This is a genomic window from Ureibacillus chungkukjangi, assembly GCF_003217295.1.
Taxonomy (GTDB): domain Bacteria; phylum Bacillota; class Bacilli; order Bacillales_A; family Planococcaceae; genus Ureibacillus; species Ureibacillus chungkukjangi.
In genome coordinates, this window is sequence record NZ_QJTJ01000004.1 from 173,015 (window position 1) to 226,512 (window position 53,498).

General features: G+C 39.1%; 42 protein-coding genes. 38 read left to right on the forward strand and 4 right to left on the reverse strand.

The window, feature by feature from the left end:
• Positions 1-49: 49 nt before the first annotated feature.
• The 17 genes from BJ095_RS05275 to BJ095_RS05355 all read left to right on the forward strand — a co-directional run bounded on the left by BJ095_RS05275 (position 50) and on the right by BJ095_RS05355 (position 15,261).
• The gene (locus tag BJ095_RS05275) at positions 50-439 is read left to right on the forward strand and encodes a PilZ domain-containing protein (RefSeq protein WP_107932665.1); all 390 of its coding nucleotides are present in this window, start codon (positions 50-52) and stop codon (positions 437-439) included.
• 354 nt (positions 440-793) lie between these two features.
• Positions 794-1,348: a ribosome hibernation-promoting factor, HPF/YfiA family gene (gene hpf / locus BJ095_RS05280; protein ID WP_107932667.1), complete on the forward strand. Its 555-nt coding sequence runs from the start codon at positions 794-796 to the stop codon at positions 1,346-1,348.
• Between the two features lie 266 nt (positions 1,349-1,614).
• Positions 1,615-2,280, forward strand: a complete 666-nt coding sequence (locus BJ095_RS05285) for a response regulator transcription factor (RefSeq protein ID WP_107932669.1) — start codon at positions 1,615-1,617, stop codon at positions 2,278-2,280.
• Positions 2,281-3,323: 1,043 nt separating this feature from the next.
• Positions 3,324-4,142 carry an SAF domain-containing protein gene (locus BJ095_RS05290; RefSeq protein ID WP_107932671.1) on the forward strand — a complete coding sequence of 273 codons (819 nt, stop codon included), beginning with the start codon at positions 3,324-3,326 and terminating at the stop codon, positions 4,140-4,142.
• An 18-nt stretch (positions 4,143-4,160) separates the two neighbouring features.
• Positions 4,161-5,321 (forward strand): AAA family ATPase, encoded by a 1,161-nt coding sequence (locus BJ095_RS05295; protein WP_107932673.1) that lies wholly within the window; start codon positions 4,161-4,163, stop codon positions 5,319-5,321.
• A gap of 12 nt (positions 5,322-5,333) precedes the next feature.
• Complete coding sequence (locus BJ095_RS05300) at positions 5,334-6,683, forward strand: CpaF family protein (protein WP_107932675.1); 1,350 nt, start codon at positions 5,334-5,336, stop codon at positions 6,681-6,683.
• Positions 6,680-7,606, forward strand: coding sequence for a type II secretion system F family protein (locus BJ095_RS05305; protein ID WP_107932677.1), 927 nt, complete (start codon positions 6,680-6,682; stop codon positions 7,604-7,606). Before BJ095_RS05300 ends, BJ095_RS05305 begins: the two co-directional genes overlap by 4 nt.
• A 4-nt stretch (positions 7,607-7,610) precedes the next feature.
• On the forward strand, positions 7,611-8,543 hold the full coding sequence (locus BJ095_RS05310) for a type II secretion system F family protein (RefSeq protein ID WP_107932679.1): 933 nt from the start codon (positions 7,611-7,613) through the stop codon (positions 8,541-8,543).
• A 16-nt stretch (positions 8,544-8,559) separates the two neighbouring features.
• Positions 8,560-8,766, forward strand: a complete 207-nt coding sequence (locus BJ095_RS05315) for a hypothetical protein (protein ID WP_107932681.1) — start codon at positions 8,560-8,562, stop codon at positions 8,764-8,766.
• A 100-nt stretch (positions 8,767-8,866) separates the two neighbouring features.
• The gene (locus BJ095_RS05320) at positions 8,867-10,279 is read left to right on the forward strand and encodes a vWA domain-containing protein (protein WP_235867580.1); all 1,413 of its coding nucleotides are present in this window, start codon (positions 8,867-8,869) and stop codon (positions 10,277-10,279) included.
• A gap of 61 nt (positions 10,280-10,340) precedes the next feature.
• On the forward strand, positions 10,341-11,948 hold the full coding sequence (locus BJ095_RS05325) for an ICP22 family protein (RefSeq protein ID WP_146223198.1): 1,608 nt from the start codon (positions 10,341-10,343) through the stop codon (positions 11,946-11,948).
• Between the two features lie 123 nt (positions 11,949-12,071).
• Entirely contained in the window at positions 12,072-12,446 is a 375-nt protein-coding gene (locus tag BJ095_RS05330; protein ID WP_107932685.1) for a hypothetical protein, read from the forward strand.
• Positions 12,443-13,111: a hypothetical protein gene (locus tag BJ095_RS05335; protein ID WP_107932687.1), complete on the forward strand. Its 669-nt coding sequence runs from the start codon at positions 12,443-12,445 to the stop codon at positions 13,109-13,111. Before BJ095_RS05330 ends, BJ095_RS05335 begins: the two co-directional genes overlap by 4 nt.
• Positions 13,112-13,119: 8 nt before the next feature.
• Complete coding sequence (locus BJ095_RS05340) at positions 13,120-13,563, forward strand: hypothetical protein (RefSeq protein ID WP_107932689.1); 444 nt, start codon at positions 13,120-13,122, stop codon at positions 13,561-13,563.
• Positions 13,564-13,567: 4 nt separating this feature from the next.
• Positions 13,568-14,158, forward strand: a complete 591-nt coding sequence (locus BJ095_RS05345; RefSeq protein WP_107932691.1) for a hypothetical protein — start codon at positions 13,568-13,570, stop codon at positions 14,156-14,158.
• 69 nt (positions 14,159-14,227) lie between these two features.
• On the forward strand, positions 14,228-14,626 hold the full coding sequence (locus BJ095_RS05350; RefSeq protein WP_107932693.1) for a hypothetical protein: 399 nt from the start codon (positions 14,228-14,230) through the stop codon (positions 14,624-14,626).
• The gene (locus BJ095_RS05355) at positions 14,623-15,261 is read left to right on the forward strand and encodes a Tad domain-containing protein (protein ID WP_107932695.1); all 639 of its coding nucleotides are present in this window, start codon (positions 14,623-14,625) and stop codon (positions 15,259-15,261) included. The genes BJ095_RS05350 and BJ095_RS05355 overlap by 4 nt, the downstream gene beginning before the upstream one ends.
• Positions 15,262-16,008: 747 nt before the next feature.
• Here the strand turns inward: BJ095_RS05355 and BJ095_RS05365 are convergent.
• Positions 16,009-16,884 (reverse strand): DMT family transporter, encoded by an 876-nt coding sequence (locus BJ095_RS05365; RefSeq protein ID WP_107932699.1) that lies wholly within the window; start codon positions 16,882-16,884, stop codon positions 16,009-16,011.
• 241 nt (positions 16,885-17,125) lie between these two features.
• On the opposite strand from BJ095_RS05365, the gene secA reads away from it, so the two are divergent.
• From secA to BJ095_RS05380, 3 genes are all read left to right on the forward strand, one after another.
• Positions 17,126-19,630 (forward strand): preprotein translocase subunit SecA, encoded by a 2,505-nt coding sequence (gene secA, locus BJ095_RS05370; RefSeq protein WP_107932753.1) that lies wholly within the window; start codon positions 17,126-17,128, stop codon positions 19,628-19,630.
• A gap of 132 nt (positions 19,631-19,762) precedes the next feature.
• Positions 19,763-20,867, forward strand: a protein-coding gene (prfB, locus tag BJ095_RS05375; RefSeq protein WP_107932755.1) for a peptide chain release factor 2 whose coding sequence is annotated in 2 segments (ribosomal slippage) — positions 19,763-19,834 and positions 19,836-20,867 — 1,104 coding nt in all. Because the reading frame shifts where the segments join, the coding sequence is not laid out codon by codon here.
• Positions 20,868-21,125: 258 nt separating this feature from the next.
• Positions 21,126-21,524 (forward strand): hypothetical protein, encoded by a 399-nt coding sequence (locus tag BJ095_RS05380; protein WP_107932701.1) that lies wholly within the window; start codon positions 21,126-21,128, stop codon positions 21,522-21,524.
• Here BJ095_RS05380 and BJ095_RS05385 read toward each other — a convergent pair.
• Positions 21,484-22,047: a competence protein ComK gene (locus BJ095_RS05385; RefSeq protein WP_107932703.1), complete on the reverse strand. Its 564-nt coding sequence runs from the start codon at positions 22,045-22,047 to the stop codon at positions 21,484-21,486. The genes BJ095_RS05380 and BJ095_RS05385 overlap by 41 nt on opposite strands.
• 289 nt (positions 22,048-22,336) lie before the next feature.
• Here BJ095_RS05385 and BJ095_RS05390 point away from each other — a divergent pair, with 289 nt between their 5' ends.
• The 10 genes from BJ095_RS05390 to BJ095_RS05435 all read left to right on the forward strand — a co-directional run bounded on the left by BJ095_RS05390 (position 22,337) and on the right by BJ095_RS05435 (position 36,206).
• Positions 22,337-22,603, forward strand: a complete 267-nt coding sequence (locus BJ095_RS05390) for an IDEAL domain-containing protein (RefSeq protein ID WP_107932705.1) — start codon at positions 22,337-22,339, stop codon at positions 22,601-22,603.
• A gap of 268 nt (positions 22,604-22,871) precedes the next feature.
• The gene (gene uvrB, locus BJ095_RS05395) at positions 22,872-24,851 is read left to right on the forward strand and encodes an excinuclease ABC subunit UvrB (RefSeq protein WP_107932707.1); all 1,980 of its coding nucleotides are present in this window, start codon (positions 22,872-22,874) and stop codon (positions 24,849-24,851) included.
• 6 nt (positions 24,852-24,857) lie between these two features.
• Positions 24,858-27,725, forward strand: coding sequence for an excinuclease ABC subunit UvrA (gene uvrA, locus BJ095_RS05400; protein WP_107932709.1), 2,868 nt, complete (start codon positions 24,858-24,860; stop codon positions 27,723-27,725).
• Between the two features lie 91 nt (positions 27,726-27,816).
• Positions 27,817-29,037, forward strand: coding sequence for a DUF4097 family beta strand repeat-containing protein (locus BJ095_RS05405; RefSeq protein WP_107932710.1), 1,221 nt, complete (start codon positions 27,817-27,819; stop codon positions 29,035-29,037).
• Between the two features lie 524 nt (positions 29,038-29,561).
• On the forward strand, positions 29,562-30,248 hold the full coding sequence (ftsE, locus tag BJ095_RS05410; protein ID WP_107932712.1) for a cell division ATP-binding protein FtsE: 687 nt from the start codon (positions 29,562-29,564) through the stop codon (positions 30,246-30,248).
• Positions 30,238-31,134, forward strand: a complete 897-nt coding sequence (gene ftsX / locus BJ095_RS05415; RefSeq protein ID WP_107932714.1) for a permease-like cell division protein FtsX — start codon at positions 30,238-30,240, stop codon at positions 31,132-31,134. Before ftsE ends, ftsX begins: the two co-directional genes overlap by 11 nt.
• Positions 31,135-31,209: 75 nt before the next feature.
• The gene (locus BJ095_RS05420; RefSeq protein ID WP_235867581.1) at positions 31,210-32,499 is read left to right on the forward strand and encodes a murein hydrolase activator EnvC family protein; all 1,290 of its coding nucleotides are present in this window, start codon (positions 31,210-31,212) and stop codon (positions 32,497-32,499) included.
• A 180-nt stretch (positions 32,500-32,679) separates the two neighbouring features.
• Positions 32,680-33,264 carry a peroxiredoxin family protein gene (locus tag BJ095_RS05425; RefSeq protein ID WP_107932716.1) on the forward strand — a complete coding sequence of 195 codons (585 nt, stop codon included), beginning with the start codon at positions 32,680-32,682 and terminating at the stop codon, positions 33,262-33,264.
• A 163-nt stretch (positions 33,265-33,427) separates the two neighbouring features.
• Positions 33,428-34,870 (forward strand): S41 family peptidase, encoded by a 1,443-nt coding sequence (locus BJ095_RS05430; protein ID WP_107932718.1) that lies wholly within the window; start codon positions 33,428-33,430, stop codon positions 34,868-34,870.
• A gap of 166 nt (positions 34,871-35,036) precedes the next feature.
• Positions 35,037-36,206 carry a PDZ domain-containing protein gene (locus tag BJ095_RS05435; protein WP_107932720.1) on the forward strand — a complete coding sequence of 390 codons (1,170 nt, stop codon included), beginning with the start codon at positions 35,037-35,039 and terminating at the stop codon, positions 36,204-36,206.
• A gap of 144 nt (positions 36,207-36,350) precedes the next feature.
• On the opposite strand, the gene BJ095_RS05440 is transcribed toward BJ095_RS05435, so the two are convergent.
• Positions 36,351-36,674 carry an AzlD domain-containing protein gene (locus BJ095_RS05440; protein ID WP_107932722.1) on the reverse strand — a complete coding sequence of 108 codons (324 nt, stop codon included), beginning with the start codon at positions 36,672-36,674 and terminating at the stop codon, positions 36,351-36,353.
• A complete protein-coding gene (locus BJ095_RS05445; RefSeq protein WP_107932724.1) occupies positions 36,671-37,396 on the reverse strand; it encodes an AzlC family ABC transporter permease in 726 nt (241 codons plus the stop codon). The genes BJ095_RS05440 and BJ095_RS05445 overlap by 4 nt, the downstream gene beginning before the upstream one ends.
• Positions 37,397-37,789: 393 nt before the next feature.
• Between BJ095_RS05445 and BJ095_RS05450 the strand changes: the two genes are divergently transcribed.
• The 8 genes from BJ095_RS05450 (at position 37,790) to BJ095_RS05485 (ending at position 53,257) form a co-directional block, all read left to right on the forward strand.
• Positions 37,790-38,440 carry a TVP38/TMEM64 family protein gene (locus tag BJ095_RS05450; protein WP_107932726.1) on the forward strand — a complete coding sequence of 217 codons (651 nt, stop codon included), beginning with the start codon at positions 37,790-37,792 and terminating at the stop codon, positions 38,438-38,440.
• 137 nt (positions 38,441-38,577) lie between these two features.
• A complete protein-coding gene (addB, locus tag BJ095_RS05455) occupies positions 38,578-42,099 on the forward strand; it encodes a helicase-exonuclease AddAB subunit AddB (RefSeq protein WP_107932759.1) in 3,522 nt (1,173 codons plus the stop codon).
• Positions 42,080-45,805, forward strand: a complete 3,726-nt coding sequence (gene addA / locus BJ095_RS05460) for a helicase-exonuclease AddAB subunit AddA (RefSeq protein ID WP_107932728.1) — start codon at positions 42,080-42,082, stop codon at positions 45,803-45,805. The genes addB and addA overlap by 20 nt, the downstream gene beginning before the upstream one ends.
• Before the next feature lie 124 nt (positions 45,806-45,929).
• Positions 45,930-47,084 carry a DUF418 domain-containing protein gene (locus BJ095_RS05465; RefSeq protein WP_107932730.1) on the forward strand — a complete coding sequence of 385 codons (1,155 nt, stop codon included), beginning with the start codon at positions 45,930-45,932 and terminating at the stop codon, positions 47,082-47,084.
• A 205-nt stretch (positions 47,085-47,289) separates the two neighbouring features.
• The gene (locus BJ095_RS05470) at positions 47,290-48,192 is read left to right on the forward strand and encodes a fumarylacetoacetate hydrolase family protein (RefSeq protein ID WP_107932732.1); all 903 of its coding nucleotides are present in this window, start codon (positions 47,290-47,292) and stop codon (positions 48,190-48,192) included.
• A gap of 150 nt (positions 48,193-48,342) precedes the next feature.
• A complete protein-coding gene (locus BJ095_RS05475; protein ID WP_107932734.1) occupies positions 48,343-48,708 on the forward strand; it encodes a YisL family protein in 366 nt (121 codons plus the stop codon).
• Positions 48,709-50,162: 1,454 nt separating this feature from the next.
• Positions 50,163-51,620 carry an alpha-amylase family glycosyl hydrolase gene (locus BJ095_RS05480; RefSeq protein ID WP_107932736.1) on the forward strand — a complete coding sequence of 486 codons (1,458 nt, stop codon included), beginning with the start codon at positions 50,163-50,165 and terminating at the stop codon, positions 51,618-51,620.
• Between the two features lie 278 nt (positions 51,621-51,898).
• Entirely contained in the window at positions 51,899-53,257 is a 1,359-nt protein-coding gene (locus tag BJ095_RS05485; protein WP_107932738.1) for an IS1182 family transposase, read from the forward strand.
• Positions 53,258-53,498: the final 241 nt, after the last annotated feature.

Here is a 53,498-nt window from a genome sequence, read left to right on the forward strand (position 1 = left end):
TTTATCGTATTGCGGCGTTAAATCGTGTTTTTCTAAGGAGGAAACACCTATGCAGTTTAAAAGACAAGAAGGGTTTCGGTTTGTTTTTAATGAGCCCATTGATGCAAGCTTTAAATTGTTGATTGATGGACAGCCTGTGGAGGCGCTTGATAGTTGTCCGTGTCAGATATTAGATATTAGTCCTCGAGGCATGAAAATGTTTTCGGAGGTGAAGTTTGGGGAATACATAAATAAGGCGAACCTACAAGTTGAATTGCAATTTGTTTTAGATGTGACGACTTTACGTGCGATTGGCGAAATTGTATGGCGTAAGCCCTATGGACGAGGCGAGCAGTACGGAATCGTGTTCCAGGCTCAAGAGGATATTGACGAGCTCATTATTAGTGAAATGAAGCTACGTCGTAAAAAAGAAGTATTGCAAGGAAAACAAAATCGATAAAAATAAATCTTTTGACACCATTTTGGGGCATACTTCTATTACCTTAAACTACTTGAGTGCTTATGCTAATTGAACCAAGTTAACATAACGGTGTAAACATAGATTAATCAGCTTTCAAACGATTAATTGTGAACATATCTTTTCAACTTTGTTAAGAATATGTGAATGAAATTGTCGAAAGATGAAAAAGATTCTCTAGTAGTGGTAGGATTTTTTGAACCTATGGCGAATATATATTTACATAGGTGTTAGAAAAACACAGCTCGACCGAATAGGACGAGATGATGTCTTTTCTTATGCGGATATCATTTAAAATCTTTCATTTCTTATCCGCGAACAAAAGGAGGAGTTTACATGATTAAATTTAACATTCGTGGTGAAAACATTGAGGTAACTCCAGCGATACGCGAGTACGTTGAAAACAAGATTGAAAAAATCGAGCGCTATTTCAGTGAAGGCGTTGATGCTAACGCAAACGTGAACTTGAAAGTGTACAACGGCAAGCAAAACAAAGTTGAAGTAACTATTCCATTAAAGAGTGTCACTCTGCGTGCAGAGGAACGTCATGATGATATGTATGCAGCCATCGATTTAATCGTAGACAAACTTGAGCGCCAAATTCGAAAGCACAAAACCAAAGTGAATCGTAAATTCCGTGAAGGTACAGGCATTTACTTCGCACAAGAAGCATTTAACGGGACTGCGGCAACTACAGCGGCAGAGGACGAGGAGTTCACAGTCGTTCGTACGAAGCAGTTTGACCTAAAACCAATGGATCAAGAAGAAGCGATTCTTCAAATGAATTTACTTGGACATGACTTCTTCATCTATACCGATTCTGAATCGGACCTAACAAACATCGTCTACAAACGCCGTGATGGGAAATACGGTTTAATTGAAACGAATTAATTTAAATGATTTATGACAGGCTCTTGCATCTTGCAAGGGTCTTTTTTGTGATAGAGATAAAGATAGCGGATTGACAAATTTTAGAATTTTATTAAACTATAAATAGCTCTATCCTCAAGTCCTCTCTATTTTTGCAAATCCAACTTTCATTTACTACAATTTAAACACTTTAATCTCTTTTATTACTCACGTCACTCAAGATTCATTTCTATTATTTCAATTAACTTTGGTAAATAAATTTAATACTATTGACTAGGAGGAAACCGATGGGATTTGATGAAGAATATCAAGGGTTTTTAAATGCTCACTTGCAGGCAAGAAGCGGTGAACGATTGCGGCGGTTACAAGAAGGTCACAATCAGGCTGAAATGTTGTTTTTGAAGCAGGTTTGGTGGCCAATCTTTTTTAATTTCAAGTATCTGCATCCAGAATATGAAGTGGATGATTTTAAGGATGGCAAAAGGTATTTGGATTACGCTTATATTCGTCCCGGCATTCGGATTTGTTTTGAGGTCGACGGGTATGGTCCACACCTAAAGAGCATAAGCAGATGGCAGTTTTCGGACAACCTGGAACGCCAAAATCAATTGGTGATTGACGGTTGGACCGTGATTCGCTTTTCTTATGATCAAGTGAAAGAGCAACCTCGTCGTTGCCAACAAATTGTCCAACAGGTGATTGGTCAATGGCTGGGGGATGAACAGAACCAGACAGCCTTGTCCACTGTGGAAAAGGAAGTACTTCGGCTTGCGATTCGAAAGGGGGAAGCTATATACCCTAAAGAAGTGGAGAAGTATTTGAGGCTAAGTGACAAGACCGTACGAAATATTCTTTCACGATTAGTAGAAAAAAAGATGCTGCTACCCGCATCGGGAATCAAGAGAGTTCGCTCCTATCGGTTGGGAGTTCAAATCAAGCATCCCATCAAATAAATAACAGGAGAAATTTCGCTTATTTATAAAATTTGAGTGAAAATAGCTGAAATAGAGGAAGAAATTCCGCTTATTCACTTGAGATTTAGGGAAATTAGGGATTTTGGTTGGGATAACCGAAAAAATTCCCCTTATTTGCCTCTAAAACAGCACCAATCTGAAAATAACCGAAAAACCTTCCCTTATCTTAATTTTGAAACGAGCAAGGTATGTTAATAAATGGGAGCACATGACTTGTCCAATCTGGGTACAACCTTCACGAGGTAAATAACAGGAGAAATTTCGCTTATTAATAAAATTTGATTAAAAAAAGCTGAAATAGAGGAAGAAATTCCGCCTATTCACTTGAAAATCATGAAAATTGGGGAATTTGGATGGGATAACCGAAAAAATTCCCCTTATATAGCTCTGAAACAGCCCCAATCTGAAAATAACCGAAAAACCTTCCCTTATTTAAATCCTGAAACGAGCACAACCTTCAAAATACTGGAAACTCATCCCTTGTCCACTCCATATAACCGAACATTCTTCCCCTATGTCCCTCCCAGAACCAAGCACCAACTGTTATAACCGAAAATTTTCCTCTTATCCACGCCCAACCCTAAACCCCCCATCCAAATTCCAATCTCCCTAACAACCACCCCTTCATCCCAAACTATTTCGAACACAAATATCTTCAATTCGAACTACCTAGAAAAATAAAAAAATCCGGAAAATCGTACTATATTCATAGTTTCTGTAATTAGAATGTGACCTCTGCCCCCATTTACCAAATCATTCGACAAAATTCTACTGTTTCTTCGGAAATTATGAAATCGGTATTTCAGAAATCGAAACTATCCGCACATGCCTATGTATCTATGAAAATGGATGTGAAATTCCGCCCACCTTTGACAACTTTTGTTACTTATTTATACTAAAAACTGTAAAAAAGCGTTTTGTTGGTCGTCCGCAATAGGATTCATTCTTCTGTACGGTCAACAAAGGTATAGCTACACACCAAGTTTTTGAAAAAATTAGTGAATTAGAAGGTAGGGGAATTTGTGTTAGAGGCAAAACGACGTGCAGCCATTTTTCTTTTATTAGCCTTTATCTTAGCGGCGGTGGCCGGCTATTTAGTCTTGGAAAAGGTTAAACAATTGAATGCAGAGCTAGGCGGAATGGTAGAAATTTATGTTTCCAATGGAGATATCCCTGCTCGTACATTACTTCACTCAAGTCAATTAACGAAAATGGAAATTCCTCAAAAATTCCTAACAGCCTCACATATTACTGATGAAAATGACATACTCGGGCAAGTATCGGTTGTTCCTTTAAAGGAAGGCGATATTATAACGGACAATATGCTGAAGAATTATTCCAATCTGCAAAACGAAAATAATCGTCTCGTTGCCCTTTATCGAACAGACAAAATACAGTTTGACCAAGAAATCGCGGCACTGGATCGTGTTGATATCATTGTCTCTATCGAAGAAGAAGGTAAGAAAAACACTGAGCTTTTCATGAAGGATGTAGCCGTAGCCTTTGCACAGGGCACAGGTGAGAATTTTGCTGGTATTGGTGTAGAAGTTTCTTCGGAGGCTGCCACGAAGCTAATCCATATGCAAAATTACGCAGAATACATACGTGTGCTAAAGGCGAATGTTGGGCAGGATGTTGAGATTTCAGAGGAACAACAGAAGTCGGCTGAGGAAGTCAAAGAAGAAACACCAATCTCAACGCCAGCTGACTCAACCGAAACTGAAACCGAAACAAAAACCGAAACTCAAGCTGAACAACCAACAGACCCTGCAACAGAAACAAATACTGAAGAGGCTCCTGCCTCAAATACGAACGCTGAATCTTCAGAAGGAAATTCGTAAGGGGAGGGGGATGCAATTATGGAGTCAAAGTTAAATTTATTAGTTGTGAGTGATGATCAGGTGCTTCGCCAGCAGCTTCAAACGATTGCTGAAAATACAGAGGAAAATGTACTGGCGGCTTCAACATCAGATGCCATTCGGGAAATGAATCGTGAAACAAGAGATATAGTCATTATGACACAGCCTGAAACGGATATTGCCATTGACCTAGTGCAATCCATGAAGCAGATCAATCGCGCTGTTTTAATTATTTTTATCGCCGAGCGAACAGATTTTGTTTTACTACGGAATATGATGCGTGCTGGAGTAGATGAGTTTTTTGTCTTCCCAGAGGAAACCTCTCTCTTTACAAGTCGATTCCCAACAACGGTTAAAAATTATTCCATAACGAAAAGCTCAAAGGAAACGGAATCCTCTATTTCCTTTGGTCGAGGAAGAGGGCAAATTTATTCCTTCTATAGTGGGAAGGGTGGCAGTGGAAAATCTGTTATTTCCTCAGTTCTTGCTCAGACATTAAAGCTTGAGTCGACTGCGGAGGTCATTTTAATTGATTTGAATGGTCAATATGGTGGCGTTGAATCGATGTTCTCGATTGAGGCAAATCGCTCGCTGGCAGATCTTCTACCCGTAATTGAAGAACTGAACGAAAGTCATATACGAAATGTATCGAAAACAGAGCAGCATTCAAAGCTTGAAATCCTCGTCAGTCCAATTGATGCAGAAGTGGCAGAAACATTGGGCGAAGAGTTTGTTGCGAAGCTCCTCAGAACATCTCGCCGGGCTTTCGATTACGTAATTATCGATTTACCTTCCTCACTGAATGGCTCGGTGATCACAGCGATGGAGGAGTCAGATAAGATTTTTTATGTGTTAACGCCAGATACGCCGGCATTACGTGTTTTAAAGCATTATGAGGAGCTTGCCGGGCGAATTGGTGTGAATTTAATGGGGAAAATGGAGGTCATTCTAAACTTCATTGCCAAAGAAAATGAGGTTCAGGAAAAGGATCTAAAAAACGTCCTGCGTTACCCGATTGCCGCTACCCTAAGAAAAGATATTAAGGGATTGCAGCCTTTTGTAAACAAGGGAGAGCCTGTTCGAAAAGTAGTGAAGGAACGAAAGCTTATTCCTTTTGCTAAGGACATTCGGAAGTTTTCTCGGGAAATTTTAAAATCATAAGGGGGTATCGTAATGGCTTCTATTTTCGAGAGAAGAAAAGAATTAGCTTCACAAAAGAAGACAGTTTCCTATCAATACGATAACCATCTTGTAGATGAGCTTGTGGAGCACTATAAGGCTCGTTTACTGCGTGATACCAATTTAGAAGCATTGACCCAGCTTTCTCAAGGTGAAATGAGATTGAAAATTGAGCAATATGTGTCTCAGTTCATGTCTGAGGAACGAGTTGTTATCTCCCGTCATGATAAGGAGCTCCTTGTTACAAGGATTCTCGATGAGTCAGTTGGATTAGGGCCACTAGAGCCGCTCATCAATGACCCAACGATTACGGAGATTCTCATCAATGGCTATAACGAGGTCCATGTTGAGCGGAAGGGAAAACTTGAGCAGGTCAATATCACCTTCCGCGATGATGAGCATGTTCGCCATATTGTCGACAGAATTGTTGCACCGCTTGGCAGAAGAATTGATGAAAGCTCTCCAATGGTAGACGCTCGATTGCCTGATGGAAGTCGTGTGAATGCAGTGATTCCACCAGTGAGTTTAAATGGGACGCTTGTATCGATCCGAAAATTCCGCGCAGAGCCCTTCCAAATGGAGGATTTGCTCGAATTTAGCTCACTTGATGAAAATATGGCCTTATTCTTGGACTGTGTTGTAAAGGCGAAGATGAATATGCTGATTTCCGGTGGTACCGGGTCGGGGAAAACAACCTTATTAAATGTTGCGGCAAGCTCGATTCCGAAATTTGAACGGGTTATTACAATAGAGGATTCTGCAGAGCTTCGTTTGAATCGTTCGAATGTTGTAGGAATGGAAGCACGTCCTGCTAACGTGGAGGGAAAAGGGGAAATCACCATACGTAATCTGGTGCGAAATGCACTAAGGATGCGCCCTGACCGTATTATCGTTGGGGAGGTTCGTAGCGGGGAAGCCTTCGATATGCTCCAAGCCATGAATACAGGTCACGAGGGTTCAATTACAACAGTCCATGCCAACACACCAGATGATGCATTAAGACGTGTTGAATCCATGGTTGTCATGGCGGGGATGGATCTCCCATCCTCTATTATTCGCGAATTCATTGTCGGGGCACTGGACATTATTATTCAAGCAACGCGATTAACAGATGGAACACGTAAAATTGTGTCCATTTCAGAAGTACAAAAGCATGAAGACGGCATAACGGAAATCGTTGAGATATTCACCTTTAAACGTATTGGGATGTCCGAGCAAGGTGATGTCATTGGGTATTTTACTCCGACTGGAAGAAAGCCTCAATGTCTCGAAAGAATCCGGATGTTTGGCATTGAAATTCCGGAATCTCTCTTTAGACCGCAGCCTCAGGAGGTGATTGTATGACGACTGCTGCTATTGCTTTTGGTGCAGTCCTCTTATTCATCTTTGGCTTCTATAATCTACTAGGCTATCGAAAAGAAAAGAAGGAATGGCGAAAGAAGACGCACCAGTTTTACCGAGAAGGGGAAAAGCGGAAAAGTGTCCTCGTTTTATGGGGCTCGAAATTCGACCAAACCGAAACGGCAAAGGAAATGGAAGGCAAGCTTCAGGATGCCAATATTCCATTTACGCCATCTGAATTTTGCGGGGCATTAATCGTTTCATATATGGGGATTTTGTTCGTTCTTGTTAATTTTTTCGATGTTCCACCTTTGATTGGGTTAGTTCTGTCCCTTCTGCTCCTTGAAGCAGGTAGAAGGATGCTGTTCAAAATACGAAAAGATCGTAGAAGACAGATTTTGGTCGACCAATTGCCTGATATTTGTCGTCTACTCGCCAACTCCACACGGTCGGGGATGACGTTAAACCAAGGGATTCAGCTAGTAGCAAAGGAAATGGCAGAGCCAGCAAAAAGTGAGTTCAAAAATTTAGCTCATGAATTGTCCTTAGGAATTGATTTTGGGAGCGCGATTCGAGCATTAGAAAAGCGGATTGATAACAAAGAATTCCATCTCTTTACCGCGACCTTACTCATTCAAAAGCGAGCAGGTGGGAACTTGTATGCAGTATTAGATGAAATGAGTCAAACCCTCGATGATCGGAAGCTTCTCAAGCAGGAAATCAAAACGATGACTGCTGAGCATAAATATATTGCCTATATTGTGCCGGTCATTCCAATTTTTCTTGTTCTGATGATGAACAATGTAGTGGATGGATTCCTCGATTCTTTATTTACAGGGATAGGATTAATATTATTTGCGATATTTGTAACAGGAACTGTCGCAACGTTTTTCATTATCAATAAGATTACGAACATTAGGGTGTGACGAAATGGATGGAATTATAGCGATCACCATTATACTTACTGTTTTCTTTATCGGGGTATCACTACGAGCAGTCTATGTGTATCTCACGAAGCGTCGGGAACTGAAAACGACTGTAGCTGACACCTTATATGTTTTTGATGGCTTTCAAAAGAAAGAAAGTCGAAGGGGTAAATTTTTGGCCAAAATGCTGCATTTTGCAGATGATTTTTCAGACCTTGGACAGCGCATTAACTTCTTTAGCGAAAATGGGGATGTGAAGAAGTGGATCATACAAGCGGGTTATCCATATGGTATTACGGTTGAACGTTTCCAGGGCTTGAAGGTTTTCCTGCTAATCATTGGGGTAATGGTTGGCGGCATCATGCTAGTGTTGGGATTTCCTTTCTCACAGTTTATGGTCATTCTTTTGCCGATTGCTGGCTTTGCTAGCGCCATTTTGTGGATTCGCTCCAAAGCCAAAGCACGACAGGCAGAGATTTCGTACCAGCTACCAGATTTTCTCGACACAATGAGTGTGACGCTGCAGGCAGGGGTTGGCTTAACGCAGGCCTTAAGAGATATCGTCCCTTATTTTGTGGGACCTATTAAAGAAGAATTTGAACGATTTCTTCAAGAAATTAGTGTAGGAGTACCAAGAGTAGAAGCCTACCGATTATTGCTGGAGCGTAATGAGTCAAAAGAGTTTCAGATATTAATAAAATCATTGATTCAGGGGGAGCGGCTGGGTGTCCCAATTGCAGCCTCCTTTAAACAGCAGGCCGAGGAAATGAGGAAGCTGAAGAAGGAAATGATTAAGGAAAAAGCGGCAAAAGCCTCACCGAAAGTGACGCTCGTAACTACCTTTCTGATTTTGCCTTCCTCCCTCATCCTAATTGGCGGGCTGATGATCATTAATATGTTTAACCAAAATAGTGGGATTTTCGATTTACTCAAATAAAAGGAGAGAAAAAAACATGAGAGAAAAAATGCAGAGTTTATTTTTAAATTTATTGGTGCCGGTGAAAAACGAAAAAGGTGCACAATCGTTAGAATGGCTAGGCTTAGCTGCGTTATTGATTTTAGTATTAGGGATTATTTCTACAGCGGTTAGTAATCAAGAGGGGTCAATTACAACTTTAATTGGAAATATCATTCAAAAGATTAGTGGAATGGTAGGCTAGAGATTATCGGCTATAAAACAACTAGAAGAAAACCATCTTAAAAACACAAATAGCACACCTTAAGGAATAGTGACTATTGAAATAGTAGGAGTTGACGAGATTGCAAAGGTTTTATGGCTTACTAATAATCCTGGTATTTACTTTTCTTGTTGCAGCTTGTAGTGATAAGGAAGTGGAAGAAAAGGTTGTAGCGGAAGAACAGAATGACGTGACGGCTACAGAAGAACCTGCCACCGAGCAAGTGGACGAAACCAATGAGGAGCCAAAAGAAGTCGAGGATGAGGATACACTCGTAGGACCGCCTCTTCCAACGACTCTTGAGGAGCTAGAAAAGTTACCCTCTGGTTATACAGAGCATATTAGTCTGCTTGAAGAAGAGGGAATGCAGCTGACGGATGAATTGACAAAAAATCTGCCAGATATCTCGAATAATCCAACGAATGAAGAATTAGATCGCTATTATGAAGCGATTTTATCTGTATATCAGCAGGATTATGAGGGACCTGGGGATTTAATCGAGCAAATGAAGTTCCAAACGATTGGTAGTCCAGAGATTGAAGATCCTCGCTATCAATTTAAAGAAAACTTAAATGTAATGGTTATTTTGGATGCTTCAGGCAGTATGGCAAATTTTGAGGGAAGCGTTACGCGTATGGATGCTGCTAAACAGGCGATCAACCAATTCGTTAAGGGCTTGCCTGAAGGAACGAATGTTGGGTTACGTATCTACGGGCATCTTGGTACAGGGAAAAATACAGATAAGGCATTGTCCTGTAGTAGCAGTGAATTAGTCTATCCATTAAGTACTTATAATGCCGGAAATTTTGATCAGGCGTTGTCTAAGGCTGCCCCTGCTGGCTGGACACCTATTGGTCTTGCGTTTAATGAAGCTAAAAAAGATTTAGCTTCCTTTAAAGGAGAATCCAATACAAACATCATTTACTTAGTGAGTGATGGAATTTCTACCTGTGAGGATGATCCTATTGGTGCTGCTAAATCTTTATTCGACTCAGATATTACACCGATTATGAATATCATCGGATTTAATGTAGACCAACAAGGGCAAAAGCAATTGCAGGAAATTGCAACGGCAACTGAAGGTTCTTATCAAAATGTTAAGGATGCACAGGGGCTTCAAGATCAGCTGAACGAAGCGAGCAAAATCGCAGAGAAATGGAAGCAGTGGAAAACATCTGAAGAGGGCTGGATCAATTATTATAAGGTTGATAATTCCCTGGATATTTTCGGCTATCATACTGAAGAATTTGGAAAATGGGTTAATGAAAGGCAAGCGATTGGTTTCGCACTGACTTTCCTGCTACAGAAGCGAGAAAAGATGTCTAGAGAATCCCATGATTATTTACAGCAAAAAAACAAAGAATATCATGCTTGGATTGAAGAGGAATATGGTAAACTGCGCGATGAGTTAAAGGTGATGAACGAAATGAATCACGCAGAAGCAATAAAAGCTTTAGAAGAAAAATATCTTGAAAACACAAGTAACACACCGTAATCGAAGAAAGTGAGGTGAAAGTGTGAAAGGCAGCAGCTTACGAAGAGGTATTGCAATTTTTATGATTGCATTTATGTTGTTCTGGTCAGCCTTACCGTCTATAACGATGGCCTTCTTTATTACACCAGGTAATGCCATTAATGCGGGAGACCCAATATCAGGAGGGCAGCCCATTACTGGAGGGCAGTTCATCATTCCAGGTGATCCAGTTGATGGAGGAAATGCCTATCAAGGTGGCCCGGTTTTACAGGGTGGGAATGGCGCAATTTCTGGTCAGCCACTGATTCCACCTTATCAAAGCAGTAACGGGCAATGGATTATCCCGAATGTTGCTGGGACTTTGCCGATTAATAATCCAATCTTGACTGGTGGAGCTATGACAGGGGGCGAGGGTCCTTCTGGAGGCGAAGCGGTTAATGGAGGGAATGCAACTGAAGGTGGAGAAGGCGCAACTGGCGGGGAAGCTGTTAATGGTGGAGAAGGCAGTACGTCAGGTGATTCGATAACTGGAGGCGATCCTACTAAAGGTGGCGAAGGCCCAACCGGCGGCAATGTCGGAAGTGGAGGCGATCCTACTAAAGGTGGCGAGGGTCCAACCGGCGGCAATGTCGGAAGTGGAGGCGATCCTGCAGAAGGTGGCGAAGGTCCAAGTGGTGGCAATGTCGGAAGTGGAGGAGACCCTGCAGAAGGTGGCGAAGGCCCAACCGGTGGCAATGCCTCAACTGGAGGCGATCCCGCTCAGGGAGGTCAAGGTCCATCTGGAGGGAATGCTACAGATGGAGGCGATGCTGGGAATGGTGGTACAACTACAGGCGGTAATTCCATTGATGCGGGTTCTTCCGCAGAGATTGATAGAGGGATTGCTGGTGATATTCACACCATAGTAAAAAATACTAGGCGATATATTACGAGCTTTGGTAAGACATTTCTGGAAGGAGCAACTGCTGCATATGCAGGTTTCGGTTTCCAGCAATTAAAATCGGGAAATTATAAAGTTGTCGGAAAAAGCTCCATAAAAAATCCAGTATTCAATTATTTCTATGATAACTATAAGAAATATAGCTTAGACGGCCGAGATGCCTATATGCCAGCTGGGAAGTCGAATCCAAAGCCATATCGAGTAACGACTTTCCTGGACAGCAAAAAGTTCACGAATTTTAGCTCAGTCTCGAGTGCATTAAGTAGCTCCTGGAGTAGTGTGAAGTCTAGTCTAAATGATGGCTTCAATGTTTTTTCAAAGAAATTCTGGTCTCTTTCAAACACCATGAAATTAAATGGACCAGTAAATATCATTTCCTCAGCATTCACGAGTGTTTATGATTATGGCTGGGGGAACAAATCAAGTCAAGGCTTTTTATCCTCCAACTTTGCAGCAGATCTAACAGTTGATGTTGCAGTTGGTGCAGGGACAACAGCTTTATCTGCAGCTCTTTCTAGTGCAGCTGCTGGTGCGGTTGCAGGCTCAGTTGTACCGGGGCTAGGCACAGCTGTTGGCGCAGTTGTTGGTTTAGGTGCTGGTTTATTGTCCAATCATCTCATTAACGGAACGGAAACAGGACGTCGTGCGAAGAAATGGGTTAGTGAAAAGCTAAGTCAAGGCTATAGTAAGGTAGCTGATGGAGCAAAGGGATTATTTAATGGGGCAAAAAAATTATTTGGTTTTGGCTGATTGGAAGAAGAGTTGTTCCTATAAGTGGACAGCTCTTTATCCCCAAAAGGTTAGTAGCAAATAGAATACATAAAATTTCTAGCATCAATGGTTACGTAGCAAAAGAAAGGGGGCTTTAACTATATGTTTAATACCATCAAATTTTTACAAGCTCTTGGGGCAAGTTTGTTAGTGACGATTATCGTCTCGTTTATCATTGGCTTTATTCCAATACACAGCATGAACTTATTCGTTTTTATTCAATTGCTTCTCACGTATGGAGCTATGGGGTATTTTGCAGCAAAATGGAATCCACAAACTCCCTACACAACAGCTTATTTGGGAGCATTAGTCATTGCTGTTACGAGCTTCCTTCTTTCCCATTATGTATTTAATATTTTAGTTTTTACAGATCCGGAGGGAATTGCACGAAGCCTGACGTTTGCTGTTCTGACAAGTTTACTAGTTGCCTATATCTATACAGTAATTAGAACAAGAAGAGAAGGTGTTCTCCAATGATTCGTGATATTTTCGATATTTATAACCGGAATTGGAGTCAAATATTAATTTGGTCTTTTTTAATCATTCTTCCTGTGACGACACTAAGTTTTTTAGGTATGGTTTATGTCATTAGCTCAGAAGATTCTATTGCTCCTCATTACTTTGCGGGGCTTGCGCTTTTGCTGAATTTTTTGATTTGTATACCACCATTTAAGAAAATGGTTCAGATTGATAAACAAGATGATACGATTAAGCCGATCGACGGGATACGATTTTTCTGCAAGCAATTCGGAATCATCCTCGTCTTTACCAGTATTATTTACTTTATTGCCTATTTGGGCATGTTTCTATTGTTTATTCCAACTGTAATGGCGATGATTTTTTTATTAGTTTTCCCATTCTTTTCAGAGCAGCGAAGTGTAAAGGAAGTACTGTCCCAATCTATAAGTGCCATTGTGAGAGAAAATTTTGCATTGATTGGTGATCTCATTGTGATTTTAAGTATTAATCTAGGAATTTGGGCGATTCTCATGCTCTTTTTTGAGCAGTATGACAATAATTTATTGGCTTATTTAATCATTCGCAGTGTGCTAAATATGCTCATATTCCCGTTTTTCTATATTTACTTAACGCTGAGATATCAAGCAACGCCAAGCGGCCAACTAGCGAACGAAAGATGGTGATGAAGCGGATGGAAAAATTAATAAGTAACGAGCACGTCCAATTAGATTTTCGGAAAACAAATCTGATGCTTATGATTTTATGGTCTTTTCTAACATTGGGTGCCTATATTGGGGTATGGTTTTTAAAACAAAGAGATACCATTCAGCAGTTTCCCACAAAGCTTGGCATTCACTTTGGGCTTTGGCGATTCTTTACGATTGCCTCCTTTGTATTTTTATTTATCAAGATTTTTGGCGGGATTATTTTAAGTGAATATGGAATAGACAATATTCAGTCCTATGAAACGATTTTTAACTTCTTCTTTATAGGACTGCTCTATTATTCTATTTTCCGCTTAAAAGAAGGCTTAGAGGATGAATACGGCATTTCTTTGAATTTTTATTTACTAGTATTTTTTCATATTTTCTATATTCAGTATAAACTGAACCAATCACAGTTAGTAAAGGGATGATGTTATGAAGCAGCAACTACCAACTGTATCATTTTCGAAAAATCGGGTTTTTATCACCCTATTTCTACATGTCGTTATTGGAGCAATGAGCAGCTTTGCACCAGAAGAGAATGTAGGCACCTGGATGAAAATTAATATTCTATTGGCACTTATTTTCGGACTGACAAATTACATTCTATGGATTATCCATAAGAATGATAGTAAACGGTATTTTTCATTACATTCCTTTGTGATGATGCTGGGGGTTGCTTATTATATGATGGCGCCAGCCTTTAGAAGCCTTTACCCAACCTTGTTTTTCTGGATTTTATTAGTCGTGACGATTGGATTTTTAGGGTTCCTTTTACTAAAGCGTGATGAGATCACAAGAGCGCTTGTTAACCCTCAAGATGCTTGGTTTAAGAAAATCGTCTTTGGCTATTGCGGCGTTATATTTATTTTAGGCAGTACGCTATGGGCTTACATGCTTGCGACACAAACGGGTCCATTCATGCCGGTTGCCATTATGCTCTTTTTTATAGGCATCTTTTTAATGATGGTTTCACCAGCCATGCTATCGACACCAAAACGTGTAAGAGAGCTAGAACAGCTTTGATGTAGGGTCATGGCTGTTCTGCTTTTTATAATAGGAGTACATAAGGGATTTACGAAGGAGGCGATTTGTTTGAAGCGACGGGAACGACTAAAGGATGAAAGAGGATCGCTTTCCATAGAGTTCTTAGGGATTCTTCCATTATATTTCTTACTCTTCCTGCTACTTTGGCAGGTGGTAGCTTCTGGCTATGCGGTAATCAGCTTGAAGGCGGTGGCATCTGACGCAGCGCAGGTTTATGCGGTATCTGAGGATTACTATGAAACAAAAGAAGTGATTGATCAATCAATCGGTGGTTCTTCGCTATTGCGAAATCATTATTTTGTCATCCAAAATGTCTCTGGAAGTGCTGATTTATTTGAAATCAAAATTACAGCCAGCCATCCATTAGTCTTTCTGCCAGATAGCTTTGCCAATCGAGCTTCCATCTCTATCGACTCAAAGGCAACAGGAAAGGTGCTTGTCCCATGAAGCATTTAAAAAATGAAAAGGGCAGTGCAGCAATATTCCTGCTGTGGATCATGACAGTCATTATCGTTCTGTCCCTTCTTATCGTCAATATCGCCAAGGTCTACGCCGTCAAGCAACAGGCATCAACCGCCGCGCAACTAGGAGCCTTTGCGGCAACGAGTGAGATTTTGTTCGCCACCGAGGAAGCCATCAAGGATTTTGATAAGGCCATGCTAGAGACGCTTGGAGAAGGCGAAGAATACGAGGCGCTATGGGATGAAATCGAAGAACGCAAAAAAAGCTATCTAGCAAATGGAGACGGGGAGCAACGGGCTTATATCAAGGCTTTAAATGAAATGCTGCCTGGAAGATTAGGAGACCATATTTTAAAAGGCTTCTTCAACGCAAAATTCCATGCCGATGCAGCCCTCAGTACAAAAATTTATACTACCGTCCAAAGAGTGGTCCGCGAAAACGAAGGCAATGACGAGCATCTCGAAATCATTATTTCTAAGGAAAAGTACCGAGTCGAAGTCAAAACAGACGCCACCTATAAGACCATCGCAAGCGGAGAATACATCAACAGCTTCTCCAAAGATATCCCACAAGTCGGCTACGGCCCCGAACTAACCTTTTTACGATATATACTGAATTAAAATCACGCCAGAAGAAGGTGGAATTCTTTTCATTTGGGGTGATTTTTTTGTGGAGTGGGGGAGGAGCTGGGAAAACAAGTCGACTGCGGACGAGGTTGCATCAGCTTTTTGTGATGAAGGACAGTTTAGGAAGGATTTCATCAAAAGTGTCTTTCATAAAGGGGATGAAAGACAGTAGAGCAAAGGACAGCAGCAAAAGTGTCTTTCATAAAGGGGATGAAGGACGTTTTAGCAAAGGATAGCATTGAAAGTGTCTTTCATAAGCGGGATGAAGGACAGTTGATCAAAGGACAGCAGCAAAAGTGTCTTTCATTAAGGGGATGAAGGACAGTAGAGCGAAGGGCAGCAATAAAAGTGTCTTTCATTAAGGGGATGAAAGACAGTAGTGTGAAGAACAGCAGCAAAAGTGTCTTTCATAAAGGGGATGAAAGACAGTAGAGCGAAGGACAGCAGAAAAAGTGTCTTTCATTAAGGGGATGAAAGACAGTAGAGTGAAGGACAGCAGCAAAAGTGTCTTTCATTAAGGGGATGAAAGACAGTAGAGTGAAGGACAGCAGCAAAAGTGTCTTTCATTAAGGGGATGAAAGACAGTTTAGCCAAGAGCAGCAACAAAAGTGTCTTCATACAGAAGATAAAGGGCAGTGCGATAAAAAAATCCATTACGTAATTCTAAGATTTCAAGGATATTTGCAAACTACAGCACTAAAAAACGCGAGCTCTCATCAACAGCTCGCGTATCCTCTTCACTTATATTTTACTGAGCACTTTCTTACTTTTCCTTTGATAGTTTACTAAATAAATACTAAGTCCAACGAAAATCATTCCATAGAATAGATTTACTGTGATTGCTTCATCTAAAAAGATTGCACTAATGATGACCGAGAGTATTGGCACAAGAAAAGTAAACGCCCCTACTTTGCTTGCTTCACCTTCATTTATCAGCTTGTAATAAAGAATTTGTGCAATCGCCATTCCAGCTGTGGAGCCCCAGATTAAACTAGAAATGAGTCCCATATTCCAAATGATAGTGCTTGCATCCTCTGTTACAAAGCCGCCAAACAACAGAACAGCACCACCGATTACTAGCTGCATAACCACCATCCAATAAGGGTCTACCCGTGTTTTATTTTTCTTCACATATACGACACCACTCGCCCATACTAAGGCAGTCGCAAGAGCAAGCGTCACGCCAATTGCGGACACATGGATTGTCAGACCGTCCATGCTCACCAAGAAGATGCCGATAAAACCAAGGACTAAGCCAATAATTTTGGTGATTGTCATCCCTTCACCTAAAAACCACCAAGCGAGGATTCCTAACAAAACTGGTTGAAAATAAACAAGAACTGAGAATAATCCACCAGGCAAATAAATGAGACCAACCGTTTGAATACCTAAATAGAGCACGATATTTAAAGTCGCCGAAATTAAATAATAACGCCAATTACTTTTGAATCGTAAACGATGGCGATTTTTCCAAGCGATTACTACTAAAATGGCCCCCCCAACAAATGCACGAACCCCGGCAAATAAAAGCGGAGGCATAAAATTAACCCCATTCTTATAAATCGGCCAACTCACACCCCAAATCAAAATCAACAACACAAGCAGCGTATACGACATCAACTTGGAACTCTCGTTTCCCACAAGCAAACCTACTTTCTAAGGTGTGCCTGGTACACACACAACTCCAGAACAATTCAGAATACTCCATGTACCAGGCACCCACACAATTCCCACACAATTCTCCTTAATATATGTAGGGATGCTTTAATTTGTTTTAGTGGGTGGTACGGACATTTGCACCTACTCTATAGGAAATGATAAAATGAAAATTGAGACTATATGGGAAGTGAAAAAATCCATGGCAAACATTTTAAATAAAATTTTTGATCCGAACAAAAGAGAAGTTAAAAAATTAACGAAAATTGCAGATCAGGTAGAGGCGTATGCTTCTCAAATGGAACAACTGAACGATGAGGATTTAAAAGAAAAAACAACAGAATTTAAAGATCGCTACCAAAAAGGCGAGACTTTAGAGCAGCTGCTTCCAGAAGCATTTGCTGTTTGTCGTGAAGCAGCACGCCGTGTACTAGGAATGTATCCTTTCCGCGTGCAAATTATGGGGGCTGCAACTTTAAACGAGGGTAATATTGCGGAGATGAAAACAGGGGAAGGTAAAACTTTAACTGCTACGATGTCTGTGTACTTAAATGCATTAACTGGTAAAGGCGTTCACGTTGTGACTGTCAATGAGTATCTTGCAACACGTGATGCTACAGAGATGGGCGAGCTTTATAATTTCCTTGGCTTGACAGTAGGCTTAAATTTAAACAGCCTGACAAAGGATGAAAAGCGCGAAGCTTATGCAGCAGACATTACATATAGTACGAATAACGAGCTTGGATTCGACTATCTACGTGATAACATGGTTGTTTATAAGGAAGAGCGTGTGCAGCGTCCTCTTCACTATGCAGTAATTGACGAAGTTGACTCGATCTTGGTCGATGAAGCACGTACGCCACTGATTATTTCGGGACAAGCTGGTAAAACGGCACAGCTTTACCTTCAGGCCAATATGTTCGTAAGCCGCTTAAAAGTGGAAGAAGATTACACGTATGATGAATCAACAAAGGGTGTTACATTAACTGATAACGGTATTGGAAAAGCAGAAAAAGCATTTGGTATCGACAATTTATTTGATTTATCACACGTTCGATTATTGCATGCCATCAACCAATCGTTAAAAGCGCATGTTTCCATGCATCGTGATGTGGATTACGTTGTTCAAGATGGCGAAATTATTATCGTTGATGGATTCACTGGTCGTCTTATGAAGGGGCGCCGCTATTCTGATGGGCTTCACCAAGCAATTGAAGCAAAAGAAGGCGTTGATATTCAAAATGAATCGATGACAATGGCTACAATTACGTTCCAAAACTACTTCCGTATGTACGAGAAGCTATCTGGTATGACTGGTACTGCAAAAACTGAGGAAGAAGAGTTCCGTAACATTTATAATATGCAGGTTGTTGCGATTCCGACGAACAAGCCAATTGCTCGTGATGATAGACCAGATTTGATCTTCGCTACGATGAATGGGAAGTTTAATGCGGTGGCAGCAGAAATTGCTGAGCGTCACAAAAAGGGTCAGCCTGTTTTAGTTGGTACGGTTGCTATTGAAACGTCGGAAATTATCTCTGATTTATTAAATAAACATAAAATCCCGCATAATGTATTAAACGCGAAGAACCATGAACGTGAAGCGGAAATTATTGCGAACGCGGGTAACCGAGGTGCTGTAACAATTGCCACAAACATGGCCGGTCGTGGTACTGACATTAAGCTTGGAGAAGGTGTGCTTGAGCTTGGTGGTTTAGCTGTAATTGGTACTGAACGCCATGAATCTCGTCGTATAGATAATCAGCTTCGCGGACGTTCAGGTCGTCAAGGGGATCCAGGGTTAACGCAATTCTACCTTTCTCTTGAAGATGAGCTAATGCGTCGCTTTGGCTCTGATAAGATGAAAACGATGATGACTAGACTTGGAATGGATGATAATCAACCAATTCAGTCAGGCATGGTATCAAAAGCGGTGGAATCAGCTCAAAAACGTGTTGAAGGAAATAACTTTGATGCGCGTAAACGTTTATTACAATACGATGATGTTTTACGGCAGCAGCGTGAGGTAATTTACAAGGAACGTCGCGATGTATTAGAAACTGAAAACATGCGTGTCCTTGTTGAAACGATGATCCAGCAGTCTATTGAAAATATTGTTGGTGTTCATACACAGGGCGAGCCAAAGGATTGGAACCTAAAATCGCTGGAAGATTATATCCAAGCGAATTTATTAGAAGAGGGTGCCATTAAAGCGAGCGATTTAGAAGGAAAAACGCCTGAAGAAATTATTTCCTTCATTTACGCTGAGGTACAAAAACGCTACGACGAAAAAGAAGAAATGCTAACACCAGAACGTATGCGTGAGTTTGAAAAGGTTATCCTGCTTCGTTCAATTGATACAAAATGGATTGATCATATCGATGCGATGGATCAATTACGTCAAGGGATTCACCTGCGCGCTTACGGTCAAACAGATCCATTGCGTGAATACGAACAAGAAGGATTTGCAATGTTTGAGGACATGCTGGCTTCTATTCGTGAGGATGTAACGAAATATGCATTGAAGGCGCAAATTCGCAACAATCTAGAGCGTGAAGAAGTGGCAAAAGGACAAGCTGTGAATCCAAAAGAGGAAACAGCGCCAAAGAAAAAGCAGCCCGTACGTAAAGTAGAAAACGTCGGCCGTAATAATCCATGTCCATGTGGCAGTGGCAAGAAATATAAAAACTGTCATGGTGCTGAGTAATTTAGTTTACTAAAAGCCTGTTACTACAAATAAATTCTAAGAACGAACACTTGAACCGTAGTCATCTTTTTCTCATGGAATCGATGACACGGTTCTAACAGTTTTAAATACGAGTACGGAGGATTATAAATGATTGAATTATCAGAAGTAAGAAATGTGCTAGAAACTACAGCCTCAAAATTGGCGGACTTTAGGGGGTCTCTTTGACTTAGAAAACAAAGAGGCACGTATTCAGGAGCTCGATGAATTAATGCTTATGCCTGATTTTTGGAATGACCAAAATGGGGCACAAACAGTCATCAATGAAGCGAATGGGCTAAAAGCAATTGTCAATGAATTTAATGAGCTTGTGGAAACACAGGAAAATCTAGAAATGACATTGGAGCTTTTAAAGGAAGAGCCAGACGAAGAGCTTCAAGAAGAATTAGGCACTGAAATTGAAGATTTTGGTCGTAAAATGGACGGCTTTGAGCTACAAATGCTTTTAAGTGAGCCATATGATAAAAATAATGCCATCTTAGAGCTTCACCCAGGTGCAGGTGGGACAGAATCACAGGACTGGGGTTCAATGCTGCTACGCATGTATACGCGTTGGGCTGAAAAGCATGGCTTCAAGGTTGAGACAATGGATTATTTACCAGGGGATGAGGCAGGGATTAAATCTGTTACCCTGTTAATTCAAGGGCATAACGCCTATGGTTATTTAAAAGCAGAAAAAGGGGTACACCGTTTAGTGCGTATTTCACCATTTGATTCTGCAGGAAGACGCCATACATCCTTTGTTTCTTGTGATATCATGCCAGAGTTCAATAACGAGATTGAAATCGATATTCGCACAGAGGATTTAAAAATAGATACGTACCGTGCAACAGGTGCTGGTGGGCAGCATATTAATACGACGGATTCAGCTGTACGTATTACCCATACCCCAACTGGTGTTGTAGTATCCTGCCAGGCAGAACGTTCACAAATCAAAAACCGTGAAAAAGCGATGAACATGTTAAAGGCAAAATTGTATCAGCTTGAAATTGAAAAACAACAGGCAGAGCTTGATGCGATCCGTGGAGAGCAAAAAGAAATTGGCTGGGGCTCTCAAATTCGTTCATATGTTTTCCATCCGTATTCAATGGTAAAAGACCATCGTACAAACTTTGAAACTGGTAATGTTCAAGGCGTTATGGATGGCGATCTAGATGATTTCATCAATGCATATCTCCGTTCTCGTATCGGTCAATAATACTTATAAAAACCTTTTTAGCGTTTCCATGCTAAAAAGGTTTTCTTTTTATGCTTATCTAAGGTGTAATTTAAATTGGTTATTTAGCAAATACTGTTCTTTAACAAAATTGATCGCAATCTTTAATATCTCTTCTTCGACTCTCTTTAGGGATTGATGAAATTCCCCATTAATTACCTCCAAATCTTAATTGCATTATTTCTGTTTTGTTGTATTATAATAATAAGAACAAACGTTCTATTATTAGGAGGGTTTTTAATGGCACATATTCCCATTGAAGCTGTCCCATATCTAGAAGCAGCAATATACTTACCTATGCTCCTGATTGTACTGGAAAATGATCAAGCACAAATAGAGACTGGGCAGTTTAAATTAAAGCGTCCATATATTTATTTAATTGATGAAGCAAGAAAATATGCTGAATGTGAGTTAAGGAGCACTAAGGTGTATTTGAAAAATCATCAATTAAGAGTAGTACAAGGTAGAAGAGATGAAATGTTCACAGAATATCAGTTTCATTATAAGAAGGTCATGGATGTTCGAAGATACTCGAATATTAGATTGAGAAATCATGTTGAAGATTTACTTAAAGAGTACTTAAGTAAAGCTTCACATACTAATCATCTTGATCTTGATTTAGCGGAAAAAAAGGATTAATTGAATTAAGAGGTTTTGGCTTAGGTTCATTTTCAGGTTGAATCTCTCTTTTTAGATTAAAGATATGTTTATATAACTCGATTGCACGTAAGTATTGTGTTTGAAAAGAGGTAAAGCTCACTGGTAATGGATGCTCTTTTCCATCAGGCAGAGTGATTTCAGTAGGAAGCTTAGGGTCGCTAATGATTGAAATGCCATGAAGTGCAATCCAAATATTATTAGGTGATGAAGGAGAATAAATTGGAATCATTATATTTGTTGCTTTCTCATTAGGAAGATTGATTGGCACCTTATGCTTATCTTTACCAAAGAAATCCTTTGAGAATCGAATGGCAGCATTGTAATTATAGCCAAATAAATCGCAAGACTTACGAATTATGTAAAACGGCTTGCGCTTTACAATATACTCACCATTTTTATCATAAATGTAAGAATAAATTTTTTCTCCCTCTTTGTATGGCGCAATCAGATAAGTATCTAGATTAATCCGGTATGAATCTAAAACAGGTATATCCTTTGTCATTGAAAAATTCCTCCTTAGATAATTTTTTAATGCTAAATAACCAATTTAAATAAATCATAATATGAACTTTTTACTGATTCAACAGAAGATTTTGACAACTTTGTGAAATTATATTTAAATAATAATTTCATCGTATTAACCAGGAATATAGTGGAAAATTAAATGCTCTCTCCCTTGCTGTAGGAAATTTTTCCCTAGGCTCATGAAAAAATAGATCTATTTTTCAGAAAATATTGCAAATTGATAACTGTTTTTTTATAATAGAAAAAAGGGAATCGGGGTGATATCGATGGATAAATATTATTCATACACAGATTTTCTTAAGGCAGTTGGACACTATCAACATGCAAACGAATCTGAAAAGTTATTGAATGACATTTATTTGGACTTGTTTTTGAACAGAATGCAAAGATTGCAAAGAATTGAACAGCTGAAAGATCTCATCGATAGTGCATTAGACGAAAGAAACGAAGAAGCTTTTTATGAGTACACAAAAGAGCTAAGTGAATTACAAGAAACTCAAGAAATGGAAGAGTCACAAGAGTCGGTAATGTAGATGAATATAATGTTAAAAAAGTCGCCTTGGCAGTAGTCCCCTTAGGGATGTGATACTGAAGGCGACTTTTTGTGTTTAGAGTAGTGAAAATGATGGAAAAGAATAAAATCATAGACAAATTCCACATCAGATGTTTTAAAAGATTAAAATTAGAAAATAGTAGAAGTAAGAAATAAAATTAAAAACGTACGTTCGCATATTTCTCGTAATTTAAAAAGAGATATGCTAAAATAAATATACAAGATTTGGATGGAAGGACGAACGAAAAATGGCCACTTTTGACTTACAATCTGTATACCATCCGAGTGGCGATCAGCCGAATGCCATACAAGAGCTAGTGAAGGGCATTCAAGAGGGCAAAAAACACCAAACGTTACTCGGAGCAACAGGTACAGGAAAAACTTTTACAGTTTCTAATGTTATACAAGAAGTAAAGAAGCCAACGCTAGTAATTGCGCATAATAAGACATTGGCAGGACAGCTTTATAGTGAATTTAAGCAGTTTTTCCCCAACAATGCAGTAGAATACTTTGTTAGTTACTATGATTACTTTCAGCCAGAAGCGTATGTACCGCAAACAGATACATACATCGAAAAAGATTCCAGCATAAATGATGAAATTGATAAGCTAAGACACTCTGCAACATCCGCACTGTTTGAAAGAGATGACGTAATTATCATAGCTTCAGTCTCCTGTATTTATGGCTTGGGGAATCCGGAAGAATATCGAGAAATGGTTGTATCCATTCGAACTGGAATGGAAATCGAACGAAATCAATTATTGAGAAAATTGGTAGATATCCAATATGAAAGAAATGATGTCAATTTTACACGTGGGACATTCCGCGTAAGAGGAGACGTTGTTGAAATATTCCCAGCTTCAAGAGATGAAAAATGCCTTCGAGTAGAATTTTTTGGAGATGAGATCGATCGCATTCGTGAGGTGGATGCTTTAACAGGTGAAATTTTAGGTGATCGTGATCATGTTGCCATATTCCCGGCATCCCACTTCGTAACACGTGAAGAAAAAATGGTGAAAGCTATTGAAAATATCGAAGTGGAACTAGAGCAGCAGCTAGAAAAATTCCGTTCAGAGGATAAATTATTAGAAGCGCAGCGATTAGAGCAGCGTACAAACTACGACTTAGAAATGATGCGTGAAATGGGCTTTTGTTCGGGTATTGAAAACTATTCACGTCACTTAACCTTGAGAGATGCTGGAGCTACACCCTATACATTACTAGATTACTTCCCAAAGGATTTTTTACTAGTAGTCGATGAGAGTCACGTTACATTGCCGCAAATTCGCGGGATGTTTAACGGTGACCAAGCTCGAAAAGGCGTTTTAGTCGATCATGGATTCCGACTACCATCTGCCTTAGATAACAGGCCATTGAGATTTGAAGAGTTTGAAAAGCATATTAGTCAGGCCATTTATGTTTCTGCAACACCAGGACCATACGAAATAGAGCATACACCAGAAATGGTAGAGCAAATCATTCGTCCAACAGGATTGCTGGATCCAACCATAGATGTACGACCAATAGAGGGACAAATAGATGATTTAATCGATGAAATTAACGAACGCATAAGAAAACAAGAGCGTGTTCTTATAACGACATTGACGAAGAAAATGTCGGAGGATTTAACGGCGTATTTAAAAGAGCTGGGCATGAAGGTTGAGTATCTGCACTCGGAAATTAAGACACTAGAGCGGATAGAGATTTTAAGGGAGCTGCGTAAAGGAACCTATGACGTATTAGTAGGAATTAACCTACTGAGAGAAGGGTTGGATATTCCGGAGGTTTCTCTCGTAGCAATTCTCGATGCTGATAAAGAAGGGTTTTTACGCTCTGAACGTTCATTGATCCAAACAATTGGACGAGCTGCCCGAAATTCCAATGGTCATGTCATTATGTATGCAGACAATATAACAGATTCCATGCGAAAAGCCCTTGATGAAACAAAGCGTCGTCGTTCTATTCAAGAAGACTATAACAAAAAGCATGGCATTACGCCGATGACAATTCAAAAGAAAATTCCTGAGTTGATTCGAGCAACACAAGCAGCAGAAGCAGAAGAGACATACATGACAAAGGTGACAAAAGGAAAGAAAATGACAAAGTCCGAAATCGAAAAGCTTGTTGCATCGCTTGAGCTAGAAATGAAAGAAGCAGCAAAAGCGCTTGATTTTGAACGTGCCGCAGAATTGAGAGATACAATATTTGAACTGAAGGTAGAGGGATAAGCAATCGTGAAAAATACTGAAATAGTAGTGCAAGGTGCACGTTCAAATAATTTGAAGAATATTAACGTTACTATTCCTCGAGATAAGCTAGTTGTTATTACTGGCTTATCTGGGTCAGGAAAGTCTTCCCTGGCATTTGATACGATTTATGCAGAAGGACAACGCCGCTATGTTGAATCCCTTTCTGCTTATGCACGACAATTTTTAGGTCAAATGGATAAACCAGATGTTGACTCAATTGAAGGACTATCTCCCGCAATTTCGATTGACCAAAAAACGACAAGTAAAAATCCTCGTTCCACTGTGGGAACAGTAACAGAAATTTATGATTATTTACGACTTTTATTTGCCCGTATCGGGAAACCGATTTGTCCAATCCATGGTACAGAGATTGCATCTCAAACCATTGAACAGATGGTCGATCGATTATTAGAATATCCGGAGCGCACAAAAATGCAATTGTTGGCGCCGGTTGTTTCAGGACGTAAGGGTGCACATGTCAAATTGCTTGAGGATTTAAAAAAGCAAGGCTATGTACGTGTACGTGTAGACGGTGAAATGCAGGATCTAGATGACTCAATTGAGCTAGATAAAAATAAAAAGCATAATATTGAGGTTGTAATTGACCGTGTAGTTGTTAAAGAGGGGATCTCTTCGCGTTTATATGAGTCACTTGAAACAGCCTGTAACTTAGCTGATGGAAAAGTGCTAGTAGATGTAATGGAGCATGAGGAATTACTATTTAGCCAGCATCATGCCTGCCCATTATGTGGATTTTCTATCGGTGAGCTAGAGCCGCGTATGTTCTCTTTCAATAGTCCCTTTGGTGCATGTCCTTCATGTGATGGACTAGGAACAAAACAAGAGGTTGATTTGGATTTATTAATTCCAGACTGGGATAAGACTTTAGAGGAGCATGCGATCGCTGCTTGGGAACCAACTAGCTCTCAGTATTATCCACAGCTCCTGAAGGCTGTTTGTACACACTATGGCATTCCAACGGATGTACCGGTTTCGCAAATACCAAAAAGTCAGATGGATAAAATCTTATACGGCTCTGATGGCGAGAAAATCCATTTCTATTACCAAAACGAGTATGGCAGTGTTCATAACAAAGCAATCGAATTTGAAGGGGTTGTCCGCAATATTGAGCGACGCTTCCGAGACTCTACTTCAGAATATGTTCGTGAGCAAATGCAAAAATACATGACTGAACAAGCCTGTCCATCGTGTAAAGGCTACCGTTTAAAGCCAGAGACACTTGCAGTAAAAGTAGAGGGTTTACATATTGCAGAAGCTACACAGCATTCGGTAGGAGATATGTTTGGATTTTTCTCCAATTTAACGCTTTCAGAAAAAGAGATGCAAATTGCTAGACTCATTATTCGAGAAATTACTGAGCGATTGAGCTTTTTAATAAATGTGGGGCTAGATTATCTAACTCTTTCTCGCGCTGCTGGTACTTTATCAGGAGGAGAGGCGCAAAGGATTCGTCTTGCTACCCAAATAGGCTCCCGCTTATCTGGCGTTCTTTATATTCTTGATGAGCCATCGATTGGATTGCATCAGCGAGATAATGATCGACTGGTGGCAACGATGCAGGATATGCGTGATTTAGGAAACACATTGATAGTAGTGGAGCATGACGAGGATACAATGATGGCCGCCGATTATTTAATTGATGTGGGACCTGGAGCTGGAGTTCATGGTGGCGAAATCGTAGCTGCTGGAACACCAGATGAAGTAATGAATGATTCTGCATCAATTACAGGGCAATATTTAAGTGGGAAAAAATTTATTCCCCTTCCAATCGAACGTCGAAAATCTGATGGGAGAAAGCTAACCATCAAAGGTGCAACCGAAAATAACTTGAAAAATGTAAAAGTCGATATTCCTTTAGGCCAATTTATTGCTGTAACAGGGGTTTCAGGCTCTGGTAAATCTACACTGATTAACGAAATTTTATATAAGGCACTGGCACAGAAGTTAAATCGTGCAAGAACAAAGCCTGGTGCTCATAAAGAAATCACAGGCATTGAACATTTGGAAAAGGTTATTGATATCGATCAATCTCCAATCGGTCGAACACCCCGATCAAATCCAGCCACATATACTGGTGTCTTTGATGATATTCGTGACCTTTATGCATCAACAAACGAAGCGAAAATTCGAGGCTATAAAAAGGGCCGTTTTAGCTTCAATGTAAGAGGTGGGCGCTGTGAAGCTTGTAGTGGAGACGGGATTATCCGGATCGAGATGCACTTCCTGCCAGATGTCTATGTCCCATGTGAGGTATGTCATGGAAAACGTTATAATCGTGAGACATTAGAGGTACGCTATAAAGAAAAAAACATTGCTGAGCTATTAGATATGACGATTGAAGATGCCGTAGTATTCTTTGAAAACGTCCCGAAAATTCAACGGAAACTTCAAACGATTGTGGATGTAGGGCTGGGTTATATGAAGCTAGGACAACCTGCTACAACTCTATCAGGTGGGGAAGCGCAGCGTGTAAAATTGGCCTCCGAGCTACATCGCCGTTCAACAGGGAAGTCTATTTATATTTTAGATGAACCTACAACTGGGCTTCATGCACATGACATTGCCCGCTTGTTAAAGGTACTCCAACGACTTGTGGAAAATGGAGATACAGTGCTAGTTATCGAGCATAATCTAGACGTTATTAAAACAGCCGATTATCTAATCGACTTAGGTCCAGAGGGTGGAGAAAAGGGAGGCACAATTTTAGCAACCGGCACACCTGAGGAAATTGCCGCAAACGAGAAGTCGTACACAGGGCACTATTTAAAAACTGTTTTAGAACGTGACCGAAAACGCATGGACACTCTATTAGCAGAAGCAACGAATAAATAATAAATGTCAAAATTTAAAGATAAGATATGAAACTTTTTCACCTCCCTCAGCGTATAACTAAATATACACATAGAGGGAGGCTTTTTTGAAAATGGAAAACGAACGCAAGCGCATATTAAAATTAGTTGAAAACGGAACAATCTCAGCTGAAGAGGCGATAGTTTTACTTGAGGCGTTAACAAAAGAACAGAACTCCACTCAACCTACAATCGTTCCTCTAACTAAAAGTACAGTAGAAGAGGCAAAAGCTACACAAGAGCATAGTGAAGCTTCACAACAACAAACAACTGAAGAAAAGAAAACTAAAACAACAGGTTTTGAGGATTTCTTTGGCAAAGCATTTAACAATAGTGATACAAATAAAAAAATGGATGAATTCATGAACGATTTAAAACAAGATCTCTCTCAATTTAGTGAAAGAGTAATGGGGTTAATGAATACAACCTTCACGAAAATAAAGGACTTCGATTTAGAGTTCCCGTTTGGGGAAAAAGTACAGTTTGACAAAACCTATACATTTGATGCTGACGTAGTTAAAGGCATTGAAATCGATCTTCCAAATGGAAAAGTAGATTTTGTAAAATCGGAGGGGCAACAAATAGTAGTGGAAACACAGGTTAAGACGTCCCTAATTGACCATGATGAAGAAAAAACAAAAACTCAATTTGAAGAGAAATTTGTAAATTTAACAAATGATAAATTAACGATTTCTGTTTCAACTAAGCTTTCTCAGGTTTCATTGCGACTAGTGGTACCAGAAAAGCTTTATGATCTTTTATTAGTGCGTTTATTAAATGGCAGTGTAACGATTCAAAACCTAGAATCCAAGCTATTAAAAGTAAAGACATATAATGGGGCAGTTAAAGTCGATCAAGTATCCTTCCAGCATGCCCATATTGAGACAGGAAATGGCTCAATTGATTTGCGTAATGTCAAAGGTGAAGATTTAGAAACTGAGACAGTGAACGGACGTATTTATATCGATGGTGAGCTGCAGGAGGTAGAAGCAGAATCTGTAAACGGTGCAGTGGTCATTACTACAAATGCAAAGGATGCCAGAAAAGTAAAAGCCCAAACGGTTGCAGGAGCTGTTGAACTTTACGTTCCGAAATCTATATCGTTGGATGGACAAGTGGCAACAAACTTCGGAAAAGCAGATGTAGGTTTACCTGATGTAGAAACAAGACTGGAAGAAGACCAATTCTTCCTTAAAACCTACCATTTCGATAAAATCATCGATGATGCCAATATTTTAAAACTAAATGGTGAGTCGCGAACGGGTGCTATCATCGTTCGCTATATCGCAGAATAAATTTAAAAAACGAATCGCAGCTCAATCGCGGTTCGTTTTTTCATTATTATTTTAATATTTAAGGGAAAGCTGAACAGATCCTCTTTATAAGTGGATTTTACATTTACACTCATATTTAATTGGGCAGCTGTGGGATAAAAGTTGTATGGCTTACTGAGACCATTGTACAAGAAGGTGTGATTTAAATAATAAACTTTTTCTATTTTTTGGATGGTGACTTGTATGCTTAAATCCTTCAGATGCATTACAATACATAAGTATTGCTATTAGTAAGTGCTAATCTTTCTTTTGAATTCGCTTTGTAATTTAAAAGGGATTTTTGTCTGTTTATGGAATAATAGAAAGAGGTAAGAAAAGAAATAATTCTATTAGCATAGAAAATATGGAAAATTTATAAATTCCATCCTTCCTGACAAGAAATATGAAATGAAATTGTAATAAAAACTTAGGAAATGAATGCTATAATGGTTGTTGAGTGAAAAAATCTATTTTAATAGAAACTTGAAACTTAGGTGGTTTTATTTATGATTCAAATGAATAACGTCGTAAAGAAATATCCAAATGGTGTAGTTGCAGCAAATGGAATTTCTATAGATATACAAAAAGGTGAGTTTGTCTATGTAGTGGGCCCGAGTGGTGCTGGTAAATCTACATTTATAAAATTAATGTATCGTGAGGAAAAGCCTACGTCAGGTGAAGTTGTTATTGCAGGAATGGATTTGACGAAGCTTAAAAATCGACAAGTTCCGCTACTTAGACGTCAGTTAGGTGTAGTATTCCAAGATTTTAAATTACTACCAAGATTGAATGTATATGAAAATGTTGCATTTGCTCTTGAAGTTATAGAAGAAAACCCAAAAGATATCCGTAAACGCGTGATGGATGTTTTAGACTTAGTTGGTCTAAAGCATAAAGTTCGTATGTTCCCTAATGAGCTTTCAGGTGGAGAGCAACAGCGTGTGGCAATTGCTAGGTCAATTGTTAATATGCCTAAGGTTGTTATTGCGGACGAGCCTACAGGTAACCTGGATCCAGAGACTTCCTGGGAAATCATGAATATTTTTGAAGAAATTAATACACGTGGAACGACTATCGTGATGGCAACTCATAACCGTGAAATTGTAAACACAATTAGAAAACGTGTTATCGCTATCGAAGGCGGTTTAATTGTACGAGATGTATACGGAGGTGACTACGGCTATGAAAGCTAGAACAATCCGACGACATTTTCGTGAAAGTATAAAGTCGCTTGGTCGAAACGGTTGGATGACTTTTGCATCAATTAGTGCTGTAACTGTCACATTGCTTTTAGTAGGTGTCTTCACTATCATCATGATGAACTTAAACAAAGTGGCAGATGATATTGAAAATGATGTAGAAATTAAAGTGTTAATAGATATTATTTCAGACCCGACTGAGGCTCAGGCAGCTGAAGAACAACTGATGGAAGAAATTAGAGGTTTACCTGGAGTCGAAGAGGTCGTATATTCATCTAAGGAAGAGGAACTTAATTTATTAATAGCAGGTTATGGAGAAGAGCTTAGTCTATTTGAGCAAAGTAACCCACTAAACAATGTGCTTTATGTAAAAGCAACAGAGCCTCAACAGACAGCTAGTGTCGCAAAGGCAATTGAAAAATTTGAGCATACACAAGAAGTGAAGTATGGAGAAGGTAAGGTTGAAAAACTATTTAGCTTCTTAAATACAAGCCGAAACGTAGGTTTAATCTTAATAGTAGGCTTATTATTTACAGCGATATTCTTAATTTCCAACACAATTCGAATTACGATTATTGCGCGTAGAGATGAGATAGAAATTATGAAGCTAGTAGGAGCAACAAATTCTTTCGTGCGAATTCCATTTGTTTTAGAAGGAATGTGGCTTGGTGTTTTAGGTGCATTGATTCCGATTGCTGTTGTATCAATAGTTTACGTTAATATTTTCAACATCGTACAACCAAAGCTAGACGGTGAATTTTTACAGCTGCTTAGTGCAACTCCATTACTATATCAAGTAAATGGATTACTCCTAATAATGGGTGTGTTCATTGGGATATGGGGAAGCTTCATGTCAGTTAGAAAATTCCTGAAGGTATAATTCTGCCTGTCTTGCGAAAAAAGTAGAATAAAAAAGTAGAATCCTGTGTAAGAAAGTTGAAAGGGGTCTTAATCTGTGAAAATAAGTAAAAAACCATTCCAAATTTTTATGGCAACAACTGCCCTGGTACTTGCTCTTCAAGTACCAGTTACATATGCTGCAAGTCTATCAGATTTAAAAAATGAAAAATCTGAGGTAGAAGAGCAAAAAAATCATTTAAGCGATGAAATCCAAGAAAAGTCAGCTGAAATTAATACTATTAAATCTAAACAAGAGGTTCTTTTAAATCAAATTACCCAAATTACAGATAAAATAACAAATACAAACAATAATATTAATCAAGTTACACAAGAAATTTCTGTAACAACACAAGAAATTGAAACGTTAAAGGCTGATATTGTTGCGTTACAGGCTAAAATCGACCAACGTAATGAACTTCTTGCAGAGCGTGCTCGAGCACTTCAGGCAAATGGTTCTGTTAGTTTCCTAGACGTATTACTTGGCGCTAATAGTTTTGTAGATTTCATTGATCGTTATTCGGCTGTTAATACGTTAATGGATGCCGATCGTCAAATTATGAAAGAGCAAAAACAAGATCAGGACAAGCTAGAGGAGCAAAAGCTTACTTTAGAAAAAACGAAAAAAGAATTAGAAACAAAAAAAGCTGAGCTTGATAGTTTAAAAGCTTCTCTTAACTCTCAAAAGAAAGAGAAAGATAATTTAATCGTTCAATTAGAGGCTCAACAAAAACAGATTGCTAGTGAGAAAAAGGTATTAGAAGAGCAATATGAAGAAGCAGTAGAAATTAGCGATGAAATTAATGCTAAAATTGCTTCAGAACAAAAAAGATTACTAGAAATCGCTCGTCAACAAGAAGCTGCGAGAAAAGCGGCAGCTGCCAATAACTCAAAAAATAATGGTGGTGGCACTTCAGCACCAGCAGTTTCTGCAGGAAATTGGACAAAGCCAGCTAACGGTCGTTTCACAAGTCCATATGGTGCTCGTATCCATCCAATCTCTGGACAATATAAATTCCACTACGGAATCGATATTGCGAACAGCACAGGTACTCCAGTCGTATCAGCAGCAGATGGCGTAGTATCTTATGCAGGAAGTCTTTCTACTTTTGGTAATGTTGTAATGGTAACTCATTCAATCGATGGACAAATTTTCACTTCTGTTTATGCTCACTTAAATTCAATTCACGTAAGTGTTGGAACACAGGTATCAAAAGGTCAACAAATTGCAGGAATGGGGAACACAGGTGGTTCAACAGGAACTCACTTACACTTTGAAATTCATGTAGGTACATGGGTAAAACAAAGTGTTGGAAGTGTAAACCCACTAAACTATATTTCTTTATAGCAGTTACAAAGCAGGCTAATTCGTGTTTATCACAAATAGCCTGCTTTTATTATGCCTTAGGAATTTTTTATAATTCGACATCTATGGTATTCTTATAAAGATAATGAAAGAGGGAGCTCATGAAAACAAAGCTTTAGCTCTCTTCAATAAAGTAATTTTTCCTATCTTGGAGGGTGGAAAATGAAAAAGAAAGCAATTGGACTAGTTGTCGTAATGGCACTTGTTGCCATCATGCTGGGAACTTATATTAAAGATCAAATAGAAGCAAGTGAAGCTATTTCTGAACAAGCAGTTTCCTATGAAATGAACCTGGATCAAGAGGAAGGGTTAGCAAAAGGACAAATTGCCCCAGACTTTACTTTAAAAACTTTAGCAGGAGAGACTGTTACCCTGTCTGAACTAAAGGGGAAGAAGGTTGTTTTAAATTTTTGGGCAACCTGGTGCCCACCGTGTAAAAAAGAAATGCCTCATCTTCAAAAATATTATAAGGAAGATGCCAAAGACGATAATGCTGAAATTATTGCTGTAAACCTGACACATACAGAAAGATCCTTAAATGCGATTAAAACAGTACAGCAATTTGTTGATAGCTATAACCTGACGTTCCCCATTCCTTTAATGGAGGAGAAGGGGGTTGATAAGCTTTATCAAATTATCACTATTCCTTCTACCTTTATGATTGATTCAGAGGGACGTATCCAGTATCACATTGTTGGTCCACTTGATCAGGAGGCAATAGGAGAGTATGTAGAGAGCTTAGACTGAGCAAGAAGGAAATAAAATTCAAAAACTCTAATCGTATTTTTTCTATTAAGATAAGCAAAAATGCTTAATTTACTTAAAGAATAAGTTGCAAAATATAAAAATCGGCTTTTCCATGTGTTATCCCATTTCGTTTTTTCATAGAGTGTACGAGAGGGGGTAAACAATGAGGAAAAGTCGATTTTTTGTATTACTGGCTGTGCTTTGTATTATTATAGCTGGCTTTATATTCTGGCAGAGCTCGAAGGAAACTGAAATGGGAGGAGCTAATGTCAGTGATATCGCTGTTATTGACCAAGCCTATTCTCTAATTAAAGAAAACTCTGTATATGGAACTAAGGAATCTGCACTTATTGAAGGAGCAATTCGAGGAATGGCAGGAGCTCTTCAAGACCCGTATAGTACGTACTATACCGAGAAAGAGGCTGCCCTGCATAAGCAATCATTAGCAGGACAACGTGTTGGAATTGGTATTGAAATCACAGAAAAAGACGGTAAATTCATTGTTGTTTCACCTGTGAAATCATCTCCAGCAGAAAAAGCAGGAATTCGTCCTTTCGATGAAATTGTACAAGTTGATGAAGAACGCCTTGATGGGAAAACTCTTGGGGAATTGATGCAAATGATTCAAGGTGAGGCTGGCGAAAAAATTAGCCTTGTATTATATCGCCCAAGTACAGAGCGCCATATCAAAATCAGTGTAGAACGAGCTGAAATGAATAACAAAACTGTTGCATCAAAGGTGATGAAGGCTGAGGAAACCGACATTGGCTATGTATCAATCTCAATGTTTGGTGAAAAGACAGCTGAAGAATGGGTTGAGGCAACAAAGAAATTAATCAGTGAAGATGTAGAAGGAATTATAGTGGATCTCCGTGATAATCCAGGCGGATATTTACATAGCGTAGCAGCTGTTGTAAGTAGTATCGAAAAGGAGAATGACGTTTTTGCATATATGCAAAATGGTAAAGGGGCTATGGAGCCATTAAAAACTTCAAAGCTTGAAGTGGATGAATACTACTTAGAAAAGATGAAGAAGCTACCGGTTGTAGTTCTTCAAAATGAAGGTAGTGCATCGGCAAGTGAAGTAATGGCTGGAGCAGTTCAGAGCTGGGAGCGAGCATTGCTTGTAGGTTCTACTAGCTTTGGTAAAGGAACTGTTCAAGAAACTTGGGGACTTGATAATGGTGGAGAATTAAAATTATCTACAAATAAATGGCTTACTCCTGAAAGACAATGGATTCATGGCAAAGGGATTGAGGCAGATATTGAAGTAGAACAGCATCCATTATTCTCCCTTGAAGTACTGCCATTATCAGGAGAATTTGCTGAAGGTGATTTTAAAGAAGAGGTTGCCTATACACAAAAGGTATTAAGTGGACTTGGTTATAATGTCGCAAGAACAGATGGTTTTTATGACGAAAATACGGCTGAGGCAGTTATGCTTTATCGTGAGCAAAATGATTTGAAAAAGGGACGTCATATGGATGATGATTTCTTTGCAAGTATTAGTGAGCAGGTAATTAAGTATAAGCAAAATGTGGAGAATGATGCTCAGCTAAACATGGGACTTAGTGTAATGATGAATCGCCTAAAAGGGGATATTTAACTTAGTCTAGTTAATTTGAGATAGATTTAAAATGCTTATTCGATTTATTGAAGACTAGCTTGTAGGAAAAATACAATTTTATGCCGAAATAGTTAGATTCTATCTACGCATTTCTGTGCTCGTTTGATACAATGACATTAGTTAGTAGTAAACGGGCGGTGGAAAAATGGTTACAGAAATATTAATAGAGATTGCTAGAGCATTTGGACGATTATTTATGAATCCAATCTTTTATCTAGCAATCATAATGGCTATCTATTTAGGCTATCGTCGAGTAAAAAGGGAAAGAAAATTTTTCCATATTCGTATTTTATGGGGATGGTCCGAAGCGATTGGCTTATTGAAGGAAGGCTTACTAATCGCATTATGTATTTCACTTCTTTCAATCGGTTTTGGACTAACATTACCAGTACAATTTTTATACGTCGCGACGATTATTAGTTTTCTAGCATTGATTATTTACATTTTTCATCTTCTGTCACCAATCATTATATTCACGGCAAGCTTAGTGACACTTTTCTTATTTAACTATTTTAATGTGTCGATTGATTTATTTGGTATAGAGATAAATGGTGTGAATATGAATGAGGATGTAGCTGTAACAGCAGCGGTTTTAGCTGGATTGTTATTAGTTGCTGAAGGAATGCTAATTCGTAAATATGGTGCGCAGTATGCATCACCAATTGTGGAAAATTCAAAAAGGGGCTTAAAAGCAGTCGCCTTTTTAAGCAAGAAGATTTGGGTGCTACCAATCTTTTTCGTAGTACCAGGGAATGTCATTGATGCATATCTCCCTTGGTGGCCACAGTTCTCAATAGGAGCAAATCAATTTTCTCTTGTTTTGTTCCCAATAATTATAGGCTTCCAGCAAATGACTCGACATACATTACCGGTATATTTGTACCCTAAACTTGGTCGTGCTGTTGTGATTTTAGGAGAGTTAGTGGTTATTGGTGGGCTTGTTGCTTATTTTGTTCCACTGGTAGGCTTTGCAATGCTACTGGTAGGGCTAGTTGCACGAATCGTTATATCCATCCGTTTTGCTATTCGTGAGCAAAAGGATGTCTATGCAGTTTCAGCAAAATCCAGTGGTGTCATGATTGCAGGAGTATTGCCAAATTCCCCTGCAGAAAAAATGGGCTTGGATGTTGGCGAAATCATCCGAAAAGTGAATGGCATGGAGGTTCATAGTGAACGACAATTATATGAAGCATTACAAATAAATGCTGCCCATTGTCGACTAGAGGTCCTCAACCATCAAAATGAAGTCCGACTTACCCAGCACGTAGTTTATAACGGCGACCACCATCGTATTGGCTTGCTGGTAGCGGAATAAGTAAGAGCGAGGACCTATAAATGGTCTTCGCTCTTTTTGATATTATTTGGCAGTACCTGTGGATTTACTAAAGCTGAATCTAAAAAAATATCTAACAATCTATAGAAAAAGGACACTTTACAAATAAAATGTCCTTTAGAAATTCTAGATCAATAATCTCAATATCGCCATTGTAACAACGCCAACTATCACTGTTTTCGATAAGCTTTTCGTCCAGATAGCAACAAATAATGTCGGGATAAAGGCCAGTAAGTTGAGCCAGTCGAAAGTCACGAATTTCTCTTCTGCTTCAAAAAGAGATTCCAGCACAAGTGCACTTAAAATACAGACTGGGATATAGGCTAGCCAACGTAGCACGACATCTGGTAATTGGATGTTACGTACTAATATAAAAGGAACTACCCGTGGAACCCAAGTGACAAGAGCACAGCCGAGCATTAACAAAAGAACAGGTAAGGAAATACTCATTTTTCAGTTGCCACCCCAATCGTAGCGACAATAATAGTAGCAATTAGTACGGCCAAGTGTCCTGGGACGAAATATAATAATGCATATAAAACAATGGCCATCAATGCAATCAATTTTAGATAATGCATTAGCTTGCTTTTCCCAATACCGTTTAAGTTAAGAACGAGTAAAGCTCCGAACATGGCGATTAAGGCAAAATCTAAGCCCCAGTTTTCTGCGTTGGGCAGCCATTTTCCAATCAGTCCTCCTATTGTACAAGAAGCAATCCACGTAATATAAGCTGTTAGATTTAAACCATCCATCCAATTGCCACCAAGCTGCTTTTCCTTCATAAGCTTTGTAACGGCAACGCCAAAGGTTTCATCGGTTAATAGTGTGCCAAATCCAATGTTACGTAGCGGTGAATACCGTGTTAAATGAGGAGCAACCGTTAAGGACATAAGCAAATGACGCAAATTTACAATAAAAGTCGTGATTATGATGACAGAAAACGGTGCACCTGCTACATATAATCCACAAAAAATAAATTGTGCAGATCCAGCATAAACAAGGACAGATAATAAAAATATCTCAAAAACTGAAAGATTCGAAGTAATAGCAATAACGCCAAAAGCCAAGCCGATACTTACATAGCCTAATAAGGTTGGGATACAGTCTTTAATCCCCTGAGAGAATGAATCACTTGTAAGTGCTGATTCATTATAATTTAAGTGGGTACTCAATTTGTCTGATTCCTTTCTGAACAAAATTTCGATAGTTATCTAATAAAATAGTAACATTAATAGACATATTCGTGTTAGGTAATCTAGTATTACAGTTAAATGGAACAATTTACAATTTAAATCGTTATTAATAGTCGAATTGGTAAATTTACTTTAAATATCCAACCATCTGTATTAAAATCATATAAAAAATAAGAGAATATCATTTTGAAAATTGAATAAATAGGGAATAGAGAGAATAATAGATTTAAAAATAACCTTAAATTAACGGTTTAACTTTGGATAATGTTGCAAAAGATAGTAACAATAATTCATAAAAATGGACTGTATGAACAATGTTAAATAAATTCGGTTTAGTCAGTAAATCATACCTTAAAAGTCGGGGTGGAACATGTGAACGATTTTTTTACAGTTGAAAATATTGAAAACCTGGCAGCACATTATCGGACACTTGGCCCGCTAATCGGTATTTTACTTCCTTTTATAGAAGCTTTTTTACCATTTCTTCCTTTAGTGGTTATTGTTGTAGCTAACGCTAGCTCCTATGGCTTATGGATAGGCTTTTTGTTGTCATGGATAGGAACGGTACTAGGCTCATATGTTGTTTTCCTACTTACACGGAGATTTGGAAAACATCCAAGGCTCAAGGTTTTTATTGAAAAAGAAAAGGTTCAAAAATTAATCAAATGGGTTGATATGAGAGGGCTAAGTCCATTATTTATCCTGCTTTGCTTCCCGTTCACTCCATCAGTTCTCGTCAATATCGTAGCAGGTCTTTCTAATATTAAGAAAAAATATTATTTAATCGTTGTCATGGCAGGTAAGTTCATCATGATTGCCAGCATGAGTGTATTGGGCTACGACTTAAAAGCTTTAATAACTGACCCTGTAAAGTTAATCATCGCAGGTGTAGGGATTTTCCTGCTCTGGATTGTTGGTAAAGGCATCGAAAAGCATTTAAACAAAAAAGTTGAGAAAGACCTAAAATCGGTTGCCAATAAAAAAAACATTAAAATGTCTGTCAAGAAGGAGCGGTTGTTATAAATCGCTCTTTTTTGATGGGTAAAACCTTTTTAAAAGCTACAAAAAGTAAAAAAATTTTATAATCGCATTGTTTTAAAAACGAACGTACATTCTGATATAATAGAAGATAATATATGGAACAGAAAGAAGGGAACGTCATGTCGTTACGAGTGATTAGTGGACGAGCTGGTACAGGGAAGTCTACATTCATACATCAGGAAATCGTAAAGGAGTTAAAGGAACAACCTTTAGGCTCCCAAATTTATTTAATCGTTCCTGACCAAATGTCTTACCAGGCAGAATACATGCTTACTAATCAGTATGATATAAAAGGGATTATTCGAGCACAGGTCATGACGTTTAAACGTTTAGCATGGCATATCCTGCAAGAAACTGGGGGCATTGCAAAAGAGCAAATCGATAAAATTGGTTATCGTATGCTCATCCGACGCTTGCTGGCAGAAAATAAAGAGCAGTTTTCGTTATTCCGTCAGGCAGCAGATAAGCGGGGTTTTACAAAAGAAATAGAGCAGCTTATTAAAGAGTTCAGTCAATACAACATTGATAGTCAGACATTGGCCGATACGATTACTCAGTTAGAGGAATCTTCAGCTCCTAATACACTCATCGCAAAGTCGAAGGATTTACAGCTAATTTTAACAAAGCTTGAAGAGGTACTAGGTGATAGCTTTATAGATAGTGAGGGATTTTACCCAATTCTGATTGAACAATTGCAGAATTCAGAGAGAATTAGAGAGGCACACATTTATATAGATGGTTTTACAGCCTTTACAGTTCGAGAGTTTGAAATCGTCAAACAGCTAATGTCTTTGGCTAAAAGGGTGACGGTTGTTTTACCTTTTGAGGATCCAAACGATAAGTATAATGACCAAGCTGTCTTTTATCGACCGGCTGTAATGTATGATAAATTGCTTCAGGAGGCATATAAATTTCAAATTGATGTCGAACCGCGAATTCATTTGGAAAATAGCTATCGCTATCAAAATCATGATCTGCAGCATGTTGAAAAACAATTCCATCAAGCAATTCCACAGCCGATTGAGGCAGAAGGATTTGTCCAAGTCATGGAAGGGGCAAATCGTAGAGCTGAAATCCATGCGATTGCCCGGGAAATATGTCGAATTGTCAAGGACGAGGGAATACGATATCGGGATATTGGGATTATGTATCGTCAAGCCGCTGTATATGACCCATTAATTCAAACGATTTTTGCTCAATATGATATCCCTCTTTTCACCAACGAAAAAAAGACGATGCTTCATCATCCATTAATTGAGTTTAGTCGGTCGATATTAGAAGTAATCTCTTCTAATTGGCAGTATGAGCCCGTTTTTAGAAGTGTAAAAACAGATTTATTCTTCCCATTAAAAAGTGATTTGAAGGAGATGCGTGAGAAGGCGGATCTATTCGAAAACTTCGTCATTGCACAGGGGATTTATGGCTATCGATGGTTCGAGGATTCAAGATGGTTTTATAAAAAATATCGTGGGCTAGAGTTTTATTCTAAAAAACAAACCGATGAAGAAATTCAAATGCAAAAGCTGATCGATGAAATAAAAGAAATCATCAAGGCACCACTTGAGAAGCTTCAAGAGCAGCTAAAGGAAGCTGAAACTGGTAGAGAAATCGCCATGGCCTTATATAATTGTATCGACGATTTAAAGGTTTATGAGAAGTTACAGGCCTTAAAAAATATAGAATTGGAGGAGCATGACCTCCATGGTGCAAGTGAGCATGACCAGGCCTGGAACCGCTGGATCAATGTATTAGAACAATTTGCTCTTTTATTTGGTGACCAAAAGCTGACGCTTGAAGAGGCTGCCCAAATATTGGATGAAGGGTTTGATACACTTCACTTTTCAAAAATTCCACCATCAGTTGATGAGGTAACGGTTTCTACAGTTGAATTCTCTCGCTTTGACAACAAGAAAGCAGTATTCGTCATTGGTGTGAATGATGGCGTCTATCCAATGCGCATGGACTATGAGGGATTAATAACCGATGTGGAGCGAGGTTGGTTTGCAGGAGCTGATATAGAGCTATCACCAACGTCAAAGCATCGTTTGCTACAGGAAGCATTTTTAATCTATCGTGCTTTTTCATCTCCTACAAATCGACTTTATGTAACCTTTGCAAGCTCAGACGAAGAAAGTAAAGCACTACTGCCTTCACTCTATGTCAATCGTTTGCATAAGCTCTTTGAGGTGGGTGGCGTAAAAACCTTGCCTCATACGCGAGTTCTTAATGATCCGATTGAGGAATTGGAGCCAACAAATACGCTTGCATATTTACAGCACCCAAGGACCTCTTTGGCTTATTTAATGATGCAATTACGTCAGGCCGAGTATACACAAGAGCTTGCACCTGAGTGGCTGGCTTTAAAGACATTTTATGAACAGGATGCTAATTGGAAGCATGTGCTACAAGCGGTGATGCGTCCGTTAAAAAAGAAAAAGAATACCGAAAACCTAACACCGGAAATTACAGAAAGCTTATATGGTACAGAGTTGACCTCCAGTGTATCTCGGGTTGAAAAGTTTTATCGCTGTCCTTTCTCTCATTTCACAACCTATGGCTTAAGACTGGAGGAACGAGCAGTTTATCGACTTGAAAATTTTGCGATGGGTGATTTATTCCATGAAGCCTTAAAATGGATCACACTTGAAACAGAGCGGTTAAACCTGCAGTGGAATCGATTATCGAAGTTACAGTGTAGTCAGCTTGCTCGCCAGGCAGTGGAGCATATCGTGCCTGTATTTTCTCATCAAATCTTATTAAGCAGTGCCCGTTATCGCTATATTCAAAGAAAGCTAATTCGAATCGTTGAACGGACAATGATGGCACTATCCCAGCATGCCAAAAATTCCTTCTTTAAACCAGTGGCAATCGAAGCCGCATTTGGACCGAATGAAAAGCTGCCACCGTTAGAAATAGATTTATCAGGTGGTAGAAAAATGCGCATCCAGGGTCGAATTGACCGAATTGATCGAGCGAAAATCGGGGACAAGTCCTATTTACGAGTTATTGATTACAAATCCTCTAGCCGTGACTTGGATTTAAATGAGGTATACCACGGGATTTCACTACAGCTTCTAACATATTTAGATGTAGCCGTTGAAAATTCTGAGCTATGGTTTGATGGAGACGTAGATCCTGCTGGAGTACTTTATGTGCATGTGCATAATCCAATTTTAAAAATGGAGCAGGAAGTCGATGAAATGACTCTCGAGCTCGAGCGCATGAAAAAATATCGTATGAAGGGGCTCCTAACAGAGAATGCAGAGTCATTAATCGCAATGGATGAGGAGCTAGAGCTTGGCGGTAGCTCAAATATCGTCCCTGTGTATTTAAAGAAGGACGGAACGACATCCTTATCTAAATCTCGTGTTGTGCAGCCAAGTGATATGGGGCAAATCCAGCAATATGTCAGACACAAGCATAAAGTGGCAGGGGACGGCATTTTAAGTGGTGAAACGGGAATCAAGCCTTATCGCTTAAAGGGTAGGACAGCCTGTGACTACTGTAGCTTTAAATCTGTTTGTCAATTCGACCCAACAGACCATGAGCAGCTCTATCACCAGCTACAGGCCGACAAAACGGATAATATTGTCTCGAAAATAAGAGAGGAGTTGAAAAACGATGGGTCTATCAATTCCTGAAAAAAAACTAGACGTAACATGGACTGACGAGCAGTGGAAGGCGATTTGGGCTACAGGTCAGGATACGCTAGTTTCAGCAGCAGCGGGCTCTGGTAAAACAGCAGTACTTATAAATCGAATGATAGAAAAGGTAATCTCAAACGAGAATCCCATAGATGTGGATGAACTCCTTGTTGTGACATTTACAAATGCCTCAGCAGCAGAAATGCGCCATCGTATGGCAGAGGCGTTAGAAAAAGAAATTGCCAAGGATCCTCGGAATCAGCATTTACGTCGCCAGCTAAGCTTAGTAAATAAAGCGCAAATTTCTACCTTGCATTCATTTTGCTTAGCTATAGTTCGCCAATATGCCTATCTAATCGAAATCGATCCTGGTTTTCGAATTGCTAACGAAGGAGAATCCGCATTATTACGCGATGACGTCTTAGCAGAAGTATTAGAAGAAGCCTATGATCAGGATGACGAAGCTAAGGTAAATGCAGTGTATCGATTGGTGGATAGCTTTACATCGGATCGTGATGACCAAGCCATTGAAACACTGATTAACAAGCTATATGAGACGTCAAGAGTCCATCCAGAGCCAACGAAATGGTTGCGTTCATTATCTGGACAATATGACTTGCCAGAAAATATCACTATTGATGAGCTTGCCTTTATAGAGCCATTGAAAAACTCCATAAGGTTCAGCTTAGAAGAAGCTCTTGCACACATCGAAGAAATGCGCCAGTATTCGTTAAAGCCAGATGGTCCAGCAGGCTATGGAGAAACGGCAATGCTAGATACAGCCATAATCGAGGAAGCAAAACGGATAATTACCCACCATACATGGCAAGAGGCATATGATTTTTTCAATACGTTAAAGTGGCCGGGCATAGCAAGAATACCAAAGGATAGCTGTGATCCTGACCTCAAGGCAATGGGACAGAAAAAACGAGATCAAGCCAAAAAGATTGTAAACCAGCTGAAGGAAGCGTTCTTCCTGAGAAAACCAGAGCGACTGTTACAGGAAATTCGTTTAATGGCTCCAATTATTGATACATTGGTCGAGTTAACGGAGAGCTTCAGTGATAAATTTAAAGCAGCCAAGCTACAAAGAGGCCTAGTGGATTTTTCTGATTTAGAGCATTATGCCCTGGAAATTCTTACGGTAGAAGAGAATGGGAAGCTCCAGCCATCCCCAGTTGCATTAGATTTTAAAGATAAGTTTAAAGAAGTGCTTGTCGATGAATATCAGGATACAAATATGCTTCAAGAGACGATTCTACAGCTGGTTAAAAGCGGTAGCGAATTCGATGGAAACTTATTTATGGTGGGCGACGTAAAACAGTCCATCTATCGATTCCGACTTGCTGAGCCAATGTTATTTTTAAATAAATATACGCAATTTGAGGAAGAACCAGTTTCGAATGGCTTGAAAATAGATTTGAATGCAAACTTCCGTAGTCGAAAAGAGGTATTGCACGGGACAAACTTTGTTTTTGAACAAATAATGGGTGAGACAGTTGGGGAAATCCACTACGATGAAAAGGCTGGACTTAAGCCAGGTGCTCCTTATAATGAAGTGGAAATGCCAATCGAACTGGCGATTATATATGAAGAAAATCCGGATGACTCATTGGAAGAAGCAGATGAAGACTTAGCCCCTGATATTGCCATGGAGGAAGAACTTCAGAAATCACAAGCAGAAGCGCGGTTTATTATTAAACGAATCCGCGAGCTAATCGATAGTGGTGCAACGGTTTATGATGCAAAACAAAAGGACCCTGAAAAACGTGTTCGCCCAATGCAGTATAGCGATATTGTGATATTAATGCGTTCAATGACTTGGTCCAATGATTTAGTCGAAGAGTTTAAATCAGCAGGCATTCCTTTATATGCTGAGTCCTCAAAGGGCTATTTCGAGGCACTAGAAGTTATGGTCATGCTAAATGTCTTACAGGTAGTCGATAATCCTTACCAAGACATTCCTTTAGCTTCTATTCTAAGAGCTCCATTTGTTGGCTGTACCGAAAATGAATTGGCTAAAATTCGTTTAGTTAATCGTAAAGCTCCTTATTACGATGCTGTGAAACAATTTGTTGAAGAAGAGCATACAGGTCTCGATACAAATACCGCTGAAAAATTACAACGTTTCTTAACTCAGCTTGAACATTGGAGAAATTTAGCACGCAGAGGCTCCTTATCTGATTTAATTTGGAAAATTTATATCGATACGAATTATTATGAAATGGTTGGTGCCATGACTAATGGGAAACAACGTCAGGCAAATTTAAGAACCTTGCACGACCGTGCCCTTATGTATGAGAAAACTTCCTTCCGAGGGCTGTTCCGTTTCTTACGCTTCATCGATCGTATGCGTTCTCGAGGCGATGATTTGGGAGTAGCCAAGTCCATTGGTGAGAAGGATGATGTAGTTCGACTCGTTACAATTCATTCCTCTAAAGGACTTGAGTATCCTGTTGTTTTTGTGGCTGGATTAGGACGCAGCTTTAATCAGATGGATTTTAATAATTCGTACCTATTTGATCAGCAATTTGGATTAGCTGTAAAGGCGATTGACCCAGATGATCGAATTATGTATACATCACTTCCATTTTTAGCGATGAAAGAGAAGAAGATTCTTGAGTTAAAAGCAGAGGAAATGCGTGTTTTATATGTAGCCATGACAAGAGCAAAGGAAAGATTGATTCTAGTAGGTACTGTGAAGGATTGGGAGAAGGTCAATGCCAAGTGGGCAGAGGTACAGCATCTGCCGACAGAGGTAATGCTGCCAGAATATTTACGTGCTCGAGCAAAAAATTACTTAGATTGGATCGGTCCTGCGGTAGCTAGACATGAATGCTTTATAGCTTTAAGTCAAGAAGAGTACAAGCCGGTAGAGAATTCTTCTAAATGGGTGGTCACTCCTATTTCAAATACTTCCTTTATGAGTGCATTGCATTTTGAGGCGGAAGGGAAATCGACTGAGGAGGCAGCTCAAGAGGTGGATCAAGCATTACTAGCTAAAATGCAGCTCCAATATAACACACCATATGCTCATGCTAGTGCAGTATCCAAAAAGTCTAAAACAAGTGTTTCAGAAATTAAACGAATTGAAAGTCTGCAACGCGAGGAAGAACCAGAGACACAAATTATGCATTTGAAATCAGTCACTGCGAAAAAAAGACCGCTATTTTTGCAGGAAAAGAAATTATCAGCAACTGAAATTGGTACGGTCGTTCACACAGTGATGCAGCATATACCTCAGGAAGGCTTCTCTACTATTGATGAAATAGTAGCGTACTTGAATGTATTAGTAAAAAGAAATTTACTGACGGAAGATGAAATTCAAGTGGTTGACCCCGAAAAGGTCTATCAATTCTTTTTAAGTAATATTGGTCAGCGTTTTACTCGTGCCAAGCAATTGCATCGAGAGGTTCCGTTTACTTTAAGTATTGAGGATGAGGAGGGAGACTCACAGATTATTCAGGGGATTATTGACTGTTTAATTGAAGATGAGGATGGTAAGTGGATTCTGCTTGATTATAAAACAGACAAAATTCTCCCACAGTTTTCAGAGGAGCCCTATTTAACAAATGAAATGAAAAAACGCTATGGTGTTCAGTTAAGGATTTACACAGAGGCAATTGAATCGATTTTACAGGTAAAGGTCGATGAAAAAATACTTTATTTATATAATGCAGAGGCAGAAATCAGACTAGATTAGCACTAAAGCATAAGAAGCCTATTAATTTTAAAAAAATTAATGGGCTTTTTTTCGAAAAAAGTGTTGGATAATCATGTAAAATAATAACAAGTTATTATTTTTGTCAAAGAAAAGGAGAACCATAGTGAATTTTCAACCAACAGCTTTAAATGAGAGAGTTGACTCTCTAGATATTTTACGAGGATTTAGTTTACTGGGAATTTTATTAGTAAACATGTTCGGATTTTATCTGCCACTGCCTCATATAGATTTAGGTAATTGGTTTACAGAAGCAAAGGATATTATTTGGCATCAAACCTTGGATATCTATGTACAAAGTAGCTTCTACCCATTATTTTCAATGTTATTTGGCTATGGGCTAGCCATGCAATTTATGAAGGCGGAAAAGACAGGTGCAAGCTTCTATAAATTTGCACCAAAACGATTAATTATTTTATTAATAATTGGTTTATTCCACGCCTTTTTCATCTGGTGGGGAGATATTTTAACAATGTATGCATTTTGTGGTTTTATTCTTCTTCTCTTCCTGCGCTTTGGAAGTGGCTGGCTGCTAACATTTGGGATAGTCATTAATGGAATCATGCAGGTATTCTTCATTGGCATGTTTTCGCTTCTTAGCGTGGCTAATTTAGAGGTTGAGGAGCCGGCTGTCGATATTACAATGATTAACAATGCCCTATCTGCCTATGGAATTGGTAGCTGGACAGATGCTTTTCTCCAGAGGCTGGATGATCTAGCGCTTCAAATGGGGTTAGTAATGTGGATTACCTCGTTGCTGACGATCTTACCGTATATGCTAATCGGTGCAGCCTTCGCAAAATGGCGCTTAATCGAAAGAGGAAAAGAGTTAAAAATTCTATGGATTAGCTTAACAGTTATATGTTTAGCGCTGGGACTTTTCATTAAGAGCACACCGTTTATTTATAACAGTACTTATCTATTAGACTATTTAAAAGTATATGTAGGGGGGCCGATTCTTTCTATTGGCTATATTGGCGTGGTAGTTTGTCTATGTATGATTCCAGTAATGCCAAAGCTGTTGAAGCCGTTAGCTAAAGCGGGCAGAATGTCACTAACGATTTACATTATGCAATCGATTATTTGCACATTAATCTTCTATAATTTTGGATTCGGGTTATATGGTGAAGTGGACGTTCAAATGGGAACTTATATAGCGATTGGTCTATTTGTCATTCAGGTCATTTTTGCAGAGCTTTGGTTTACTAAGTTTAAACAAGGCCCATTAGAGCTATTAGTAAAGAAATTAACTTATCGATAATCGTCGTAATTTAGAAAGATGGCAGAGTGGAATGTATTTGAAAATAGTAATTCTATTTCACTAAATTGCTAAAAATTTCTTGTCTGAAAAGTGAGCAATTTCAGAAAATTTGATGTATGATGAAACTAATCTAGCATTTATTCGATATATTCTAAATATCGGAGAATGTAAAGACTACAAAGGAAAAAAGAAGGAGCCTTTATTTATGAAGATTTTATCGTTCAAATTAAATGGAGAAGTGAAATTCGGTCCGAAAGTTAAAAAAGAGGAAGCGGTTTGGGATGTGCTAGCTATTCAAGAAGAGCTTAAAATTCTCCCTTCTTTTCCAAAACAAATTATTGATGGAATTACATTAGGTTTTGACTTTGTTGAACAAACTCGTAGATTAGTTGAAGCAGTAAAAAATACTGCAGAAGTTAATCAATATAAGCTAGCATTTTCTGAAATAGAGTGGCTATCACCTATTCCAAGAACACCAAAAAATATTTTATGTATCGGTAAAAATTATCAGGATCATGCTAAAGAAATGGGAGCCGATGCGGCACCTGTAGACTTGGTCGTATTCACAAAATCATCAACTTCGATTGCAGCTGATGAACAAGTTCTGCCAATCCATGAGGAAAAAACAAATTCTCTAGATTATGAAGGTGAGCTTGCTATCGTAATAGGAAAGAAAGGGAAGGATATCCCGAAAAAGCTTGCCTATGACTATATTTTTGGCTATACAATCGCCAATGATATTACAGCACGTGATCTTCAAGATCGTCATAAACAATTTTTCTTAGGCAAAAGCTTAGAAGGCTCTTGTCCAATAGGTCCATATATCGTTTCAAAAGACGAAATTACTGATCCGCAAAATTTAACGGTTGTAACGAAAGTAAACGGGGAAGTGCGACAAAACGGCTCTACAAAAGATATGGTATTCCCTATCGATGAGTTGGTAGCTACTCTTTCTCGCCATGTTACGCTTGAGCCAGGTGACATCATTCTAACAGGTACACCTGCTGGGGTAGGCAAAGGAATGAACCCTCCAACTTTCTTAAAGGCTGGAGATATAGTCAAGATTTCGATTCAGGGAATTGGAACTCTTTCCAATCGATTTGAATAGAAATTCTTAATTTGTCTAGTAAATTGCCCTTGAAATCTTAAAAAATAGTTTTAAATTTGTACATTAAAGTAAATAGAGCCTAATATATTTGAATACCCAAACATGCATATGGTAGGATATTGCTGACAAAGAAAAAAAGGTGGGAACAAGATGGACTTTTTAACAAACTCAACACACTTACACATTACCACTTGGGTAGTTGCTTTAATACTATTTTTCGTGGCAGCAGTAGCTTCAAAATCTAAAGGGATTCATATGGCGTTACGTTTGTTCTATATTCTAATCATCATTACTGGTGGGGCATTATTTATTGAAGCAATGGATTTTGGACAAGGCATGCTTTACGGGATTAAATTCCTATTAGGTATTTTAGTAATCGGTATGATGGAAATGGTTTTAGTACGTCAAGCTAAAAACAAACCAACAACAGTTTTCTGGATTATCTTTGCAATTTCTCTATTTGCAGTATTATATATGGGATTTGCATTACAAATGGGCTTCAATTTCTTAGCTTAATAATAAGCTCCAAAATCGCAGGGTACTTTTTGTACTTTGCGATTTTTTTTGATGAAATGTATTGGGGCTATTAAATGAAGAGAGAGTCGGTTTTGAGGTAATGTTGCATTGAAGGAGTAATGAAGAGAATCAAATGCATTGAAGTTAGCGAAAGTTTGCTACGGTTGGAGCAGGTGGTAGTGTTCAATTGTACGAATGAGCCGATAATTGCGACGGTACAAGCAGGTGGTGCTGTTGAACTGTAGCACAGTGGGGAAGAATGAGACGGTACAAGCGAGTGGTACAGTTGAACGGTAGTAAACAGAGGAATATTAAGACAATACAAGCGAATGAAGCCGCTGAACGGTAGCAAACAGAGGAACAATGCGACGATTCAAGCGAGTGGTATGGTTGAACGGTAGCAAAGCGGGGAACATTACGACAGTACAAGTAGGTGGCGCCGTTGAACGGTAGCAAAGCGGGGAACAATACGACGGTACAAGCGAGTGGTACAGTTGGACGGTAGTAAAGTGAGGAATAATACGACGGTACAAGTAGATGGTGCCGCAGAACGGTAGCAAAGCGGGGAACAATACGACGGTACAAGCGAGTGGTACTGTTGAACGGTAGCAAAGCGGGGAACAATAAGACGTTACAAGCAAGTGGCGCCGTTGAACGGTAGCAAAGCGGGGAACAATAAGACGGTACAAGCAGGTGGCGCCGCAGAACGGTAGCAAAGCGGGGAACAATAAGACGATTCAAGCAAGTGGTACTGTTGAACGGTAGCAACAGAGGAACAATGCGACGATTCAAGCAAGTGGTACCGTTGAACGGTAGCAAAGTGAGGAACAATGCGACGGTACAAGCGAGTGGTACTGTTGAACGGTAGCAAACAGAGGAACAATGCGACGATTCAAGCGAGTGGTACTGTTGAACGGTAGCAAAGCGGGGAACAATAAGACAGTTCATGCTAGTGAAAGCCCGCAATCGTAGCAAAACGAGAACCATTGCTTCCATCCAAGCAAGCGTCTCCCCCGCAATCGTAGTAAAACCAGAAACATTACAACCATCCAATCCCAATTCCCCCCACAACCGTAGCAAAAAGCCAAACTCTACACTTCCCCCAACTCCTATACCTACTCCAACCAAGCAAATCAATCCTCAAAATGCACTTCAACACAACACGCCCACCATCTCCAAATTTAAATACACAGTATTATACCCTCCAAGCTTACCGAAACTAAACTTCATACACCAAGGCAACACTGCATCCAAGTGACACGTTCACGTTTTTGTCGCATTTTCCAATGTAAATTGCTGATTTCCTAGTAAAAGATAGCAGAAGGTCTTTTCTTTTTGGTAAAATGGCGATGATATGTCTTTACTTCAGGGAGTTCTATAAGCATTGGATGAGGTTAGAGCCTGGCAATTACAAAAAGTAAAAGCAAGGCGGATTTGATAGGAGAGGGATAATTTTGAAATTCACAAAATGGATAAGCATCACAGTGGCGTCAGCAATTGTTGCTGCATCATTTTCTTTGCCAGCTGTTGCAGCCGCACAAGAAACAAAAACAATTGCAGATGAAACGATATATGATTTATTGGTAGACCGTTATTTTAACTCGACTGCCGAAAATGATTACAATACAGATCCTAAGGATATTACTCAATTTGCTGGTGGTGACTTTGGCGGGTTAATTGATAAATTTTCATTAATCACAGATATGGGCTATAGCATTGTGTCGTTGGGCTCTGTTTTCAAAACAGAAAAGTATGACGGGACAATGGTTACAAGCTATGAAGAAATTGAACCGCATTTTGGTACAGCAGACGAGCTGGCGAATGTTATTAATACATATGCTAAGAGCAATGTAAAGGTAATGGTGGATTTCCCGCTAACAAATGTCAGCGAGAATCATGAATGGGCTCAGGATCCAGCAAAAGCTGAGTGGATTACAGGCTCCTCTGACGCGAGAGTACAGTGGGATTTACAAAATGAAGAAGTACAGCAGGCCTTACTTAACTCGGTAGTAGACTTTGTTTCCTCTTATAAATTTGGTGGCATTCGCTTAACTAATCTTGGTAACGCTGATACGGAATTTATAAATGAATTAATTTCTGCTATTAAAGAAGTGAATGAGGATATTTACGTTATCTCTAATGAAGAAAGTGAGGCAACTTTTGATGCTAAATACTACTCAGAAACAACAGAAGCCTTCCGTAATGCTTACAAAAATGTAAACCAAGATTCATCTAATCTTTTAACTAATATTGAACCTTACGCGAACGGGGAAGAAGCACCTACGCAGCTAATGCTGGATAACGTCTTTACTGACCGCTTTACATTAACAGTAGAAGCTTACCCGCCAACTAGAACAAGACTAGGAATTGTCGCAACATTACTTTTACCGGGGGTACCTGTTACACAATATGGAACAGAGCTTATTATGAATGGTGAAGCTGGGGCAGAGGCACATCAGCTTTATAACTTCAAAACAGATGAAGAAATGATAGACTTTATCGGGAATGTCCAAACCTTACGTTCACAATCTGAAACTTTAAGAGATGGTGGATACAAATTACTGAAAAATGACAGTGGGTTTTTAGTGTTTGAGCGTTATTCTGATACAGAAAGATGGATTGTTGTCATAAATAACACGGGGCAAACAACTCGATTTGATATATCAGAAGAAGAAATTGGTACAGGTAAAGAGCTTCGTGCCATGCTGGACAATGATACAATTCGTATGAATAAAAATGGAACTTACCCTATTGTACTTGATCGAGAAATCGTTGAAATTTTCCAGGTTACGGAAGAAAAGGGTATAAATAAAGGCTATCTAGCAGCTCTAGCAGTGGTCTATTTATTATTTATCGCCTTTGTAATTGCGATTATTAAACGTGGTAAAAAAAGAAAATCCCAACAGCAATAGATAAAAAAGGTAAAATTACTCCGGTAATTTTACCTCAGACTGTAGACAAACTCGAAATTTCAAGTTTGCCTACAGTCTTTTTTCTTTTAAAATAAAAGTAATAGTTTCTGAAATAGAGTTAGTTGATTTCCGTTTCGGCGGACGCTTTCCGCGGGCGTGGCCCAATCCTCCTCGTCGCTTTGCTCCTGCGGGGTATCGGCCTTCACGCTTTTCCCGCAGGAGTCGCCGCCTACACTACAATCAACTCCTTTCTAAATAAATGTCTGAGGTGAATGGATATGATCTCGAAAAATCAAATAAATGAACGTGATCAAATTGAGATGATTACAATTGAACAACTTGTACCACCGAATCATCTTGTTAGAAAGCTTGAATCAGCTATTGATTTTTCCTTCATCTATCCACTAGTAGAACCACTGTATTCAACACTAGGTCGACCGAGTGTGGATCCAGTCGTATTAATTAAAATGACATTTGTTCAATATGTATTTGGAATTCGTTCAATGCGTCAAACTATAAAAGAGATCGAGACGAATATGGCATATCGATGGTTTTTAGGATTTGGATTCCATTCTGAAGTACCGCACTTTTCTACCTTCGGTAAAAATTATGAACGTCGTTTCCAAGATACGGATATCTTTGAACAGATCTTCTATCGAATTCTTAAAGAAATTGCAGATAAAGGATTACTAAGTGCCGACCATGTCTTCATCGATTCAACTCATGTTAAAGCCAGTGCGAATAAACGTAAATTCGAAAAGAAGATTGTACGCAAAGAGACTCGGGCATATGAAGCTAAACTTCAAGAAGAGTTGAATCAAGATCGGATTGATCATGGGAAGAAACCATTCCCGCCAGATAAATTTGAAAAAGAAGATATGAAGGAAATTAAAGAGAGTACGACAGATCCTGAAAGTGGCTACTATGTAAAAGATGAACGGACGAAGCAGTTTGCTTATTCATTCCATGCGGCAGCGGATAGGTATGGATTTATACTTGGATCGATTGTGACACCTGGGAATGTTCATGATAGTCATATGCTTCAGCCACTTGTTGAAAAGGTAATGGAAAAAGTGAAGAAGCCACTTGCGGTTGCGGCCGATGCTGCTTATAAAACACCTGCGATTACTAAGTTTTTATTTGAACATGATATTCAACCGGCACTTCCGTATACACGACCAAAAACGAAGGATGGATTTTTACGTAAACACGATTATGTATATGACGAGTACTATGATTGTTACCTTTGTCCGGAAGGGCAAATCCTAAAATATTCGACAACGACTAAAGATGGAAAACGCCAATACAAATCGAACCCTACTGAGTGTGCAAACTGTCCTTTGCTTGCTCGATGTACGAACAGTAAAGACCATCGAAAAATTATTGAGCGTCATATTTGGGCACATCATGTAGAGGAAGCGGATCATCTTCGTCATCAAAACGATATCAAACAAATATATGCAAGACGTAAAGAAACGATTGAACGTGTTTTTGCGGATGCGAAAGAAAAGCATGGTATGCGATGGACAACCCTACGTGGGATTAAAAAATTGTCCATGCAGGCGATGCTTACTTTTGCTGCCATGAATTTAAAGAAGCTTGCCAATTGGACATGGCAAGCTCCAGAAATGGTCTAAAATAGAATACTCGTAGAGTACTTTTGCTTAAAATAAGACTGTCAAATACCCGAAAAACGTTCAAAATTACAAAAGGCCTTCAGAATGTGACCATTCTGAAGGTCTTTTGTCGACAATCTGAGGTAAAATTACTCCGGTAATTTTACCTTTTTTGTGTGCCGGGCATGTCCGTCAACTAGGTGATGAAAGTTCACTGTGGGCGTTGAGATATGCGAACCACTAGCCAAACGCAAGGGTGTCC

Coding starts and splice junctions, on each gene's coding strand:
- BJ095_RS05275 (WP_107932665.1), top strand. CDS start 50: ATGCAGTTTAAAAGACAAGAAGGGTTTCGGTTTGTTTTTAATGAGCCC.
- hpf (WP_107932667.1), top strand. CDS start 794: ATGATTAAATTTAACATTCGTGGTGAAAACATTGAGGTAACTCCAGCG.
- BJ095_RS05285 (WP_107932669.1), top strand. CDS start 1,615: ATGGGATTTGATGAAGAATATCAAGGGTTTTTAAATGCTCACTTGCAG.
- BJ095_RS05295 (WP_107932673.1), top strand. CDS start 4,161: ATGGAGTCAAAGTTAAATTTATTAGTTGTGAGTGATGATCAGGTGCTT.
- BJ095_RS05300 (WP_107932675.1), top strand. CDS start 5,334: ATGGCTTCTATTTTCGAGAGAAGAAAAGAATTAGCTTCACAAAAGAAG.
- BJ095_RS05305 (WP_107932677.1), top strand. CDS start 6,680: ATGACGACTGCTGCTATTGCTTTTGGTGCAGTCCTCTTATTCATCTTT.
- BJ095_RS05310 (WP_107932679.1), top strand. CDS start 7,611: ATGGATGGAATTATAGCGATCACCATTATACTTACTGTTTTCTTTATC.
- BJ095_RS05315 (WP_107932681.1), top strand. CDS start 8,560: ATGAGAGAAAAAATGCAGAGTTTATTTTTAAATTTATTGGTGCCGGTG.
- BJ095_RS05325 (WP_146223198.1), top strand. CDS start 10,341: ATGATTGCATTTATGTTGTTCTGGTCAGCCTTACCGTCTATAACGATG.
- BJ095_RS05330 (WP_107932685.1), top strand. CDS start 12,072: ATGTTTAATACCATCAAATTTTTACAAGCTCTTGGGGCAAGTTTGTTA.
- BJ095_RS05335 (WP_107932687.1), top strand. CDS start 12,443: ATGATTCGTGATATTTTCGATATTTATAACCGGAATTGGAGTCAAATA.
- BJ095_RS05340 (WP_107932689.1), top strand. CDS start 13,120: ATGGAAAAATTAATAAGTAACGAGCACGTCCAATTAGATTTTCGGAAA.
- BJ095_RS05345 (WP_107932691.1), top strand. CDS start 13,568: ATGAAGCAGCAACTACCAACTGTATCATTTTCGAAAAATCGGGTTTTT.
- BJ095_RS05355 (WP_107932695.1), top strand. CDS start 14,623: ATGAAGCATTTAAAAAATGAAAAGGGCAGTGCAGCAATATTCCTGCTG.
- BJ095_RS05365 (WP_107932699.1), bottom strand. CDS start 16,884: ATGTCGTATACGCTGCTTGTGTTGTTGATTTTGATTTGGGGTGTGAGT.
- secA (WP_107932753.1), top strand. CDS start 17,126: ATGGCAAACATTTTAAATAAAATTTTTGATCCGAACAAAAGAGAAGTT.
- BJ095_RS05380 (WP_107932701.1), top strand. CDS start 21,126: ATGGCACATATTCCCATTGAAGCTGTCCCATATCTAGAAGCAGCAATA.
- BJ095_RS05385 (WP_107932703.1), bottom strand. CDS start 22,047: ATGACAAAGGATATACCTGTTTTAGATTCATACCGGATTAATCTAGAT.
- BJ095_RS05390 (WP_107932705.1), top strand. CDS start 22,337: ATGGATAAATATTATTCATACACAGATTTTCTTAAGGCAGTTGGACAC.
- uvrB (WP_107932707.1), top strand. CDS start 22,872: ATGGCCACTTTTGACTTACAATCTGTATACCATCCGAGTGGCGATCAG.
- BJ095_RS05405 (WP_107932710.1), top strand. CDS start 27,817: ATGGAAAACGAACGCAAGCGCATATTAAAATTAGTTGAAAACGGAACA.
- ftsE (WP_107932712.1), top strand. CDS start 29,562: ATGATTCAAATGAATAACGTCGTAAAGAAATATCCAAATGGTGTAGTT.
- ftsX (WP_107932714.1), top strand. CDS start 30,238: ATGAAAGCTAGAACAATCCGACGACATTTTCGTGAAAGTATAAAGTCG.
- BJ095_RS05425 (WP_107932716.1), top strand. CDS start 32,680: ATGAAAAAGAAAGCAATTGGACTAGTTGTCGTAATGGCACTTGTTGCC.
- BJ095_RS05430 (WP_107932718.1), top strand. CDS start 33,428: ATGAGGAAAAGTCGATTTTTTGTATTACTGGCTGTGCTTTGTATTATT.
- BJ095_RS05435 (WP_107932720.1), top strand. CDS start 35,037: ATGGTTACAGAAATATTAATAGAGATTGCTAGAGCATTTGGACGATTA.
- BJ095_RS05440 (WP_107932722.1), bottom strand. CDS start 36,674: ATGAGTATTTCCTTACCTGTTCTTTTGTTAATGCTCGGCTGTGCTCTT.
- addB (WP_107932759.1), top strand. CDS start 38,578: ATGTCGTTACGAGTGATTAGTGGACGAGCTGGTACAGGGAAGTCTACA.
- addA (WP_107932728.1), top strand. CDS start 42,080: ATGGGTCTATCAATTCCTGAAAAAAAACTAGACGTAACATGGACTGAC.
- BJ095_RS05470 (WP_107932732.1), top strand. CDS start 47,290: ATGAAGATTTTATCGTTCAAATTAAATGGAGAAGTGAAATTCGGTCCG.
- BJ095_RS05475 (WP_107932734.1), top strand. CDS start 48,343: ATGGACTTTTTAACAAACTCAACACACTTACACATTACCACTTGGGTA.
- BJ095_RS05485 (WP_107932738.1), top strand. CDS start 51,899: ATGATCTCGAAAAATCAAATAAATGAACGTGATCAAATTGAGATGATT.